The organism is Chryseosolibacter indicum (assembly GCF_018598585.1).
GTDB classification, from domain to species: Bacteria; Bacteroidota; Bacteroidia; order Cytophagales; family Cyclobacteriaceae; genus Chryseosolibacter; species Chryseosolibacter indicus.
Map to the genome: position 1 here is coordinate 1 of NZ_JAHESD010000036.1, position 55,569 is coordinate 55,569.

45 protein-coding genes are annotated in these 55,569 nt (G+C 40.1%); 16 read left to right on the plus strand and 29 right to left on the minus strand.

Features of this window, described 5'->3' with window-relative positions; translation table 11 throughout:
* Positions 1-137 precede the first annotated feature (137 nt).
* The 8 genes from gatA to KK060_RS15170 all read left to right on the plus strand — a co-directional run bounded on the left by gatA (position 138) and on the right by KK060_RS15170 (position 15,374).
* Positions 138-1,571, plus strand: a complete 1,434-nt coding sequence (gatA, locus tag KK060_RS15135) for an Asp-tRNA(Asn)/Glu-tRNA(Gln) amidotransferase subunit GatA (protein ID WP_254154599.1) — start codon at positions 138-140, stop codon at positions 1,569-1,571.
* Positions 1,568-3,067 carry a lytic transglycosylase domain-containing protein gene (locus KK060_RS15140; protein WP_254154600.1) on the plus strand — a complete coding sequence of 500 codons (1,500 nt, stop codon included), beginning with the start codon at positions 1,568-1,570 and terminating at the stop codon, positions 3,065-3,067. Before gatA ends, KK060_RS15140 begins: the two co-directional genes overlap by 4 nt.
* 182 nt (positions 3,068-3,249) lie before the next feature.
* Entirely contained in the window at positions 3,250-5,529 is a 2,280-nt protein-coding gene (locus KK060_RS15145; protein ID WP_254154601.1) for an NADP-dependent malic enzyme, read from the plus strand.
* 24 nt (positions 5,530-5,553) lie between these two features.
* Positions 5,554-6,147, plus strand: coding sequence for a Holliday junction branch migration protein RuvA (gene ruvA / locus KK060_RS15150; protein ID WP_254154602.1), 594 nt, complete (start codon positions 5,554-5,556; stop codon positions 6,145-6,147).
* Between the two features lie 88 nt (positions 6,148-6,235).
* Positions 6,236-13,483 (plus strand): T9SS outer membrane translocon Sov/SprA, encoded by a 7,248-nt coding sequence (gene sov / locus KK060_RS15155; RefSeq protein WP_254154603.1) that lies wholly within the window; start codon positions 6,236-6,238, stop codon positions 13,481-13,483.
* A gap of 193 nt (positions 13,484-13,676) precedes the next feature.
* Complete coding sequence (gene gcvH / locus KK060_RS15160) at positions 13,677-14,051, plus strand: glycine cleavage system protein GcvH (protein ID WP_254154604.1); 375 nt, start codon at positions 13,677-13,679, stop codon at positions 14,049-14,051.
* Between the two features lie 57 nt (positions 14,052-14,108).
* Positions 14,109-14,996, plus strand: coding sequence for a lipoyl synthase (gene lipA, locus KK060_RS15165; RefSeq protein WP_254154605.1), 888 nt, complete (start codon positions 14,109-14,111; stop codon positions 14,994-14,996).
* Positions 14,997-15,173: 177 nt separating this feature from the next.
* Complete coding sequence (locus tag KK060_RS15170; RefSeq protein WP_254154606.1) at positions 15,174-15,374, plus strand: hypothetical protein; 201 nt, start codon at positions 15,174-15,176, stop codon at positions 15,372-15,374.
* Between the two features lie 53 nt (positions 15,375-15,427).
* Here the strand turns inward: KK060_RS15170 and KK060_RS15175 are convergent, their stop codons facing one another.
* The 10 genes from KK060_RS15175 to KK060_RS15220 all read right to left on the minus strand — a co-directional run bounded on the left by KK060_RS15175 (position 15,428) and on the right by KK060_RS15220 (position 26,829).
* A complete protein-coding gene (locus KK060_RS15175) occupies positions 15,428-18,256 on the minus strand; it encodes a M16 family metallopeptidase (RefSeq protein ID WP_254154607.1) in 2,829 nt (942 codons plus the stop codon).
* Positions 18,257-18,291: 35 nt separating this feature from the next.
* Positions 18,292-19,092 carry an inositol monophosphatase family protein gene (locus tag KK060_RS15180; RefSeq protein WP_254154608.1) on the minus strand — a complete coding sequence of 267 codons (801 nt, stop codon included), beginning with the start codon at positions 19,090-19,092 and terminating at the stop codon, positions 18,292-18,294.
* Between the two features lie 103 nt (positions 19,093-19,195).
* Positions 19,196-19,906, minus strand: coding sequence for a 16S rRNA (cytidine(1402)-2'-O)-methyltransferase (gene rsmI / locus KK060_RS15185; RefSeq protein WP_254154609.1), 711 nt, complete (start codon positions 19,904-19,906; stop codon positions 19,196-19,198).
* Entirely contained in the window at positions 19,906-20,139 is a 234-nt protein-coding gene (locus KK060_RS15190; protein WP_254154610.1) for a 4a-hydroxytetrahydrobiopterin dehydratase, read from the minus strand. Before KK060_RS15190 ends, rsmI begins: the two co-directional genes overlap by 1 nt.
* Before the next feature lie 54 nt (positions 20,140-20,193).
* A complete protein-coding gene (locus KK060_RS15195) occupies positions 20,194-20,457 on the minus strand; it encodes a DUF493 family protein (protein ID WP_254154611.1) in 264 nt (87 codons plus the stop codon).
* A gap of 54 nt (positions 20,458-20,511) precedes the next feature.
* Complete coding sequence (locus tag KK060_RS15200) at positions 20,512-22,635, minus strand: peptidylprolyl isomerase (RefSeq protein WP_254154612.1); 2,124 nt, start codon at positions 22,633-22,635, stop codon at positions 20,512-20,514.
* A gap of 182 nt (positions 22,636-22,817) precedes the next feature.
* Positions 22,818-24,086, minus strand: a complete 1,269-nt coding sequence (locus KK060_RS15205) for a hemolysin family protein (protein ID WP_254154613.1) — start codon at positions 24,084-24,086, stop codon at positions 22,818-22,820.
* 200 nt (positions 24,087-24,286) lie between these two features.
* Entirely contained in the window at positions 24,287-24,886 is a 600-nt protein-coding gene (gene lptC / locus KK060_RS15210) for an LPS export ABC transporter periplasmic protein LptC (RefSeq protein WP_254154614.1), read from the minus strand.
* Positions 24,852-26,123 carry a BamG family beta-barrel-assembly machinery protein gene (gene bamG / locus KK060_RS15215; RefSeq protein ID WP_254154615.1) on the minus strand — a complete coding sequence of 424 codons (1,272 nt, stop codon included), beginning with the start codon at positions 26,121-26,123 and terminating at the stop codon, positions 24,852-24,854. Before bamG ends, lptC begins: the two co-directional genes overlap by 35 nt.
* Positions 26,110-26,829 carry a type III pantothenate kinase gene (locus KK060_RS15220; RefSeq protein WP_254154616.1) on the minus strand — a complete coding sequence of 240 codons (720 nt, stop codon included), beginning with the start codon at positions 26,827-26,829 and terminating at the stop codon, positions 26,110-26,112. The genes bamG and KK060_RS15220 overlap by 14 nt, the downstream gene beginning before the upstream one ends.
* Positions 26,830-26,872: 43 nt before the next feature.
* Here KK060_RS15220 and KK060_RS15225 point away from each other — a divergent pair, with 43 nt between their 5' ends.
* Both KK060_RS15225 and KK060_RS15230 read left to right on the plus strand, forming a co-directional pair.
* Entirely contained in the window at positions 26,873-27,949 is a 1,077-nt protein-coding gene (locus KK060_RS15225; protein ID WP_254154617.1) for an anhydro-N-acetylmuramic acid kinase, read from the plus strand.
* Between the two features lie 42 nt (positions 27,950-27,991).
* Positions 27,992-29,221, plus strand: a complete 1,230-nt coding sequence (locus tag KK060_RS15230; RefSeq protein ID WP_254154618.1) for a Glu/Leu/Phe/Val dehydrogenase dimerization domain-containing protein — start codon at positions 27,992-27,994, stop codon at positions 29,219-29,221.
* 47 nt (positions 29,222-29,268) lie between these two features.
* Here KK060_RS15230 and nhaD read toward each other — a convergent pair whose 3' ends face one another.
* The 4 genes from nhaD to dnaK form a co-directional block, all read right to left on the minus strand.
* On the minus strand, positions 29,269-30,645 hold the full coding sequence (gene nhaD / locus KK060_RS15235) for a sodium:proton antiporter NhaD (RefSeq protein WP_254154619.1): 1,377 nt from the start codon (positions 30,643-30,645) through the stop codon (positions 29,269-29,271).
* Positions 30,646-30,719: 74 nt separating this feature from the next.
* Positions 30,720-32,042: an aspartate kinase gene (locus KK060_RS15240; RefSeq protein ID WP_254154620.1), complete on the minus strand. Its 1,323-nt coding sequence runs from the start codon at positions 32,040-32,042 to the stop codon at positions 30,720-30,722.
* A gap of 145 nt (positions 32,043-32,187) precedes the next feature.
* The gene (locus KK060_RS15245; RefSeq protein ID WP_254154621.1) at positions 32,188-33,189 is read right to left on the minus strand and encodes a sugar phosphate isomerase/epimerase family protein; all 1,002 of its coding nucleotides are present in this window, start codon (positions 33,187-33,189) and stop codon (positions 32,188-32,190) included.
* Positions 33,190-33,350: 161 nt separating this feature from the next.
* On the minus strand, positions 33,351-35,279 hold the full coding sequence (gene dnaK / locus KK060_RS15250) for a molecular chaperone DnaK (RefSeq protein ID WP_254154622.1): 1,929 nt from the start codon (positions 35,277-35,279) through the stop codon (positions 33,351-33,353).
* Positions 35,280-35,943: 664 nt separating this feature from the next.
* Here dnaK and KK060_RS15255 point away from each other — a divergent pair.
* Entirely contained in the window at positions 35,944-36,225 is a 282-nt protein-coding gene (locus KK060_RS15255) for a hypothetical protein (RefSeq protein ID WP_254154623.1), read from the plus strand.
* 63 nt (positions 36,226-36,288) lie between these two features.
* On the opposite strand, the gene KK060_RS15260 is transcribed toward KK060_RS15255, so the two are convergent.
* Positions 36,289-37,035, minus strand: coding sequence for a collagen-like triple helix repeat-containing protein (locus KK060_RS15260; protein WP_254154624.1), 747 nt, complete (start codon positions 37,033-37,035; stop codon positions 36,289-36,291).
* 462 nt (positions 37,036-37,497) lie between these two features.
* A complete protein-coding gene (locus KK060_RS15265) occupies positions 37,498-38,469 on the minus strand; it encodes an aldo/keto reductase (RefSeq protein ID WP_254154625.1) in 972 nt (323 codons plus the stop codon).
* 127 nt (positions 38,470-38,596) lie between these two features.
* Here KK060_RS15265 and KK060_RS15270 point away from each other — a divergent pair, with 127 nt between their 5' ends.
* Positions 38,597-40,180 carry a peptide chain release factor 3 gene (locus KK060_RS15270; RefSeq protein ID WP_254154626.1) on the plus strand — a complete coding sequence of 528 codons (1,584 nt, stop codon included), beginning with the start codon at positions 38,597-38,599 and terminating at the stop codon, positions 40,178-40,180.
* Positions 40,181-40,185: 5 nt separating this feature from the next.
* Here the strand turns inward: KK060_RS15270 and KK060_RS15275 are convergent, their stop codons facing one another.
* Entirely contained in the window at positions 40,186-40,743 is a 558-nt protein-coding gene (locus KK060_RS15275; RefSeq protein ID WP_254154627.1) for a Uma2 family endonuclease, read from the minus strand.
* 50 nt (positions 40,744-40,793) lie between these two features.
* On the opposite strand from KK060_RS15275, the gene KK060_RS15280 reads away from it, so the two are divergent.
* From KK060_RS15280 to KK060_RS15290, 3 genes are read left to right on the plus strand one after another with little or no spacing between them, the layout of a single operon-like run.
* Positions 40,794-41,477 (plus strand): RluA family pseudouridine synthase, encoded by a 684-nt coding sequence (locus tag KK060_RS15280; RefSeq protein WP_254154628.1) that lies wholly within the window; start codon positions 40,794-40,796, stop codon positions 41,475-41,477.
* Positions 41,478-41,495: 18 nt separating this feature from the next.
* Complete coding sequence (locus KK060_RS15285) at positions 41,496-41,813, plus strand: DUF6787 family protein (RefSeq protein WP_254154629.1); 318 nt, start codon at positions 41,496-41,498, stop codon at positions 41,811-41,813.
* A gap of 9 nt (positions 41,814-41,822) precedes the next feature.
* Complete coding sequence (locus KK060_RS15290; protein WP_254154630.1) at positions 41,823-42,371, plus strand: hypothetical protein; 549 nt, start codon at positions 41,823-41,825, stop codon at positions 42,369-42,371.
* 159 nt (positions 42,372-42,530) lie between these two features.
* On the opposite strand, the gene atpC is transcribed toward KK060_RS15290, so the two are convergent.
* From atpC to KK060_RS15350, 12 genes are all read right to left on the minus strand, one after another.
* Positions 42,531-42,779, minus strand: a complete 249-nt coding sequence (atpC, locus tag KK060_RS15295) for an ATP synthase F1 subunit epsilon (RefSeq protein ID WP_254154631.1) — start codon at positions 42,777-42,779, stop codon at positions 42,531-42,533.
* Positions 42,780-42,819: 40 nt separating this feature from the next.
* Complete coding sequence (gene atpD / locus KK060_RS15300; protein WP_254154632.1) at positions 42,820-44,328, minus strand: F0F1 ATP synthase subunit beta; 1,509 nt, start codon at positions 44,326-44,328, stop codon at positions 42,820-42,822.
* Positions 44,329-44,472: 144 nt separating this feature from the next.
* On the minus strand, positions 44,473-45,690 hold the full coding sequence (locus tag KK060_RS15305; protein WP_254154633.1) for a sensor histidine kinase: 1,218 nt from the start codon (positions 45,688-45,690) through the stop codon (positions 44,473-44,475).
* A gap of 101 nt (positions 45,691-45,791) precedes the next feature.
* A complete protein-coding gene (locus KK060_RS15310; RefSeq protein ID WP_254154634.1) occupies positions 45,792-47,117 on the minus strand; it encodes an ABC transporter permease in 1,326 nt (441 codons plus the stop codon).
* Between the two features lie 22 nt (positions 47,118-47,139).
* Positions 47,140-48,072 (minus strand): ABC transporter ATP-binding protein, encoded by a 933-nt coding sequence (locus KK060_RS15315; RefSeq protein ID WP_254154635.1) that lies wholly within the window; start codon positions 48,070-48,072, stop codon positions 47,140-47,142.
* Positions 48,073-48,197: 125 nt separating this feature from the next.
* Entirely contained in the window at positions 48,198-49,091 is an 894-nt protein-coding gene (locus KK060_RS15320; protein ID WP_254154636.1) for a toast rack family protein, read from the minus strand.
* A gap of 114 nt (positions 49,092-49,205) precedes the next feature.
* Positions 49,206-50,330: a molecular chaperone DnaJ gene (gene dnaJ, locus KK060_RS15325; protein WP_254154637.1), complete on the minus strand. Its 1,125-nt coding sequence runs from the start codon at positions 50,328-50,330 to the stop codon at positions 49,206-49,208.
* Positions 50,331-50,343: 13 nt separating this feature from the next.
* On the minus strand, positions 50,344-50,922 hold the full coding sequence (locus KK060_RS15330; RefSeq protein WP_254154638.1) for a nucleotide exchange factor GrpE: 579 nt from the start codon (positions 50,920-50,922) through the stop codon (positions 50,344-50,346).
* A gap of 137 nt (positions 50,923-51,059) precedes the next feature.
* Positions 51,060-52,052, minus strand: a complete 993-nt coding sequence (gene obgE, locus KK060_RS15335) for a GTPase ObgE (RefSeq protein ID WP_254154639.1) — start codon at positions 52,050-52,052, stop codon at positions 51,060-51,062.
* A gap of 19 nt (positions 52,053-52,071) precedes the next feature.
* Entirely contained in the window at positions 52,072-52,653 is a 582-nt protein-coding gene (locus KK060_RS15340) for an adenylate kinase (protein ID WP_254154640.1), read from the minus strand.
* Positions 52,654-52,746: 93 nt separating this feature from the next.
* Positions 52,747-53,274, minus strand: coding sequence for a hypoxanthine phosphoribosyltransferase (gene hpt / locus KK060_RS15345; RefSeq protein ID WP_254154641.1), 528 nt, complete (start codon positions 53,272-53,274; stop codon positions 52,747-52,749).
* Between the two features lie 485 nt (positions 53,275-53,759).
* Positions 53,760-54,671, minus strand: a complete 912-nt coding sequence (locus tag KK060_RS15350; RefSeq protein ID WP_254154642.1) for a M20/M25/M40 family metallo-hydrolase — start codon at positions 54,669-54,671, stop codon at positions 53,760-53,762.
* A 194-nt stretch (positions 54,672-54,865) separates the two neighbouring features.
* Here KK060_RS15350 and upp point away from each other — a divergent pair, with 194 nt between their 5' ends.
* The gene (gene upp, locus KK060_RS15355) at positions 54,866-55,510 is read left to right on the plus strand and encodes a uracil phosphoribosyltransferase (protein ID WP_302180098.1); all 645 of its coding nucleotides are present in this window, start codon (positions 54,866-54,868) and stop codon (positions 55,508-55,510) included.
* Positions 55,511-55,569: the final 59 nt, after the last annotated feature.

Sequence of the window (55,569 nt, forward strand, 5' to 3'; positions counted from 1 at the left end):
CACTCTTTTTTTTAATGACCGGCCCACCACCCACACCTACACAGCCAACTGCGTCGGCCGCGACTCATGTGTATAAGACCCACAAGTAGAAGACGCCGGCACGGCAGCGGGTAAAATCGAAGACGGAAAATAAAACGTTGAAAAACTACGCTACATTTCGCGAGATACAAAACGATCTGCAGCGCGGTACCCTCACGTGCCTTGAATTAGTCAGGCATCACCTCTCTGTTATTAAATCCAAATCACACCTCAATGCATTTTTGAGTGTGTATGAAGCGGATGCCCTATCACGCGCAGCTGAAATTGATCAAAAGATAAAAGAAGGATCAGCAGGGAAACTTGCTGGTCTTGTTGTTGGCCTAAAGGATGTAATCGCCTATAAAGATCATCCGCTACAGGCAAGCAGCAAAATTCTTGATGGCTTTACTTCTCTTTATAATGCTACAGTTGTAGATCGTCTACTGGCTGCCGATGCAATCATTATTGGCCGACAAAATTGTGACGAGTTCGCAATGGGCTCATCCAATGAAAACTCCGCATTTGGCCCCGTTCTTAATGACATTGACAATACAAGGGTACCCGGAGGATCTTCAGGCGGCTCCGCCGTTGCCGTGATGGCCGATATGTGCCAGGTTTCCATCGGTTCCGATACAGGTGGGTCGGTTAGGCAACCCGCTGCATTTTGCGGCATAGTTGGCTTAAAACCTACATACTCGCGGATTTCACGCTACGGTTTAGTAGCTTACGGCTCTTCTTTTGATTGCATCGGAATCTTTGGTAAAAGTGTGGAAGATGTTGCTCATGTGCTGGAAGTTATTGCCGGAGAAGACGATTTCGATAGTACTGTTTCCAGAACACCTGTCCCCACTTATTCCAAGTTATTAACTGCGGAACGGAAGGCCTATAAAATAGCCTACGTTAAAGAAATTGATGATTCAGCCGGGCTTCAACCTGAAATCAGGGAAAGCATTCAGCGTAAGATCAATCAACTGAAAAAATCAGGATACTCAGTAGAGCCTGTTGAGTTTCCACTGATGGAGTACATTCTGCCAACCTATTATATTCTGGCAACGGCAGAAGCAAGCTCCAATCTTTCCAGGTTCGACGGGGTTCGGTATGGATACCGAAGCCCAAATACAACGGATTTACATTCGATGTATAAAAAAAGCCGATCAGAAGGATTTGGTAAAGAAGTGCAACGTAGAATATTGCTGGGCACCTTTGTGCTAAGTGCAAGTTACTACGATGCCTATTATACAAAAGCGCAAAAAGTACGCAGGATTATTCGCGATAAAACGAAAGAAATCCTTGCAAAATATGATTTTATAGTGATGCCAATTACACCTACCACAGCGTTTAAGTTAGGTGAACACACCGAAAACCCTTTGGAGATGTATTTGGCAGACCTTTTTTCTGTACAGGCTAATGTGGTCGGAGTGCCTGCCATATCAGTGCCGTGCGGAAAAGATAAAGATGGATTGCCCATAGGACTGCAAGTAATTGCGGATGACTTTGAAGAACAGAAACTTTTAAATTTTTCTAACTACTTAACGACTATTGACCAGGAATGAAGAAGGCTTTTTTCTTTTCGTTGTCGATCATTTTTTCAACGCACGCATTCGGTCAGATATCGTCTGACACCACTGTTCGGGATCTTGAACTTGTTATCGACTCACTTGAAGTAGCGGAAGCTGAAGAGGAAATGATGTACAAAGAAGATACAGCAGATTATGTATACTTCTATCTTCCAACTGAACTCGAATATGTTCCTGGCGATGATCACCCAGCTGTTATCAGCGATCGCTTACATTGTATTCAGAAGAAAATTCCACTTGTTTACAACGATAAGATTCACGCTTTCATTAATTACTTTACTGTAAAAGATCGCGAGTACACCAAACTGATGATGCGGAGAAAGAACTTATACTTCCCGCTTTTCGAAAAATACCTCGCAAAGTATAATCTTCCTGATGAATTAAAATATTTGTCCATTATAGAATCTGGTCTTAATCCACGCGCTACTTCACGTGTACGTGCTGTCGGGCTATGGCAATTTATGTCTGCCACAGGCAAGTTCTATGGCTTGCGTCACGACTGGTATATAGATGAACGTATGGATCCTGAAAAGGCTACTGATGCCGCATGCAGATTCCTTCGCGATCTTTACAGAATGTTTAACGATTGGGAGCTTGCGCTTGCTGCATATAACACGGGTCCAGGAAACGTGAAACGTGCGATAAGAAAATCAGGATATACAAACAAAAACCCGGAAGGCGGAATGAGTCAAAAAACATTCTGGGATATCTATCAGCATCTGCCACGCGAAACACGCTCTTATGTTCCTCAATTCGTAGCTATTATTTACACCATGAACTACCTGGATGAGCATAACTTCTATGATGAAGGAGAAGAAAGACTTGTTCGCCACGATACCCTTCATGTCAATAAGTTTCTGAACTTCGAGACATTTGCAAACTTAACAGGTACTTGTGTTGAAGATCTTCAAAAACTTAATCCTGCAATTCAAAGAAATGCAATACCAGAAACAGCCAAAGCGTTTACCTTGCTTGTTCCTCAAACTGCAAAAGAAGTTTTAGCAAAAAACCGTTATGCTATTCTTGATTCAGCATCTAAAATTGGCAAAAAGGAAATAGAGCTTCTTGCAAAAGCGTCTGAAGGCTCTACTTATGGCCGTGATCGTATTGTATATAAAGTGAAGAGCGGGGATGTTCTTGGTTCAATTGCTATGCGTCATAAAGTAACTGTGACGGACCTTAAAAAATGGAACAACCTCAGAAGTAACAACATCAGGGTAGGTCAGCGTTTGAACATATGGACAACCCAATCCGGAAGAAGTACAGTATTGGCTTCAACTAAGTCTTCTTCATCCAAATCTGCTTCAACCCATAAAGTAAATGGTAAGAAAACTTATGTCGTTCAACCCGGCGACACGCTATGGGAAATAACACGAAAGTTTGAAGGACTTACCATCGATAAAATTAAATCGATGAACAAGCTCGACAACAACAAAATCCAACCCGGACAGAAGCTTGTAATTGGTATGTGATCTTCATTTAGTCATAGTCAATAGTCATTTCGGCATTGTTATTTTAGCAGCATTATGCGTAAATGACTATTGACTGATGAGCTCTCCTCCCCGATACCTATTCCTGAAATCCAATGACTATTAGTAATGATTGACATTAACTAATATTATTATATTTGGCCCTTTAACTGACCAACCCAGAAATGTCTATTAAAATCCGTAAAGAGGATGCCTTGAATTATCACATGCAAGGGCAGCCTGGTAAGATTGAAGTTGTTCCCACAAAGGTTCTTAGCTCACAGCTGGACTTAGCGCTGGCTTATTCTCCCGGAGTTGCAGAACCATGTAAAGAAATAGCAATTAACAAAGACGATGTTTATAAATATACATCGAAAGGTAACCTGGTAGCTGTTATATCTAATGGTACTGCAGTGCTTGGATTGGGTGACATAGGGCCAGAAGCATCAAAGCCTGTAATGGAAGGCAAGGCAGTACTTTTCAAAAAGTATGCTGGCATTGACAGTTTCGACATTGAAGTTGACGAGAAAGATCCGGATGCTTTTATAAAGATTGTAAAAGCCCTTGAGCCTACCTTCGGAGGCGTAAATCTCGAAGACATTAAGGCGCCAGAGTGTTTCAAAATCGAAACCGAGCTTCGCGAAAAAATGAATATTCCGATCATGCACGACGATCAGCATGGTACGGCCATCATTTCTTGCGCTGCACTGCTCAATGCGCTTGAATTAGTGAAAAAGAAAATTGAAGATATTATCATCGTAATGAATGGTGCAGGTGCTGCCGCTGTAAGTTGTGCAAAGCTTTACATTGCTGTAGGTGCCAAAAAGGAAAACATCATTATGTGCGATAGCAAGGGCGTGTTGAACAAGAACCGCACAAACCTTGATGATATTAAAAAGCAATTTGTAACAGACCGGACAGTTAGTACACTCCAGGAAGCCATGAAGGGTGCTGATGTATTTGTAGGTCTTTCTGTTGCAGATGCTATTACACCAGAAGATCTGCTTAACATGGCAGATAATCCAATTGTATTTGCGCTCGCTAACCCCAACCCTGAGATTGCTTATGATCTTGCCCGCAAAACAAGGCCCGATGCGTTACTCGCGACTGGCCGGTCAGATCATCCCAACCAGGTAAATAACGTCCTGGGCTTCCCTTACATCTTCCGTGGCGCCCTTGATGTTCGCGCTACAGAAATCAATGAAGCTATGAAGCTGGCAGCAGTTTATGCGCTTGCAAATCTCACAAAAGAGCCCGTACCTGATATGGTTGTAAAAGCTTATGGTGCTGACAAACTTCAGTTCGGACGCGAGTACCTTATTCCCAAGCCACTTGATCCACGGCTGATTACAACGGTATCGCCCGCTGTAGCAAAAGCAGCGATAGATTCAGGTATAGCAAAAAATCCAATTACTGACTGGGATGCTTACCATCACGAATTACAGAAGCGCATCGGTATCGATCAGAAGCTGATGTCCAGAATCATAGACAGAGCAAAGAAGAATCCGAAGCGTGTCGTATTTGCAGAAGCTACGCATCATAAAATTCTAAAAGCCGCGCAAATTCTTAAAGATGAGGGAATAGCTCATCCTATCCTACTTGGTAACAGACAAGAGATACTTGCTTTAATAAAAGAACACGACCTTGACCTTGAAGACTGCCCGATCATCTACCCGAGAGAAGATGATGAAACAGTAAAACGTTACGCTGAAGTTCTTTACAAGAAAAGACAACGCAAAGGACTCGCCTACCAGGATTGCCTGCGTCTGATGCGTGAGAGAAACTACTTCGGATCAATGATGGTAGAACTTGGAGACGCAGACGCATTGGTGTCAGGTCTTACAAAAGACTACCCGAAAACAATATCTCCTGCATTACAGGTTATAGGTGTTGCCGAAGGTGTTAACCGTGTTGCAGGTATGTACATCATTACCAACAAAAGAGGAACTTACTTCTTCTCAGATACAACGGTAAATGTTGATCCTAATGCACAAGAATTGGCGCAGATCATTGAACTTACAGCACGCGGTGTAAGCTTCTTTAACATGGAGCCGAGAATTGCCGTGTTGTCTTACTCTAATTTTGGATCGTCAAAAGGTGAGATTCCTGACAAGACAAAAGAAGCAGTGCGATTAGCAAAGGCAAAAAATCCAAAGTTGGTTGTTGAAGGAGACATTCAGGCAAACGTAGCCCTTAATACAGAAATTCAACAGGAAACATATCCATTCAGTGCTCTCTCTCAGGAAGGCGCAAATACGCTTATATTTCCAAACCTTGCATCTGGTAACATAGCTTATAAATTACTGATGGAAATCGGAGGTGCAGAGGCTATAGGCCCTATTCTTCTGGGAATGAAAAAGCCAGTACACATCCTTCAGCTGGGAAGCTCCATCAGGGAAATTGTGAATATGGCCGCTATAGCTGTTGTTGATGCACAATTACACGATCAGAACGACCACCTTTAAAAAATACTATAAAAGCTTTAATCTATGATTGCTTTCCTTAAAGGAAGACTGGTGCATAAAGAGCCAACATTTGTAATTGTAGATGTGAATGGAGTTGGGTATCAGGCAAATATTTCACTACAGACCTTTTCTGAGATAAAGGACCAGGAAAATATCATGCTTTTTACCCACCTCAACATTCGCGAAGACGCACACGTACTGTTTGGTTTTAGCCAGGAGTCGGAGAAAAAGCTTTTTCAGCAACTGATATCTGTAAATGGTGTTGGCCCCAGTACCGCTATTGTTATGCTCTCTTATATGAACAGCCAGGAGCTGAAGACAGCGATTGTTCAGGAAAACGCGGGAGCACTGCAAGCCATTAAGGGAATAGGAGGAAAAACTGCGCAACGCGTAATTATAGAATTAAAGGATAAACTGAAAAAAGAAAGCTGGGAAGAGAGTATCCCAAGTATTTCTTTAGGGCCTCACAATACCCTACGCAAAGAAGCGTTATCTGCTTTACTCACGCTGGGTCTGCCAAAGGCTACAGCAGAGAAAAGTGTTGATTCAGTCCTGAAAAAATCAGGAAATACCATTACCTTAGAAGACTTAGTAAAGCAAGCACTTAAAAATGCTTAAGTGTTAGAGAGTATGTGTTGGATGTAGGCAGATTTACTTTTCTAACCAGGTAAATTTTGTCCGTCTGACATTATAAATAAAGTTTACCTTGACGCCTACGATAAAGAAGAATTGCAATGCGCTTTCCCTCGGCCTTGTTACATGGCTGGTGTGTCTATTCTCTTTTGAAAGCTATTCACAACGGCAGGATAGTACCCGTGTAACAAGACAGGATACCTCAGGAGTATATAAACCCAGTAAAAGACCTACCTATAGGCCTACTGATCGCTACGGCGATCCTTTTTCAAATTCCACCACTGCTTCACCTTTATTTCTTAAAGATCCCAATCAAATGAAGTTAGACGTGGAGATCGATACCGCGCTTAATTATACTGTATACGAGAAGATTGGTGATCTCAACTATAGGCCTACTACCAGTATGTCCTTCTCCGAGTTTCAGCAATACCAGGACAGGAAGATTCTTAAAGATTACTGGCAGTCCAAGGCAAGAGCAATGGACGGCGAAAGTGCAGTTGCAGGAAGAGGTTTTACGCCCAAAATATTTGTGAGCCCTGTGCTCGATCGCATATTCGGCGGTAGTTATGTCGAACTCCAACCACGCGGTTTTGTTACCTTAGACTTTGGCGGTTCTTTTCAAAGGATTGCTAACCCCAACATACCTGCGCGACAACAACGTAATGGCGGCTTCGAATTCGATCAGCAAATTAATATGAGCGTTGTGGGTAAGGTGGGTGAGAAATTGGCAGTAACAGCCAACTTCGATAACAACAATTCATTCGACTTTCAAAACAACATGAAAGTTGAGTATACGGGTTTTAAAGAAGATATCCTCCAAAAACTTGAGATAGGAAATGTAAGCTTACCGCTCAACAACACCCTAATCCAAGGGGCTCAAAATCTTTTCGGTATCAAGGCACAAATGCAATTCGGGAAATTGAATGTAACTACCATTGCATCTACACAGCGCGGTAAAGTTTCGTCTATTGATATTCCAGGAGGCAATAATGGACAAGGAAGACCATTTGAAATTGTAGCTTCTAATTATGATGAGAACCGACATTTCTTTTTAGGACACTTCTTCAGAGACAACTACCGGAAATGGACCAAGAATTCCCCTCAAATAACATCCGGTGTTAATATAACACGTGTTGAAGTGTATATTCTCAACAGAAATAATGATACACAAACGCTTAGAAACGTAGTTGGCCTTATGGACTTGGGCGAACCCACCAGAATTCATAACGCTACAGTAATAAGCAGCCAAACTACCCTAGCCAACTCAAATGAAGCAAACAGTCTGTTTCAATATGTTACAACACAATTGGGTGGCAGAAATGCCGATGCGATAAACGGCCAACTGGATAGCTATTTTGCTGGAGAGGTAAATAATGGAACAGACTACGAAAAAATTACCAGTGCACGTAGATTAAATGATACAGAATTCACTTTTCACAGGCAGCTGGGTTACATAACACTAACGCGCAAACTGCAAAATGATGAAGCATTAGCAGTAGCGTATGAGTTTACTTATAATGGAAGACCTTATAAAGTTGGGGAACTGTCGGAAGATTATGCATCGCGTGGTGATCAGGAAGTTATTTTCCTGAAACTACTAAGACCACGCAGGATAAATATACGTGATGAACGGAAACGTATAATCCCCACGTGGGATCTGATGATGAAGAACATCTACTCGCTAAACGTAAATCAGTTATCTAGAGAAAACTTCCAACTTAGAATTATTTACCGCGATGACCGCTCAGGGATTGACAACCCTCAATTTCAGGAAGGAAGCGCCGAGATGCGTCAGAAACAATTGGTTGAGATTTTCGGACTTGACCTCTTAAACCCTGTGAATGACAGGCAACGTGATGGTAACTTCGACTTTGTTGAAGGCGTAACTGTAAATACCGAATCAGGATTAATCATCTTCCCTTACCTTGAACCATTTAGTGAAGCGCTGCGTGAAGAATTCAACAGACCTTACAATACGCAATTTAGAGATCAATTAATACAAAAATATTCTTACGATACTTTATACCGCACCACAAAGGCAGAGGCAGAGTTGTTTGCAACAAAGAATAAGTTCATGCTCGTTGGCCAATACAATGCAGGCTCCGCACGTGAAATATTAATTCCGGGTTTTGGTGTATCACAAGGTTCTGTTAAAATCTTTGCGGGTGGTATGCCATTATCAGAAGGAACTGACTATAGTGTTGATTACACATTTGGAAAGGTTACCATCCTGAATGAAAGTATTTTAACATCAGGGAAGAATATTAGCGTTCAGTACGAGCAATCAGACCCGTTTGCCTTCCAGACAAGAAGCCTTGTAGGTTCACGTTTTGATTACAAGCTCAATGATGATGTTAATTTCGGCTCAACTATTCTTTACTACAACGAAAGACCTCTGATAAGTCGCAACCAGGTTGGTACTGAGCCAGCAAGAAACCTTCAATACGGCCTTGACTTCAACATCCAGAAGAATAGCAGGTTCCTTACAAAGATGATAGATGCACTGCCTATCATTCAAACAAAAGAGCAATCCTCTTTTGCTATCTCGGGTGAATTTGCTCAGCTACTTCCAGGAACATCAAACGTAATTAATGGTGAGGGAACTGCTTATATCGATGACTTTGAGAATTCAGCAACTCCGATTTCGTTGATGACACCACTTGCCTGGAGGCTGTCCTCAACGCCAGTGCATGACTCGCGCTTCTATCCTGGCGGAGTAATCTCAAAAGACAGGAGCGCCGGGCATAAGAGAGCCAAGCTCGCCTGGTATCAGATTGACAACATGGTATACCGCGATGGAGGCCCTAACAGACCCGCTAATATTAGTCAGAAAGACATCGAAAACCACTATATAAGACCCGTTGATCCGCAGGAAATATTCCCCTACTATAACAGGCAGCAGGGAAACTTCTACCAAAGCATTTTTGATCTTGCCTATTATCCTGATGAAAGAGGTCCATATAACTACAACAACATAGACTTCAATAAGACCACCGGTAAGCTTGCTAACCCCAGAGACAACTGGGCAGGTATAACCACTGCCATTAAAAATGAAGTCGACTTCGACAAAGCCAATATTGAATATATTGAATTCTGGATGCTCGATCCATTTATTGAAGGAGAGAATGGAAAAATATATCTACGGGGAAAAGAACAGTGGACTCACCAGCAATCAGGAGGACAGGTGCTATTTCAGTTAGGAAATATTTCTGAAGACGTTATTATTGATTCAAAGCATGGGTTTGAAAATGGATTACCTCCCACTGGGGTTAATAACCCAGGCCAGGTATCAGTACAAAGAACTGAGTGGGGTTATGTAACGAACGAACAGTTTTTAAATAACGCGTTTGACAATTCACCGAATGCCCGCACCAACCAGGACGTTGGTTTAGACGGGATATCTTCTGAGCAGGAGCGCTCCTTCTTTACTGAGTTTAGTGATCTTACTGACCCATCCGGCGATGACTTTAGATTTTATCTTGACGAAACGTACGACAACACCAATGCACAGTTGTTGGAGCGCTATAAGAACATCAATGGCATGGATGGCAACTCTCCGATTATTGGAAACGATCGTATAGCAAGGTCGGGCACTCAAACGCCAGATAACGAGGACATCAATGTTGACAATACCCTCAACGAGCTTGAAGAATACTATGAATATGCTTTTGATCTTAAGAAATCAAACCTTGAGGCAGGAAAAGGATATATCGTTGATCAAATTACTACACGACCATCCTTCCCGGATGGGTCGAACGAATTAGTTACGTGGTACCTTGTTAGAATTCCTATACGCGGACGGAAAAGCATAGTAGGCAACATGAGCGGGTTTAAGTCTATCCGTTACATGCGAATGATTCTTACAGGCTTTCAGGAACCTGTGGTTCTTCGCCTTGCAAACTTCAGGTTTGTTGGAAGTAAATGGAGAAAATACAATGAAGATCTTCGTACAGGATTGAACCCGGATATTGAACCCAATGATGATTTTACAGTATCTGTTGTAAACCTGGAAGAAAATGGTTTTAAGAATGAAGGTGAGCAAACACCACTTTCTGCCTATACAATTCCTCCTGGCGTGGTGAGAGACCGCGATAACACTTCAAGTGTTGCAAGACAACTTAATGAGCAATCTGTTCAGGTATGTGTCGACGAATTGAAAGATGGAGATGCCCGTGCTATCTATAAAACCAGTGGATTTGATCTTTTTAACTACGGCAAGATTAAAATGTACTTACATGCCAATAGTCTTGCCCCAGACAATGAATTGCACGCTTTTCTAAGACTTGGTACAGACTTCGATCAAAACTATTATGAGATAGAGATTCCTTTAAAAATCTCTGATCCTAATAACACCGATGCGCGTGCTGTTTGGCCCGAAGAAAATGAAATAGACCTTGACCTCAACGAGCTCTACGCATTAAAAGCCTCAAGAGACCGAGAGCAATTTCCTACAGGAGAATCGTATCCAAGAGAAGGTCCAAAAGCAGTAGGGAAACATTTGATACGCATTTTTGGTCGCCCGGATATGAGTAGTATCCAGGTAATGATGATCGGAGTGCGCAACCCGAGAAGTGAGGACAACCGCTCTTACTCAGCCTGTATATGGGCTAATGAATTACGTGTTACTGATTTCGACAGAACAGCAGGATGGGCGGCTACTACTACTGTAAACGCGAAGCTTGCTGACTTTGCAACACTAACAGGCGCACTGCGCTATACAACTTATGGTTTTGGTAGTGTGAGTTCGAAGATTGGTGAGAGAACCCGTGATGAGACCACAGCGTATGATATTTCAGCAAATGTAAATGTTGATAAACTTCTTCCTGGAAACACAGGTATTAAAATTCCAATGTTTGTGAGTTACGAGAATACTACAGTAAATCCGAACTACGACCCTGCTAATCCTGATATGAGACTCGAGGCAGCTCTTAAATCATTACCTACTCAGGAAGATCGTGAGAACTTTAAGAAACTTATTCAGGATAAGACTACAAGGAGGAGCCTGAATTTTGTGAACGTGCGAAAGACCAAAGTTAAGCAAGACGCCCGAACGCATATCTATGATATCGAAAACCTTTCGTTTAGCTATTCATACAGTGAAGCGAACCAAACAAACTTCCTGACGCAGGAGTCGACATTAAAACAATACCGTGGATCAGTGGCCTATAACTTTGCGCCAAAAGCTACGGGAATTGAACCTTTTAAGAACAGCAGTGCATTTAACTCCCCGTATTTAAAGTTCATCAAGGAATTTAATTTCAGTCTTCTTCCCACAAGTATTTCCATTCGTGGAGATCTCGACAGATCGTTTAGCAAAAAAGTATACAGAAATTCGACGGGAGCGTATGGATCATTTGTGCTATCTCCACCTAATTACCTCAAGTACTTTACCTTTAACAGACAATACAATGTACGTTGGGCTCTATCCAAAGGCCTTACTTTGGAATATACTTCAAGAGCAAATGCTATTATTGATGAACCAGAAGGAGACATAAGTACGAGAGAAAACAGAGATAGTGTGATGTACAACCTGAAACGATTTGGTAGGATGAAAAATTTCGACCAGATGGTAACCTTAAACTACACTGTTCCCTTTGATAAGTTTCCTGTTACTGATTGGCTAGGCGCAGAATATCGGTTCCAGGCAAGCTATAACTGGAAGGCGGGTCCGATTAATGCATTGCCAGATGATGTAGCCGAAAGCCGAGGCATTGTAGATGACCTGCCCGACGAATTTGATTTTAAAAACACTATACAAAACAGCAGAGACAATAATGTAAGTGGCAAGATTGACTTTGTTAAATTATACAATAAAGTCAAGTTTCTTAAGGACCTAAATACGCCTCCACGGCCAGCTTCGACCAGGCCACAATCGGGAAGGCCGGTACCAACCAGACCGGCAGCTCCAGACACGGTAAAAACAACACCGCAGTTTGTAAAGGGCTTCTTACGTCTTTTAATGTCACTACGTTCTATCAATGCTACCTATACCTTAACTGAAGGTACAATTCTGCCTGGCTTTACTCCTACACCAAAACTTTTTGGAATGGACAAGGATTGGAACGCGCCAGGATGGGATTTTATACTGGGAAGTCAAAATCCTAACATTCGAAAAAGAGCTGCAGAAAATGGTTGGCTTACAAATCTTCCTGAACTAACAACTCCTTTTGCACAGGTAAAAGACGAGAACATTTCTATCAGGGCCAACATAGAACCTTCTTCTGAATTTAAAATACAGCTCGATATTAAAAAAGAGACTTCTACATCATATCAGGAAATTTTTAGGTTTGATCCATCAAATAAATTCGCGGATGAAACTGGCTTTGCTTCTTTAAATCCTACACGGAGCGGAAGTTATAGAATTTCATTCCTCAGTATTAAAACTGCGTTCGATGGAAGTAACGATGATACCGAGTCTGCAGTGTTTAGTAAATTCGAAGAGAATTTGGACATCATCAGAAACAGATTCAGTATTGCACATGGTGGTAAAGAATTTGATTCGACCAATCAGGACATTGTAATCCCTGCTTTCATTGCAGCTTATAGTGGCAAAAATGCAAGAGCGGTAAGCCTTTCTCCGTTCCCTTCAACTCCCCTGCCTAACTGGCGAGTCGACTACACAGGATTAAGTAAGATGGACATATTTAAGGATATATTCCAATCAGTCACTATTTCTCACGGATATCAATCAAGCTACTCCGTGATGAATTATACTAACTCTTTAGTTATTTCTGATCCTAGCAAAGTAAGTGTAAATCGCCCTATAGAGGATTATAATGTTGATTACTTAGGGGAGGTAGACGCAACAGGAAGGTATGTACCAATATATGTTATATCTCAGGTCATGATCTCTGAGCAATTTGCTCCGTTGGTGGGTATTAACGTGAGAACAAAACGCCGTCTTACTGCGCGGGCTGAGTACAAGACAAAACGAGATTTAGCCTTAAACATTTCTAATGCTCAAATCACAGAGCTTAACAGTAAAGATGTTTCTTTTGAGCTTGGCTACACCAAAAATAACATGAAGCTTCCCTTCAAATCGCAGGGAAGAACAATTGTTCTTAAAAATGATGTTACGTTTAGAATGAATGTTACGATCACAAACAGCAAAACCATTCAACGTAAAGTGGACGAACTTAACACCATAACAAATGGAAACATTAATTTCCAACTAAGGCCGAATATCAGTTATGTAGTTAATCAGAAGCTCACACTACAAGGCTATTTCGAACGTACTATTAACGAACCCGTGGTCACTACTTCCTTCAGAAGGACAACCACCCGTTTTGGCGTTCAGGTAAGATTTAGCTTGGCTCAATAAGTGACGCACTGAAGTTAGGCAATCGAGCAAAATTTGCCATGTGCAATTGTTCCTAATTAATTTTATTATCTAACTTAATACGCTCATTTTTAGCAAATTGAGCATTTGACATTACTAATAATCTCACTACCCAATTTCCCTTTATTATAATCTTCCGCTATTTTTGGCAAAATTATAACTCATTATAAGTAACATGAATATCCCTGACGGCCTGAAATACACCAAAGATCATGAGTGGATCAAGATTGAAGGCAATAAAGCAATTGTTGGTATTACAGATTTTGCCCAAAGCGAACTAGGTGACATTGTATATGTAGATATTACAACTGTAGGCCAGGAATTATCAGAACAAGATGTTTTTGGTACCGTAGAAGCTGTAAAAACAGTTTCCGATCTATACATGCCTGTAGCAGGCAAAGTCCTCGAGGTGAATCCTATTCTGGATGGAAGCCCTGAAAAAGTTAATGAAGACCCATACGGAGAAGGCTGGATGGTAAAAGTAGAGCTGAAAGGTGCACCAGAAAATCTACTTTCTGCAGCAGAATATAAAAGCCTCATAGGCAAATAAAATAAACCAATTTACAGCGTCTGCTGTTTCTATATCAGATCTGTAACGCTATAAGTCATGATTGAACTACCCGTAATTACTCAGGAGGAGACACGTAAACGCAAACCAAATTGGCTTAGGGTTAAATTACCGGTTGGCCCTGATTATGCCCGGGTTAGGAAATTGGTTGACAATTATAAACTTCATACGATCTGTGAAAGCGGTAATTGCCCAAATATGGGTGAATGCTGGGGAGCCGGAACAGCCACTTTTATGATTCTTGGTAACATTTGCACAAGAAGCTGTACTTTTTGTGCTGTTGCCACCGGCCGACCTACCGAATATGATGTGGAAGAACCTAAAAGGGTTGCTGAAGCCATCAAATTGATGCAGGTAAAACACGCTGTTATTACTTCGGTAAACCGCGATGAACTTAAAGACAGGGGCGCTGAAATTTGGTATCAGACTGTTGTTGAAACGAAAAACTTAAGTCCCGAAACTACCATAGAAACCCTTATACCTGACACCAAAGGTAATTGGGATGCATTATACCGAATGATAGAGGGGGGCCAGGAAGTTGTCTCGCACAATATGGAAACGGTGGGCCGGCTATACAGAAATGTAAGACCACAAGCCAAGTACGAAAGAAGTTTAGAACAGATCAGAAGAATCCGTGAAGCAGGAAAACGAACCAAGTCTGGAATTATGCTCGGTTTAGGCGAGACCAAAGATGAGGTTCTTCAGGCTATGGACGACTTAGCTAATAACGGATTACTAATACTTACCCTTGGTCAATATCTTCAGCCTACAAAGCTACACCATGAAGTAATTGAATTTATTCATCCGGAAACATTTGAAATGTACAAGGAAGAAGGCTTAAAAAGAGGACTTCGCTATGTGGAGTCGGGTCCTTTGGTTAGGTCTTCATATCATGCGGAACGGCATGTTAATGTTCCCATAGTTTAAGCAGCCTTATTTTCTATTCAAGTTACTCCCGGTTGGTTATTTAACTTCATTAAAAGTAATTCAACTCTTATAACCGTATCGCTGCATTTAATGGGCATTGTGTTTTAATTAATGTTTATACTAACAACGTTAGACTTAAACTATTGAATTCAATGTTCAACTAAATTTTAAAAAAAGATGAAAAAGCTATTGTTTGCTATTCTAGCCGTTACAGCGTTTGCTTGTGGTGGTGGTTCTAAAACGGAAAATCAAGAGGCGGGTACTGAACAAAGTACAGAACAGAACACTGATGAAACCTTGTCTCCAGACACAGCATCTACAGAAACACAAGCTACTGATACAACTGCAACAGATGGTGGCACTCCAAGACAACCATAGTAATAAAAAAATAGGCTCATGAGAGCCTATTTTTTTACATAAGGCTTCGCCTTTCAATTATGAGCTTCTGGATTTAATACAACTTGTACATAATTAGTTGTATCAAGGTATTTGTTCGCGACCGCTTTAATATCGTTTGATGTTATTGCTGATATCCTTTTTTCGTAAGTAAGAATGGAGGATGGTTCAATACCAAGTTCTCTATTCTGGAGAAGTTGCCTCGCCCAAAACGCATTATCTTTAATATTAACAAGGTATTGTTGCTTCCACGTTTCTTTAACTTTATTTAAGTCAGCTTCTGAAGGGCCTTTTGTTTTAACTTTTACTATTTCATCCATTGATGCTTTTATAAGTTTATTAACATTCTCGGGTCCACATGGAAGCGATAGCCCTACCGAATAATAGCTATATGGATATTTATTTAAGCTGGCATACATTCCTCCTCCATAAATGCCACTAAGGTCTTCCCGGAGTGTCTCTGTTATCTTAATATTCATAACCTCCGCCAGTGCCTGAAGTTTAAGCTGCTCTGCTTCTGAGTATGGCGCCTCTCCATTCCAAAAAATACGAATGAAACTTTTAGGCTCTGTTCCCTTTCTTACCTCTCTCTGTATTGGACCCTTATTGGCCCTCAATCCCACATCTTTAAAAGAAGACACTTTCCCTGTCGACGGTAGACTTCCGAGATATGTTTTAAGCAAAGGCTTTATTTCTTCGACATCAAACTTCCCCACAATAACGAATGTAAAGCCTGACGCATCACCAAATCGTTCTTTATAAATTGCCAAAGCACGATGTCTGTCTATTTTTGAAAACGTCTCAGGGGTAGGGAGCTTAGGAGCCCAAGGGTGGTCTTCGTACAATATATGAATTACAGAATCCTGAAAAGTATATTGAGGATCTGAAGTCATATTTTGATACAGTGCTTGCTGTTTCGTAACGAAGGAATTAAAAAGTTCTGCGTCCTCTCTGGGTTCTGTAAAATACAAATATGTAAGCTGAAGCATTGTCTCTACATCAACAGCACTACATTGCCCGCTTACCGACTCAGAAACAGAACCTATGCGTGGAGATACACTTGCATTCTTACCAGCTAACACTTTACGTAAATCTACAGGAGAGAATTGTCCAACACCCATTTGAGTAATCGCAGTTGATGCAAATTCGGCATTGAGCCTTTCCTTCGGATCGTATAAATACTGACCTCCAAACCGCGATGCATTCATAACCACCTGATCATTTTTATAGTCAGTTGGTTTTAAGATTACCAGTACATCGTTAGCAAATTTTATGGTAGTCGTTCCTAATTCCTTGTTTTCACTTTCATTAACAATTTTACCAGGCGCGGGAGCCTTTTGAATTAAGGATGTGGCTATCTCCTTTTCCTCATAACGCTTCACTTCTGTTTTACTTGCTTCTTCAGCAATTCTCAGCAGTTCTTCATTTGTAGGAATCTTGAAGTCTGCTTTATCAGGACCTGTAAAGATGACTAGCTTAGGCGCATTATCAGCAGGAATTTTTTCCGCTGTTAGTCTATTAACTTCCTCGATCGTAATATTTTCAAGAAATTCTTTGTAATAAGCATATTCATTTTCAATACCCGGAATAGGCTCTCTATTAAGGAAATGATGAATATATTCTTCTACTAAGTTATCTGACTCAGTTTTATCACGTTCATTAAAACTACGCTCAATACTTTTGAGCATTACTTTTTTTGTTCGTTCCAGTTCCGCAGCTGTAAACCCAAACTTTCTTGCACGTTCATTCTCCTGCATTAACGCCTCAATTGCCGGCTTAGGACCACCCTTACTTACATAAGCGAAGGAATTAAAGCCCTCATATCCCCTTGCCCAACCCCCTATGTTACTAGCACCAAAAACAAAAGGTGGTTCAGCCTTTTGCGTAAGCTCCTGCATACGCTGGCTTAGCATATTTCTGAAGAGTATTTCTACAAGGTACGTTCTATAATCTCCGACTGTTTTCTCTTCCTTTACTTGATGATAGGGGTAGTAAATTTCAACAACATGATTCGTCGCTTCTTTATCTGTTACCACAAGTCCTTCTGATTTAGATCTGGGAGGCACAGTTGCTAAATCCCTATTTCGTTCTTTAACAGGATTTTTGAGATTAGAAAAGTGCTTCTTAATTAAACGTTCTGCTTCTGTTGGATCTAAGTCGCCCACAACAATCACGGCCATCAAATTAGGGCGATACCAATCCTTATAAAACCGTTTGATTACATCTGGCTTAAAGCTTTTAATAATCTCTGCTTTACCAATGGGCAACCTGTTGGAGTACTTAGATCCCTCAAACATTTTAGGATACGTAACCTTAAATATGCGATCGTCAGCTCCTTTACCTAGTCTTTCCTCTTCAAGTACAACGCCACGTTCTTTCTCAATTTCACCTGCATTGAACGCAATTGTACTTGCCCAATCCTCAAGAATCTGAAAACCTTTCTCTACGTTCTCCTTCTTTTCAGTAGGAATTGGTAGTATGTAAACTGTTTCATCAAACCCGGTATACGCATTAAGGTCTGCACCAAATTCAACGCCAATGGATTGAAGAAAGGAGACGATATCATTTTTCTTAAAGTTTTTTGATCCATTGAAGGCCATGTGTTCTGTAAAATGAGCAAGACCTTGTTGGTCTTCATCTTCTAGAATAGAGCCTGCATTAATAACTAACCTAAGCTCTACTTTCTTTTCAGGACGACCGTTCTTACGAATATAATAAGTTAGCCCGTTCTCTAACTTGCCAATTTTAACAGCGGGATCTAGTGGTAGTGGTTGCTGAAGTTTATCCTGGGAAAATACAATTAAAGGAACAAAGACGATAAGTAACACCAACGTCTTAAACGCCATCTTATTAATAATACCCATAGTTTTACAAACGATACAAGAATGAATGTATTTTACTAGTATCCCCAACGCGTTTTAATTAGCTGAAGCATCTCCTCATGGACTAACATATTAGCAGCACATAATTCATTACCAAAGACAAAATCTTTTCCTCCTTTAAAATCAGTTACCTTACCTCCTGCTTGTTGAACAATAAATGCTCCTGCTGCAACATCCCACGGATTAAGATTGTATTCAAAAAAGCCTTCAAGTCTTCCGCATGCTACATAAGCAAGGTCAATAGCTGCGCTGCCCAGCCTTCTGATTCCATGAGTATGTTTAAGGAAGTGCTTGATGATATCCAGGTAAAGCTCGCTTTTACCAGAGTGATTATAAGGGAAACCTGTTGCTAGAAGACTCTCTCTTAATGTGGGGATTGCAGATACTCTGATTTGCTTCTCGTTACAGTATGCAGCATCGTTTTCTATGGCATGAAAACATTCATCACGACCTATATGATATACAACTCCAAGAATGGTGTCGTCACCTCGTGTTAATCCTATACTGATGGCATATGTTGGCATACCATGCAAGAAATTTGTAGTACCATCAAGAGGATCGATAATCCACTTAAACTCCTCTTTCACATTTTGTTCTACTGTTCCCTCTTCTGTTACAAATCCTGCTTCAGGAACAAGCTTATGAAGGGCATCAACAAGTCTTTTCTCAGCTTCCTTGTCAACATATGAAACTAAATTATTGAAACCAGTTTTCTGTTCGATACGAGTTCGATCGAACGCCATGCCTTCTTTACGTATGAAATCTCCAACCTCTAGGCTTGCTTTGATTACCCCTTTTTGTATTGTTTGTAAGTTCATGATTAAATCTATAATGGAGACTTATAAATTCTGTAAGCTCCTTGTTATCCTTCTGTTATATTAACAATTCATGCAAAAATGAATTCTTTAAAATGCTGTTTATTTAACTTTCATCATTGGGAAGGTTCTCTGAATTACCTTCAACAACAATAACAATCTCCCCCTTTACTTCTTTGCTTTTAAAATGCTGCAATACTTCTTCAAGCGTCCCATTAACTGTTTCCTCAAATTTCTTTGTCAGCTCCCTTGACACAGACACTTTTCTGGTGCTTCCAAGATGTTCAACCAATTGCTCCAACGTTTTTACCAGTCGATAAGGTGACTCATAAAAGATCATTGTTCTTTTTTCAACTGCCAGTTCTTTAAGCAAAGTTAACCTACCTTTTTTATGCGGAAGGAAACCTTCAAATACAAATCTATCTGCTGGCAACCCCGATTTAAGCAGCGCAGGAACAAATGCTGTTGCTCCCGGTAAACATTCAATTTGCAGGTCGGCGTGAATACAAGCTCTTGCTATAAGAAACCCAGGATCAGAAATACCCGGTGTTCCCGCATCAGAAACCAGTGCCATAGTTTCACCTTCCGCTAATCGCTTTAGAAGGTTATTTAATATCTTATGCTCATTGAAATTATGAAAGCTCTGTATCGGCTTATTAATTTCATAATGCTTCAGAAGAAATCCTGACGTACGGGTATCTTCTGCCAAAACAAGATCTACAGATTTTAGAATTTCCAAAGCCCGAAGCGTAATGTCTCCCAGATTACCGATAGGTGTAGGTACAAGAAATAAAGAAGTCTTTCTCCCTTCCCCCATTATATTAACTTATTTATTTCAGCAGCAAGGGTCCTGTCTTTATCGGTAATAACGTTGCCAGCATCGTGCGTGCATAATTCAATTAAAACCTGATTATAAGTATTTGTCCAGGTAGGATGATGATTTATTTTCTCAGCTACAATGGCAACCTTTGTCATAAAGCCGAAAGCTTCTATAAAATTCTTGAACTTAAAATTTCGCTTTAAACGATTGTTCTCTTCCTGCCAATCCATAATGCTCCAAGTTTTACAAGTACGATTTAAAACATTTGGCAAGAAAAGCAAAGCTTACAAAGCAATAAGTCCTTCAATAGTAGAGGCTTGCTCATAAATATCAACCACGGCTTCACTTGAGGGCATCATCATCTGTATCGTTATACTTGTGTATTTACCCTTTGTAGAATGTTTCTCTGAAGCTTCATGCTGAGGAAAAAGTCTTTTTACTGCATCCTCTTTTCCTGTAGGTACAATAAATTTAAAAATATATAGGGATGGCCAAGCATAATGTTGGTCGAGTTTGAGCTTAAAGTTTTCAATCCACTGCTTATCCATAAAAATAAAACCGCCCTTGCTTTAGACAAGGGCGGCTTCTCGTATTAAAATCGATTAATAAAATTTATAACGCTTGTCTTCAATATCTGCATTGTCTTTTATAGCCTCTGCAATACTAAATGAAGATCTATTCAAGGCATTCTGTTCCAAAGGCGCTTTAAAATTACTGTATTCCTGAATCTCAGGAGCAACCGTTTTATTTTGCACCTCTATTACAAACACTCCATTTTCACCGGCAAACGGCTTAGAACGCTTACCATTTTCAAGAGAAAAGGCTACTCCAATTGCCTTAGGATCAAAGCCTGCCGTTGGTAATGAATTACTGCTAAGCTTTAGGTCACTTGTACTGTAAACATTGGCATCACTTCCATAAGCTTTTGCAATTTCATCTAACGTTCCGTTAGCAGCCTGAAGTTTCTCAATGATTTGCTTGCTCTTAATTTCATTGCGAACCAGAGGTAAAATTTCATCTCTAACTGTCTCGAGAGAGCGGTATCCCTTATCAGTTTTACCAGTAAGTACCGCTACCGCGTATTGATCCTGAAGGTCAAAAACCTCAGATACTTTGCCAACAGAAGCGTCTCTGAAGGCCCACTGAACAATTTGACGTGCTTCACCTAGAGTACCGATTCTTCGCTCGTCAGCACCGATGTTTTTAGCATCAAGAGCCGCATAACCTTCTTTTTTTGCTCTCTCTACAAATTCCTTTTCATCAGATAAATCAGCTGCAAATGCTTCTGCTTTTCTGTAGATTTCGTTTGTTGTTTCATCGCTTGCTGATATCTCCCTTTGAACGGTAGCTAATTTATAAGCTGTATTATCCTTAGCATTAGTAACCTTAATGATGTGATATCCAAATTGCGTTTCAACTACATCATTAAGCAGGCCCGGTTTATTAACAGCGAAAACTGCATCTTCAAAAGGCTTAACCATTCGTCCGGATGAGAACCATCCCAAATCGCCACCGCGTGTTGCAGTTCCGTCTGTTCCGTGTTCTCTTGCTTTTGCCTCAAAAGAAGCTCCTCCTTTAATTTCTTTTAAGATATTTCGAGCCTTTTCTTTTGCCGCCGCTTTTGCCTCAGGAGTCTCGTTATCCCATTTTATCAAAATGTGACTTGCTCTAGCACTTGAAACAGTGTCTTTTGTAATACCTGACACCTTCACTACTTTGTAAGTATTGCCATCAACAAATGGGCCGATTACTTTGCCTTCTTTTAGATCCTCTGAATTAATAAACTCAGGAAGTGAGGATACATTAAAGGTCCCAAAAGCATCTGGTCCCTCAGAATTTGAACTTGCATATGCTGAATCATCCTCAGTTTTAGATAATTCTTGAGCAATCTTTTGCATTTCATTTTTTATAGCAAGTGTATCATCTGCTGTCGGAACAATAGGAAAAGCTGCGTACTTAACATCCCGTGACTCCTCAGTTTTGTATTTTTCCTTGTTTCTGTTGTAGTAGTCTTTAAGGTCAGAGTCGCCAACATTGGCAGCTGAATCACTTACTGCATAATAAGGGACGTAAACAAACCTTGCTTCCGCTACATCTGATTGTAAGTGATACTCACGTTCTGCCTCAGCTTTTGTAACGTAGTTTGTCTTGATAAGCAAATTCTCATATTTAATGCGCTCACGTCCGGGAATCAAATCACGTTGAAATATCTCCCAACGCGTACGCTGTTCCTGCCACATTTGTCGCATCTGAGGATCTGCAGGCGGGTTATTAAGCTCTTTCAAATAGCTGATCAATCTATCTTTGTCGAACTGGCCTGTCTGAGGATTGGTAAAAGCTTGCTTAATGTTTTCATCAACGTTTTTACCCCACACCATATCTTCCTGTTCTTCCGCTGGTACATCAACCCCAACTTTATCGTATTGCTTTTGAATGGCGTATCTTAGAATCAACAACTCCCAGGCTTGCTGACGGAGGGTCGGCATCTCATTTTCACCCGGCTGACGGCCAAAGTTAAGGATATAGTTTGCTTCACGCTCCTGAACCGCCTGTTGGTACTCCTCAAGTGAAACCGAATGCCCTCCGATTTCTCCTACTTCGTTGTTGTTAAAAAGTACTGAGCTGCTCCCAAAAAGATCGTTCAGGATAAAAGCTAAGATCGCAACAAACACAAATATCACCACCCAGGTGCCCATTTTGTTGCGCAAGGTCCCAATCAATGCCATAATTTATTTGCTAGTGTTATTAAATGACGTAATAAAAACTGCCGTTTAAGTGATACTTCAAATGAATGAAGCCTGCAAATTTAAGTGGTTATTGTCATTAGTAAAACATAGTGCGTAAAAAAGAAATACACACGTTCACATCAAGCAGAAACAGAAGGATAAGTAATTGATAATCAATAAGGCTATTTTTTATCAATCACTAATTTAACTATGTTAATTCTTGTCTCTTCTGTTGATTCTATAATAAAAGTAAATGGTTCAAGCCTTATTATTTCCCCCGGTTTAGGAATATTTCGCGCATTTTCAAGAATAAGACCTCCTAAAGTTTCATAATCACCTACAGGTAAGTTCCACCCATAATTGTCATTTAAATAGTCGATTTCTAACCTTGCACTAAGCCTGTATGTGTTATTATCAATCTTTAACTCGATAAGATTATCTACATCATGCTCATCCTCTATCTCTCCAAATATCTCTTCAATAACGTCCTCCATACTGACTAATCCGGATGTACCACCAAATTCATCGACTACTACGGCAAGGCTTTTGCGTTCATTAATTAGCCGGATCATCAACTCATTTGCCAAGGTTGTCTCCGGAACTGTAATGATAGGAGTTAATATTTCTTCAATTGTCTTAGGTTTTTTAAATAAGGCCGATGAGTGGCAATAACCAATAACATCGTCTATTGCTTCCCTATAAACAAGTATTTTTGAATGCCCACTATCAATAAAAGTTTGATGCAGCTTTTGAATCCCATCGCTAAGGTTCACAGCAACAATTTCAGTGCGTGGAATCATGCAATCTCTTACCCTCACCGTTTTGAAGTCTAGCGCATTGGTTAATATCCTCTTATCAAGTTCTATGTTTTCTTCATCAGGCTTAATTCGGTGAATACTTTGCAAATACTGATTTACATCGGTTAAGCCGAACACCGGTCTCTCTTTAGAGTAGGCTAAACCGAGCACACTTACAATGATAAACTTTGAAAAGGAGGTCACTAAGTACACCAATGGGAATAAACACAATGCGAATAAGGCAAAAGGAATTGCCAATATTGTAAGCATCTTGTTTGAATTAATGATGAAAAGGCTTTTTGAAAGAAATTCAGCTGTATATAGAATAATTAGCGTAAGCAGAAATGTAAGTATCACAAGCAGTAGCCAGATACTGGTAAGTGTAGGTGCCCAGCTGACTAAGGCCGGAACAATCAATTGAGTTGTTAGCGTAGAGAATAGAATAAGTGCTGCGATGTTTCCAATTAGTGTTGTCCCGATAAACCAGGTAGGACGATCAATAAAAAAACAAAGTATCTGACCGGGAATTTGCCCTAGCTTACCCTCAAGTTCTATTTGTAATTTATTTGCTGATAAGAAAGCTACCTCTATTCCTGAGAAAAAAATGGCGAACGTGAGAGAAACTAAAATACCTGCTATAATAGGAGCTTCCATTTATGATTTATTTCGCTTTCTTAAATTTAGAATAAAAAAAAGAATCAACGCCACCATTACAACCCAGTAAGCATTCGCAAATCCGATTGTCATGATTTGATGGATGCCGATAATTAAGAAAGCTACAGCGAGTGAAAGAAGAATAACGTCAACGAGTTTCATAACCTAAAGCAAAGATATCATGGATTACAGTAGCAATCCTATTCCTTCACTGCAAATTCACCAGTTGGTTGAAGGATAGTGTAATCAGACATATCCTGTTTTGCGTCAAGACCTTTACCGTAAATGACATCCTCCTCCTGGCGTATTGTAACAAATTTCTCTGTAAAGATTTTCTCTTCCGCAGGTTTCCAGAAAAGCTCTTCTGTATTAAGCTGCTCATTCTTCGCAACATTCTTTACCTCTACTTTTCCCCTGCCACGCCATTGATTATCCTTTTTAAAATAGTAAGCCTCATTAGCACGAAGGGTTGATTCAAGTTTACCTGTTAAATCGTAGAATTCAAGATAAATGCCTTTAGGAAACTCCCTGTCACCGTTTTCATATTCATAAACCTTATCTGCCAGCATCTTCACCTTTACCCTGTCATTTTCACTGTAGAACAACTCCATTTTCTCTACCTCCCGCGCTGGCCCAGTGTACTCAACGGGCTCCTTAACCTCAGATTGATTACAACTTGTCAAGCACAACGAAAGCAGGAAAATCAATAACGAAAAGGCCATAGGTATGCTATGGCCTTTTGGTGCATTAATATTTCTTATCCTTTTAATCAAATTTCCTTCTGATAAACCACTGATCATTGAATGTTATGCCAAAGTACACCCGAAAATAATCCTCTTCGAAAATGTTCTCTTTTCTGTTCCCTCGCTTCCCATATTTAAATGCAAAGTCTAAGCTTGAACGGCCCGTGGGAAGCGAAAAGCCAAAATTAATGCCAATATCTTTCACACTGTTATTATTTGCTAAATAAGGATATTCCTCTATTGAGCCGCCTACCCTATAGGTAATTCTTTTAAGGTAGTTCTCTGAAGCAAAAGCATCTGGAGTTATTTCACCACCTAAAGAAACCCTCCATGCACTCTTTAACCCCTCGTCGTCTTTATTTACACTTTTAAAGTTAGTCCAATCACGATAGCTGACTTCAGTACCGATTGTCCATTTGCCCCCCCTGCTCAATGAAACACCTGCGGTAATAGCGCCCGGCATTGAGATATATCCTTTATGTGTTGAAAGTGTGTCCTCGTCTGCGCGATCATCAACATTGGAGACGCGGTAAATTGTTGTTCTTTGCCTGGTACTCAAATCTGTTGCAAAGTCATACACCGCTCCAAAACTCAAGCGGTACTTTTGCCTTGAGAATAAGGAGTCGCGACTGAACGAAAAACCTGCTGAAAAAGCAAAGTCTTTTACATAACTACGCTCTTCAATAGCAGCAGGATAATTTATAGGCTGCTGCGAGGTTTTTAATTGTCCTTGATATGTATTTAAAATAGAGCCGAATAAGTAAGATGCCCTCAATCCAATTGCAATTTCACGTGTTAACCGAACGCCATTAGACCAGCTCAGTTGCGTAACCCCTCCTTCACCACTTTCTATTACATTTATTGAGTCGGTGCCGTTAATAACTGGTTCTGTATAAGACAACCTGTAATTAACACTTGTATACGGAGACAAAGATATTGAGGTAGACCACTTGGTCGGCTTTATAGGAAAAGCAGTTGTAAGGTAATTGAGATTGCCCCCTGTATTTTTTTCCCTAGCATCAGCTGCCCTTAAGGTTCTTCTTTCACCTACAACACCAACCTGAAATACAGTTAGGTTGTTGTAAACCAATAGTGCTGGGTTCTGGGAATTTGCATACCAAAATTGTGGTTGGCTCACGCTTACACCTCCCATTCCCTGGTTATTTACCAAAGCATTACCATACTGCTCACCAATACCAAATGTACTGAAAGGTGTTTTGGTCGCTTGCCCGTTTACTTGTGTTATTGCTAATAAACTTAATAAGGCGAAGAAATACGATTTAGAGATTGACATTATAGATCAAAATGCTGTTTAACCCAACAAGAACCAAATCCGGGCTTGCAAATATGGAAGCTTTAAGTTTGTTTTCAAAAAAGCGAGCGTCTCCGCCGCATAAAATCACCTGCAAATCACCAAATTTCATCCTATATTGTTCAATTATTCCATCCAACTCGGCAACTAAGCCATTAATTACCCCGCTTTGAATACAGGTTTCGGTGCTATCGCCTATCAACTCAGGAGTTTCTATCGGTGATATTAACGGTAAGCGGGCAGTAAAAGTATGAACGGCCTGAAAACGCATCCTTAAACCTGGTGATATCGCTCCTCCCCGATAGTTTCCATCCTTGTCAATAAAATCAAAGGTAATGCAGGTACCCGCATCAATAACAAGGCAATTATTAAATGGAAATAGTTGCTTTCCTCCAGCAACACCAGCAATTCTATCAACACCTAACGTAGCTGGTGTCTTGTACAAGTTTGTAAGGGGCAGCGGAAGTGTGTGTCGCAGAATTAATCTTTTTCCATTCACCAATGGCCATTCTGCTATTTCGTCCGCTTCACTTTTTACTGAACTGATTATAAAATTATCGGCGGTTGAACTTTGCAAAAAGACTTTTAGATCTTTCTGATCGTTAAAGCTATGCTTTTCCATCAGGTTTTGATGATCGAAAATACCTACCTTGGCGGCACTGTTACCCAAATCAACAACTACATTCACAGCACGGATGTATTAAATATGAATCGACAATTACGTCAAATGTATGGATTCAAAAGATAAATATAAAGTTATCGGATTGATGTCAGGGACTTCATTAGATGGTCTTGATATAGCCTTTTGCAGCTTCATTAAAAAAGAAAAAGGATGGAGTTTTAAAATTGATAAAGCTGAAACAGTTAAATATTCATCCTCCTGGATGAATAAACTTTCTCAGGCACATCAGTTGAGCGGCGAGCAATTAATCGAGCTCGACATAAGCTATGGCGAGCTCCTTGGCGCGCTTACAAAAGACTTTCTCGTAAGAAATAAATTGAAGGCCGACTTCATTGCATCTCATGGTCATACCATATTTCACCAGCCGAGAAGAAAATTTACTTATCAGCTTGGCAATGGTAATGCAATTCATGCGATAACAAACACGCCTGTTGTTTATGATTTCCGATCGCTTGATGTAGTACTCGGAGGTGAAGGTGCTCCCCTTGTACCTGCAGGAGACGAATTCTTGTTCGATGAATATGACGTTTGTCTTAACCTGGGTGGTATCGCCAATCTTTCTACGAAGGTTAAGAAACAACGACTTGCTTACGACATCTGTTTCACCAACATGGGACTAAACTACCTGGCGTCACTCGTCAAAAAGAGTTACGATAAGGATGGTGTCATGGCAAGTACTGGTGAAATAAACAGTGAATTGCTAAAAAGTTTAAACAAGATCTATAACAAATTTCGCAACAAACGTCCATCCCTTGGGAGAGAAATGTTTGAGCTTCAAATCCTGCCTCTTTTAAATAATAAAAAGATTCCGTTAGAAGACAAACTCAGAACTTTTACGGAATCCGCAGCAAGGGAGATAATAGATGCAATTGTATCGCATAAGAAGAATGTGAAAGTACTATGCACAGGAGGCGGAGCTTTCAACTCATTTCTTATCTCTAGAATGCTGGAGCTGGGAGGCGATGATGTAACGCTTATTATCCCTGAAGATGAGATTATAAAATTTAAAGAGGCACTTGTATTTGCATTCCTTGGCCTGCTGCGTATACGAGGCGAAGTTAATTGCCTGAAAAGCGTCACGGGAGCAAGCAAAGATTCAAGCGGAGGTATTTTGGCAGGTTTCTGATAGTTCATCATCTTTGCGCACTCATTAACCAATTACAAATCGATGAAAGCGCTTTTACAGAAGTTCGAGACTAAACATCCCGAGATTGTTTTTGAATGGAAGGATACCGAAACAGAGGCAGAAGGCTGGGTTGTCATTAATTCGCTACGCGGAGGAGCTGCAGGTGGCGGCACCAGGATGCGAAAAGGACTTGACAAGCGCGAGGTAGAATCGCTCGCAAAAACAATGGAGGTGAAGTTTACAGTTTCAGGACCACCCATTGGAGGCGCTAAATCAGGAATAAACTTTGATCCTAACGACCCAAGGAAAAAAGGTGTTTTAAAAAGATGGTATGCCGCAGTCATGCCTTTATTAAAATATTACTACGGTACTGGTGGGGATTTGAACGTTGATGAAATTCATGAAGTAATTCCCATAACTGAAGAAACCGGTATATGGCATCCTCAGGAAGGTGTATTTACAGGCCATTACAAACCTTCCGAAGCACAAAAGGTAAATCGTATCGGTCAGCTAAGACAAGGTGTTGTTAAAGTTATTGAAGATGAAACTTTCTCTCCATCATTAAAGAAAAAGTACACTGTAGCTGACATGTGTACGGGATACGGCGTAGCACAAGCGGTTAAACATTATTATGAATTATGGGGCGGAGAGCTAAAAGGCAAGCGAGCTGTTGTGCAGGGCTGGGGTAACGTAGGTGCTGCAGCAGGGTTTTATCTCGCACAGCTGGGAGTAAAAATTGTAGGTATTGTAAGTCACGAAGGCGGTCTTATCAATCAAAAAGGCTTCTCCTTCGAAGAAATACGACAGCTTGTTGTAAACAGAAATGGTAACAAACTCATATCTGCTGACATTCTTCCTTTTGAAATAGTCAACCAAAAAGTATGGGATCTGGAATTTGAAATCTTTATTCCTGCGGCTGCCTCAAGACTAATTACAAAAGAACAGGTTGACAAGATGATTGCATCAAAAGTTGAAGTCTTTTCCTGTGGCGCCAATGTTCCTTTTGCCGATCCTGAAATATTTTTTGGCCCTACAGGGCTATATGCAGATGAGAAATTCTCGGTAATTCCTGACTTCATTGCCAATTGCGGAATGGCAAGGGTATTTGCCTATTTTATGGAGAACCAGGTAAACATGGACGATGAATCTATCTTCAGTGATATATCACAAACGATAAAAAGTGCGCTAATAAAAACACATTCGCTAAACCAAAAGAAGACAGGAATAGCACAAGCTTCTTTTGAAATTGCACTTAAACAACTTGTAAAATAATTCTATCAAAGAGATTGGCTCGATTATGCTGCCAATCTCTTTCTTCTTCATAAATACTGGTGAAGGAGTACATACAAACCTGCACCACCAGCATATCCCAGAAGTGCCAACAGACTTATTTTTCTGACATACCATATAAAGTCGATCTTCTCCATACCCATGGCAGCTACACCCGCAGCAGAACCAATGATCAAAATACTGCCCCCTGTTCCGGCACAATAAGCGAGGTATTCCCAAATGAAGTGGTCGGTAGGATAGGTTTCTAACGAATACATTCCCATACTTGCAGCTACCAAAGGTACATTATCCACTATGGCTGATAGAATACCAATCAAGGCAATAATGATTGTTTGATTTCCGATACTCTCAGCGAGATATTCTGAAAAACGTTGAAGTACCAACATCGATTCAAGTGCACTAACAGCCAGCAGAATACCCAGGAAGAATAAAACACTCGGCACATCTATCCTTGAAAGGGCTCCCGCTGCAGTATATTTTTTTCTTGATACTTCATCCAGCTTCGGATGTATTAATTCCGAAACAACCCACATAATACCAAGACCTGCCATCATTCCGATGTAGGGGGGAAGATGTGTTATAACTTTAAAAACAGGTACACCAAGCATAAGTCCGATACCTAAAATTAACATCAGTTTTCCTCCCCCTACTACCACCTCACTTTTCTGTGAACGCTCTTCAACTACCTGAGCAGAATTATTTTTCATTGTTAGCGAAAGGTATAAGAGAGGAAGAAGCAGTGTAACCATACTTGGCAACAGCAATCCCTTCATAATGTTAAACGTCGATACCTGGCCTCCAATCCACAGCATTGTGGTGGTAACGTCACCCATGGGAGTCCATGCCCCACCTGCATTTGCAGCTATTATAATCATCCCTATGAAAAGCAGTCTTCTTTCACGATCAGTAACGAGTTTCCTGACTAAGGAAACCATGACAATAGTTGTTGTGAGGTTATCTAAAACACCTGATAGAAAAAAAGAAACCCAGCAAACAATCCAGAGAAGGACCTTGGGATTTTTAGTTTTTATCTTTTCCGTTATAAAACGAAAGCCGTGGTGTGCATCGATCAATTCAACAATCGTCATTGCACCTAACAAAAAGAATAGTATCTCTGATATTGATCCCAGGTGGTGGGATAACTCATGCGAGACAAAATGATTAAAGACTTCTGACTGAGAATAAGTTTCAACTTTCTCCGTGCCTGCTTCATCTTTTAAAAGTGAAACAAACTCCTTAAAATGTTTACTCAGAAGGAGGTTTTCAGTTGGCGATGAGATGACAAACAAGGTCCAGCAAAGAACACCCGTAAGAAGCGCCGTTGCTGTTTTATTGATTTTTATAGAATGCTCTAAGGCTATAAGAACATAGCCTATAACAAATACCGCAATGATTATAAATTCCATCACGGCAAATTATAAACCAGAAGGCAAGAATCAAGGAGTAAATGTCAAAGAATACATTTACTCCTGATAATAGCTTACTTTAAGCCGAACAACCCTTCATTGAGAACGTTAAGGGCTTTCTCCTTGTATTGTTTATCGATCAATATAGAAACGTTATTAGCACTTCCACCACAAGACACCATGCGGATAGGAACTTCAGTGAGAGAAGTAAATACTTTTTCAAGAACACCTTTCTGATTCATGATCTTATTTCCAACAATGCAAATGATAGTCTGATCTTTATCCACTTCAATTGATCCAAACTTTTTAAGCTCAGTTTCAATGGCAGGAAGATTTGCGTTGTTATCAATAGTGAGGGAAACTGCCACTTCAGACGTTGTTATCATGTCGATCGGCGTCTTATAGCTCTCGAATATTTCGAACACCCTACGAAGAAAACCATAAGCCATCAGCATTCTTGACGATTTAATATTAATTGCTGTAATACCGTCTTTTGCAGCAATAGCTTTAAAAGTACCTTCTGACCCTTTTTCAGTTATGATAGTGCCAAAAGCCTTTTCATCCATTGTATTCTTCAAGCGCACAGGCACGTTGTATTTCTGCGCCGGAACAATAGTTGATGGGTGAAGAATTTTAGCGCCAAAGTATGCCAATTCAGAAGCTTCGTCAAAAGTAAGTTCCGAGATTGGTACTGTCTTCTTAACAATACGCGGATCATTATTATGCATACCATCAATGTCCGTCCAGATCTGGACTTCTTCAGCTTGTATGGCAGCACCAATGAGCGATGCAGTATAGTCACTGCCTCCTCGTTTTAAATTATCAATTTCATTTTTATGATTTCTACAGATATAACCTTGGGTTATAACGATGTCTATATTTAGCAACGACGCAACAAGTGGCTTTAATCGTTTTGAAATCTTCTCAAGTTCCGGCTCTTCATTTTCATCTATTGACATGAAGTGAAGGGCAGGTAACAGACGTGAAGATATTTTTCGCTCCTGAAGATGTTGGTAGAAGAGTTCAGTTGAAATTAACTCTCCTTGAGCAAGAAGTTCGCGGTAGCTTTTATTATCGAACTGGCCTGCAGCCAATAAACGGATCAATATAAAATATCGGCTTACTATCTCCTGACCAATAGCCTTAAAAGCTTCGCTTTCAAAAAGCTCATTAATAAAGTTATGGTAATGCTTTTCAAGTGCTGTTATTTCTTCCTCAGCCTTTGCTCCTTGTCCAACTGTAAGGTTATCACCTATTGATACCAAAGCATTGGTTGTTCCCGACAAGGCCGATAGCACAACAATCTTTTTACCTGGTGTAGCTGTTACCAGGTTTGCTATCTTTTTCATTCTTTCGGGCTTGCCGACGGAAGTACCGCCAAATTTTAATACCAGCATATTATTTTTAATTTTTAAAAAGCTGGCAAATTTACTTATCTGAATGTAATTATTTAGAAGAATGAAAAGATGTTTTTTTACTAGACAAACAAGTGTTCAGTTGCTTACTAGCTCCTCGTCAACAACTGAACACTTAATGATTTTATTATGCTATTTGCATCCCTACCCTTTCAAGCAATGCCTTTGTAGCACGGATTCCTTCTACCTCAGAAAGCTTACTTCCTTCGTATTCTATGCCTACATAGCCATTAAATCCGGCGCTTTTTACAATATTTAACATCTTGTTATAGTCTGTTTCTGTACAATTGCCCTGCTCATCAAAATCATGAGTTTTCGCACTTACACCTTTTGCGAATGGCATCATTTCTTCTACCCCTTTATAGCGGTCATATTCTTCAACACACGCAGACTGCCACATATCGCCTTTCTCACGTCTGATACAGAAATTACCAAAGTCAGGAAGCGTGCCGCAGTTATCTTTACCTACACCCTTCATAACTCCTGCCAACCATTGACCATTTGAAGAATATCCTCCATGGTTTTCTACGATAATACCGATGTTTACTTTTTCAGCATATTCGCTCAGCTTGCTCAACCCATCAATGGCCGCTTTTGAAACTTCTTCTGCTGTACCTATTCCGAAGGCATTCACACGAATAGAATGACAACCTAAAAACTTGGCAGCATCCACCCACTTGTAATGATTCTCAACAGTTTTTTGTCTCTTCTTAGCATCCAGGTCTGCCAGTTCTCCTTCACCATCACACATAATCAATACACTGGTGACGCCATTGTCATCACAGCGTTTCTTCAACTCCGCCAGGTACTTTTCATCTTTTGCCTTATCCTTAAAGAACTGATTTACATATTCGACATTGGTAATTCCAAATTCATTCTTTGCCTTTACAGGGAAATCAAGATTATCAAATTCTTTAGCAAATAACGCTTTATGTAACGACCACTGAGCAAGTGAAATCTTAAAGAAAAGCTCCTTTGATTTTCCGGCTTCAGCAGAAGAAGCTGTGGCAGTAGAATCTTGCGTATTTTCAGATGAAGATTTGCCGTTGCAAGACGATAACATTCCTGATCCTAATGAAGCAGTGAGTGTTACAAGGCCTAATGAGCGGAGAAATTCAGTGCGATTCATAGTTTGAGTTTGAGTTTGTTAAGTATAAAAGAAATGTAGCTATTTTTTTAACAAACTACGCAAGCGATTGCTTAACAGAGGTTTTTGGAGATGAAGAGAGGTATGTGCACAAAAAAGCCCCGGTTTCCCGAGGCTTTCTCAAAATACTATTTTAAATAAAATTACTTCTTATTGTCATTCACTTCTTCGTACTCAACGTCTGACACATCGTTGCTTGCTGAAGCACTTCCGTTTCCAGCTCCTCCTGCTGCGCCAGCACCTGGTGCACCACCTGGTTGCCCGCCAGTAGCCTGGTACATTTCAGTTGCAGCTGCTTGCCATGCAGAATTGAGCGCATTCATAGCAATATCAATAGCGCCGATGTCCTGATTCTTATGCGCATCTCGCAGTTTGTCGAGCGCATTGTTGATCGCTGATTTATTGCCTTCAGAAAGCTTATCACCATACTCCTTCATCTGCTTTTCTGTCTGGAATATGAGCGAGTCAGCCTGGTTGATCTTCTCGATCTGTTCTTTCTGCTTTTTATCCGCTTCTGCATTAGCCTGAGCTTCCTCCTTCATCTTTTGGATTTCAGCATCTGTCAAACCTGAAGAAGCTTCAATTCTGATCTTCTGCTCTTTTCCGGTTCCCTTATCTTTTGCAGATACGTGAAGGATACCGTTAGCATCGATGTCGAATGTTACTTCGATTTGAGGGATACCACGTGGTGCTGGTGGAATTCCATCAAGATGGAATCTTCCAATGGTTCTGTTGTCTTTTGCCATTGGTCTTTCACCTTGAAGCACGTGTATCTCTACCGATGGCTGGTTGTCTGCAGCTGTAGAGAAGGTTTCAGACTTCTTTGAAGGTATGGTAGTGTTCGATTCAATTAGCTTGGTAAATACACCACCTAATGTTTCAATACCTAATGAAAGCGGAGTAACGTCTAGTAACAATACATCTTTTACTTCACCGGTTAACACACCACCTTGTATAGCAGCCCCTACAGCAACAACCTCATCAGGGTTTACACCTTTTGAAGGTTTTTTACCAAAGAACTTCTCTACTTCTTCCTGTATACGAGGTATACGAGTAGATCCTCCTACAAGAATTACTTCATCAATCTCTGATACAGACACGCCTGCATCTTCAACCGCTTTGCGGCAAGGTTCAAGTGTTCTGCGTACAAGATCGTCAACTAATTGCTCGAACTTAGCACGTGTTAATTTCTTCACAAGGTGTTTAGGTACACCATCTACCGATGTAATGTAAGGAAGGTTAACTTCAGTTTCCTGAGAGCTTGAAAGCTCGATCTTCGCTTTTTCAGAAGCTTCTTTTAAACGTTGAAGTGCCATAGGATCTTTACGAAGATCTACGTTCTCTTCACGCTTAAACTCGTCAGCTAACCAGTTCATGATACGTTGGTCAAAGTCGTCACCCCCTAAGTGTACATCACCATTAGTAGATTTTACTTCAAACACACCATCACCAAGTTCAAGTACAGAGATATCGAATGTACCACCACCAAGGTCGTACACTGCGATTTTCATATCTTTATTTTTCTTATCCAAACCATAAGCCAACGCTGCAGCTGTAGGTTCGTTAATGATTCTTTTTACATCAAGACCTGCAATCTGGCCGGCTTCTTTTGTAGCCTGGCGTTCAGCATCATTAAAGTAAGCAGGCACTGTAATAACAGCTTCTGATATAGTAGTTCCAAGATAATCTTCGGCAGTGCTCTTCATTTTTTGAAGAATCATAGCAGAGATTTCCTGCGGGGTATACAAACGGTCACCAATTCTTACACGAACAGTATCATTATTTCCACGTTCTACCTGATAAGAGACCATTTTCATTTCACCGTTAACGTCATCATACTTCTTACCCATGAAGCGTTTGATAGACATTACAGTATTTTTAGGATTGGTTATAGACTGGCGTTTTGCAGGATCTCCCACTTTACGCTCTCCTTTTCCATCATCCAAAAAGCCGACAATTGAAGGGGTTGTCCTTCTTCCTTCGCTGTTTGCAATAACTACAGGTTCGTTACCCTCCATTACTGCCACACAGGAGTTAGTAGTACCCAAGTCGATTCCAATAATTTTTCCCATGATATTTTTAAGGTTTACAAGTTCAACACTAAGACAATGAGTACCTGCCTTTGAACAATGGTTGTGCCAGCATGGTTTTACTGACATTAAGGTGACACATTGGCAGAAAAAGGTGAAAACAGCGTTAAATAGAGGCCTGGACTCTAAAAAATGTCACAACCTAATCTTTTTGATGACGGCCAGTCAGATTAGTTTCCCCTTCGAACCCGAATTCCCTTGAACTACAATTCCGATTTAATAGTGGAAGCGTCGTGAGTACGGGGCGAATACATAGCAAATACATCGAAGAAACAATGTAAATAAGGCGTAGACACGGCGTAGGATCGAGAAAAGGGCCTTTTATCGATCCTACATCGAACGTACATCGAACCTACGACGTATGTAAGATGTATTTCCAATGTATTCAGACCGATATTACGCCGTTATCAAGTTTATTCAAAGGGTTTCTTTCCGTCTGTAACCGATTGCCAGTAAGTAGCATTACTGACAACTTTTTTGTTTTATAGAAATGAGATAATGGATAAAAGTGCCTCGCGCATAGAGCAACATCAAAAAATAACGGATAGAGACCACATCCACTACTGAGATAAAGCAAATTACAAGAAGATGTTACATCATTTATCGGCACGATACGATCAGTGGTATCTTTGATAAAATTCAGGAGATGATGAGACGTGTATGTATTCCCTTTTTAATTATTGCTTTAACTTTTTCAGCGTGTTCTAAAAAAACAGTTGTTCTACAACCTAAGTCTGGCACAACGACAAAATCTGGTTCGCTACCGCCAGGGCAAGCAAAAAAAGTTTCAGGAAGTAAATCTGCGAAAGAGTATGCCCCAGGCCAGCAGAAGAAAGCTAGTCCAAGCCCAGCCACTGAAGCTTCATCAGATAAGAAACGTAATTCTTCTGATAAGGGTAATGGCGGAGGAAAGAAAAAGAAGAACTAAAAATTAATGTAAATAAAAAAGAGGCTGCAAGGAGCCTCTTTTTTATTTACAACATAGCAAAGTTTATTTCTTTAAAGCATTTTTAAATGCTGTCATAATTTTTTCTTTTACTTGCTCTTTGCTCATTCTACCGAAATCATCACTTTCAGATTGTACGTATTCATAAACAATTACATTTCCTTCTAACTTTAATGTCACTTCTGACCCTGAATTGTTATACTCCGCCGGAATAGTTACATTCACAGTAAACGTAAATACTCCAGTTTCAGGATTATAAGTATAACTAGTAATATCAAAATCTTCTCCTTCTAAATACCACTCCCCAAAACTTGCTTCAAAATAAAAATATTTCAAATTGTTGGATATGGTAGTATTAATAGAAACGTATTGGTCATACTCTTTTGATCCTTCTACTTCCCACTCATAAAGGTTATAGTATAAGACATCAGGATCACTTTCATAATTAGCTACAATAGGATGCGAGAATCTCGCAACATTGAAGCCTTTTTCCGTTTCGCCATCAAAATAAACAGAACTTAAATCCAAATCCGGAAGTGAATATTTGAAGTCTAATTGCTTTGAAAAAGTATTACCCTTAGGATCGATACCCTCAACTGTAACCTTTATATTTCCTAATGAAGTAGCATCTTCAAAACCTTCGCCTGCATCGCCTTTATCGCCTTTGGTGCCTTGCTCACCTTGAGCCCCTGCCGGGCCTGGTTCTCCCTGGTCACCTTCACAAGCAGAGAAGATAGTTGCCATAGAAATGAATAGAATACTTAAATAAGTAGTGGGGTTTAAAAATTTCATAAATGTGTTTAAATGTTTTGCTTTAATTTTCTACTGCAACCTCTAACGAAAGAGGAAGCAACAGGTTTAAATTTTCTTAAAAATATTTTCAGTCAAACGTTTAACTACCGTAAAATTAGGAATTTAAAAGAAGCGTAATGCAACTCGTCGGAAGAGCAGAATACATTAACATTACTTGTGTATTTACAGCAGTTAGTTAATCATAAAGTGTATCCATTTGCTTACCAAAACTTGTCTGATTAACGTTTTTTCACTGTAATCCCATTTGCGGTTGAATCACGAACTTGAACCCAAGTTTAGAATGGGAGAAGAATAATTAAGTTATTTGTGTAATTCTTACACAGAGTACGAAAAAAGTAGAAGCATTTTGAGAGGAAAATATGATTATAAAAAATAAAGAGGCACCTAGCCTCTTTATTCATCACATTTAGATTATTTAATCTATCTGGTACTTAGGTATAACTACTGAGACCATTCTGTTGGTGTTCTATCCCATCGGTGATCTTTAAGTTTAGTAAGAAGAGTTTTGTCTAGCTTCTTACCATCGCTTGTTGCTGTGTTTGCTTTTACATTTTTAATCTTCCGCATTCCAGGAATGATAGTATGAACATCATCATTACACAAAATGAAACGAAGGGCCATCTCAGGCATTGTCATACCTGAAGGAACGAGTGGCTTAAGCGCATCTGCATGATCAACACTTGAATTAAGATTTTCAGGAACAAAGTATGTTGCACGCCAATCGTCTTTCGGAAAGACCGTGTCTTTCGTAAGTGTACCTGTTAACGAGCCTTCATCAAAAGGAACCCGTGCAATAACTCCTACATCTAACTTTCGGCATAAAGGAAACAGTTTATCTTCAGGGGATTGATCAAAAATATTATAGATCACCTGTACTGTGTCTATTAAGCCAGTCTCCAATGTTTTCAATACATTGTCTGGTTCCCATCGGTTTACACTAACGCCGATGTGTTTTATCTTACCTTCCTTCTTTAGTTTTGTAATGGCTTCCTTCCATTCGTCTTTATCATGCCACCCATCTTCCCAAACATGAAACTGTTGCAGGTCGATACATTCAACATTTAGATTCTTCAAACTCTTTTCCGTGTATTCAATGATGTGTGTTGCAGGGAAGCACTCATCCAATGTATAATGAGATTTAGAAGGCCATTTAAAGTTTTTAGGAGGGATTTTAGTTGCAGCGTATAAGCGTTTGTTGCTATGGCGTTTCAGTAGCTGCCCTAGTATTTGCTCGCTTTTGCCCGCACCGTAACCCCAGGCGGTGTCGTAAAAATTACATCCCAGTTCAACTGACAGTTCCAGCGCCTGGTCTACTTCGGAGGAGTCTGTGCCTGTCCAACCTGCCAAGCCCCACATGCCGTAGCCTATTTCGCTTACATTCCAGTTTGTTCTGCCGAATCTTCTGTATTGCATATTGTGTTATTGAATTGCCCGAATATAGTTTTTCGGGGTTAATAAAAAAGTCATACGCGTGCACATTTTAACTACTTTTGCACCCGGATTGAACAAATCGACAATACGTACAGTTTTATTAAGTTTGATGAGTTTGGAACAGGAAATACAGAAACGCCGAACATTTGGAATTATAAGTCACCCCGATGCGGGAAAGACTACTTTAACAGAAAAACTGCTTCTCTTCGGAGGGGCTATTCAAAAGGCAGGAGCCGTAAAATCGAGCAAAATTAAGGACCATGCCCGCTCTGACTGGATGGAAATTGAAAAGCAAAGGGGTATCTCTGTTGCTACCTCTGTGATGGGCTTTAACTACAAGGATGTTAAAATAAACCTGCTTGATACCCCTGGTCACCAGGATTTCGCCGAAGATACATACCGCACCCTTACAGCTGTTGATAGTGTTATCATGGTTATCGACTGTGTTAAAGGTGTTGAGATACAAACAGAAAAACTTATGGAGGTATGCCGCATGCGGAATACACCTGTTATCTGTTTTATTAACAAATTAGACCGTGAGGGAAGAGATCCATTCGAGCTTTTGGATGAGATTGAAGAGAAACTAAACATTAAAGTTCGCCCGTTGAGCTGGCCCATTAACATGGGGAAAGCCTTTAAAGGTGTATACAGCCTTTACGAAAAAAGTCTGCATTTATTTACGCCGAGTAAAACTACGGTTGAAGAAGGCATAGAGATTAAAGATATTAATGACACACTTCTTGACGACTACGTGGGTGAAAACAACGCCAAGCAGTTACGAGCCGACATCGAATTGATTGAAGGTGTATATCCCGATTTTGATATTGAAGATTACCTGGAGGGCAAGGTTGCCCCTGTTTTCTTTGGTAGTGCGGTTAACAACTTTGGTGTAAAAGAACTGTTAGATACTTTCATCAGAGTTGCACCTCCTCCCATTCCAAGGGAAACAACAGCGAGAATTATTGAGCCTAACGAAAATAAATTCTCAGGATTCATTTTTAAGATTCATGCAAACATGGATCCTAAACATAGGAACAGGATTGCGTTCTTAAGAATCTGCTCCGGTAAGTTTGAAAGAGGTAGTAACTATTACCATGTACGATTTGACAAAAGCCTTCGCTTCTCCAATGCTACCGCCTTTATGGCACAAGATCGTGAGACGGTAGATGAAGCATGGCCTGGCGACATCGTTGGTATATACGATACCGGTAATCTTAAAATTGGTGATACACTTACTGAAGGTGAGAAGGTGTTATACACTGGTATTCCCAGCTTCTCTCCCGAAATTTTTAAAGAAGTAGTAAACATGGATGCGATGAAAACCAAACAGCTTGAAAAAGGTTTATCGCAACTTATGGAAGAAGGCGTTGCACAGCTTTTCACTTACGAACTTGGAAAGAAAAAGGTAGTAGGTGTAGTAGGTGCCCTTCAGTTTGAGGTAATTCAGTTCCGGCTAAAGAATGAGTATAATGCCACTGCTCAGTTTGTTCCGCAGAACATTTACAAAGCATGTTGGATAAGCAGTAAAGACCCTAAAAAGCTTGCCGAATTTATTGAGTCGAAGCAGAGACATATTGCTCGGGACAAAGATGGAAAACTTGTATTTATGGCTGAGTCACGAGCGTGGCTTCAAATGGTGCAAGACAACTTCCCCGAAATCCATTTTCACTTTACTTCTGAGTTCAAAGATTAATTAATTCAGAAAATCTGGTTGAGATTGAATTGAAGTTCTGTTAATACCGTAGAGGTAACTATGCCTTCAGTAACAACATAAAGAAAGGGAACATCAGGATCAGTTTGATCTTTAAGATAGACTTCAAGTGTTTGGTTTGCCGGGTCTACAATCCAATACTCGGCAACACCTATACGCTGATAAACTTTTTTCTTTGTGTTCCTATCAGAGAAAATATTGGAAGGAGAAATCACTTCAATAACAAGATCGGGTACCCCTTCTATAGCACGTTGTGTTACTATGTGTTTGTTTGATGACCTTATATAGATCAAATCAGGTTGATAGACATTTTTTTTATCGATGTGAACATCAAGCGGAGATAGAAAAACGAGACCTCCGGCTTCTTTTGCAAGAGGTTTAATTAATTCATAGAGGTTTCCTATGACAGCCTGATGGTACGGGGTTGGTGAAGGATTCATTATTAATTCTCCATTAATTAACTGACAGGGCGTATTCATCTCCCCCAATTGAAGATAATCTTCAACCGTCCATTCTTTTGTCCTATCGATCTTTACAGTTTGCATGGTTAATCCTTTATAAAGATACCAAAATTTAAGAAGTTTGATTCCATCTTATGGAACAACCATTTACAGTTATCTATGAAGATAACCATCTTCTTGTAGTAAATAAAGCCTCGGGTATTCTTGTTCAGGGAGATGAAACCGGTGACACTCCGCTTGTCGAGCTCTGTAAGGAGTACATCAAAGAGAAGTATAAAAAACCCGGAGCTGTTTTCTTGGGTGTTGTACACCGCCTTGACAGGCCTGTAAGTGGTATTGTAGTTTTGGCTCGGACCTCAAAAGCACTGGAGCGCATGAATGCATTATTCAGAGAGAAGCAAACCAGGAAAACTTATTGGGCCGTCGTAGATAAAAAGCCAAAACAACCAGAGGATAAACTGGTTCATTGGCTATTAAAAGATGAAAAGAAAAATAAGACCACGGCGTTTCCGCGAAAGACTTTAAATGCACTTGAATCTGAGCTTAGCTATAAACTAATAAAAAACGTTTCCGCCCTCTTCTTACTTCAGGTAAATCCAATAACAGGACGACCTCATCAGATAAGGGTACAACTGGCTAGCATCGGTTGCCCCATCGTTGGAGATGTAAAATATGGATCTTCAGCCGCAAACTCTGATGGAAGTATTTGTTTACATGCAAAAAAATTAGAATTTGTACATCCTGTAAAAAATGAACCTATGACATTTGAAGCAGAACCTCCATCAACAGAGTATTGGAGCAATTTCCAAAATCTGTAAAAATTATAATTATAGCACATGCCTACTCCTTTGTGGATACAACGACTTAAAAACAAATGGAATCTTAAAAGTCCATTTCAAGTAGTGATTGTACTTATAGTATTTGCCTGTACAGGCTTTACAGTGCTCTTTATCAAAGAGCCAATTATGAAGTGGTTATCAGGAAATGAAGAAAGTTCAACCGTCGGAACAGTACTATATTACATCTTCATATTGCCGCTTTATAACGTTTTATTGTTAGCCTACGGATTTATATTTGGCCAGTTTGATTTTTTTTGGCAGTTTGAAAGGCGTTTTTTTAACCGAATCACTAATAAATTTAAAAACAAACAATAACAGTTTTCTATGAAACAAATTCTATCACTTATTGCTGCCGCTATCGTTTTCGCTAGCTGTTCTTCGCCGAAGTATGCTTACAACTTTGATTATTACAATTACAACAGCGGAAAGAAGCCAGCTGTTGCAAAACAAAATGAACAAGCACAAGTTAACCCTGCTCAAGAAATTGAAAGCCCTCTTTTAGTAAAAGAAGAATCTATAGTTGCAAGTACAGCCCCTGCAGCTCCTGTTGAAACTAAAAAGACTTTGACAAGTGCGGATAAAAAAGCGATTGCCGAAAAAGTGTCGACTATGTCTGGCACTGAACGCAAAGAGCTGAAGAAAGAGCTAAAAGCTAAAATGAAGCAATTGACAAAAATTAAGAAAGGTGATAACGGTGCCTCAGTAAAAGAAAGCAAAGTGATGGACCATGATCTAAAGCTTGCTGCAATTTTTGGAGCAGTAGGTTTAGTATTAATACTATTAGGTGGTGCTGCTGATATCTTCTGGATTCTTGGTGTAATTGCCTTTGTAATTGGTGTTGTGTTCTTTATCCAGTGGTTGGCAAGACAATAAAATAAAGTAGTCTATACCGATATTATAAAACCCGGCTTTGTCCGGGTTTTTATTTTAAGAGCTGATTATTCTTAACTGAAGCAAAACGACAGGTAGCATCTTAAAAGAAAGAGGACGACTTACAAAGCCGTCCTCTTTTCAATATTATTACTTCTGTGCTTAAGCTACGATGCCATCAGCAAGAAGCACTACTTTGTTCTTAAGAACTTCTACAACGCCACCGCTTATTTTAACACTTGCAACAGCAGCCTCCTTAGACTTGTATTCTACCACACCTTCCTGAAGTAGCGAAATAAGGGGGGCGTGGTTATCCATAACCTGAAATGAACCATCAGCACCGGGAAACGTTGCAATGGTTACATCGCCTTCAAACACTTTCTTCTCTGGTGTTAATATTTCTAAATACATTTTATAACGTCTTAAGTCTAAAGTTCAACTCTGAAACTAATTATGCTCTTGCTTCAGCTAACATTTTCTCACCTTTCTCAACAGCTTGTTCTATGCTACCTACAAGATTGAATGCCATCTCAGGAAGGTGGTCATATTGCCCGTCCATAATTGCATTAAAGCCTTTAATAGTGTCTTTAATATCAACAAGAACACCTTTTAAACCAGTGAAGGCTTCAGCAACATGGAAAGGCTGAGACAAGAAACGTTGAACACGGCGAGCGCGGTGTACAACAAGCTTATCTTCGTCAGACAATTCGTCCATACCCAGGATGGCAATGATATCTTGTAATTCCTTATAACGCTGAAGAATATTTTTAACACGCTGTGCGCAGTTGTAGTGTTCATCACCAACAATCTCAGCACGCAGGATACGTGAAGTAGAATCCAAAGGATCTACCGCAGGGTAAATTCCAAGCTCAGAAATTTTACGGCTTAATACGGTTGTAGCATCCAAGTGAGCAAACGTAGTTGCAGGAGCAGGGTCAGTCAAGTCATCAGCAGGTACGTAAACGGCCTGAACCGAAGTGATAGAACCATTTTTTGTTGAAGTAATACGCTCTTGCATAGCACCCATTTCAGAAGCCAGTGTAGGTTGGTAACCTACGGCTGAAGGCATACGACCTAAAAGAGCCGATACTTCAGAACCAGCCTGTGTGAAGCGGAAGATGTTATCAACGAAGAAGAGAATATCACGACCTTTTCCTTTTCCATCACCATCGCGGAAATATTCGGCAACAGTTAAACCAGATAAAGCCACACGAGCACGTGCTCCAGGAGGTTCATTCATCTGCCCGAACACAAAGGTTGCTTTAGAATCTGCTAATTTCTGTTCATCAACTTTAGAAAGATCCCAGCCGCCTGCATGTAATGAATGCATGAACTCCTCACCGTAGTTCACAATTCCTGCTTCAATCATTTCGCGAAGAAGGTCATTACCCTCACGTGTTCTTTCCCCTACACCAGCGAACACTGAAAGACCTGAGTATGCTTTCGCGATATTATTAATCAACTCCTGAATCAAAACTGTTTTTCCTACACCAGCACCGCCAAACAACCCGATCTTACCACCTTTTGCATAAGGTTCGATAAGGTCGATTACTTTAATACCTGTATAAAGAACTTCTGTAGCTGTAGAAAGATCTTCAAAAGCAGGGGCAGCACGGTGAATTGGCAATGATTGTGTGCCTTTTGGTTGTTTAATACCATCAATAGCTTCACCAACAACATTAAACAAGCGTCCCTTAATATCATCTCCAATTGGCATTTTAATAGGAGAGCCAGTGTCTACCACCTTCATTCCTCTTACTAAACCTTCGGTTCCTTCCATGGAGATGGTTCTTACACGGTCTTCACCGAGATGTTGCTGGCATTCCAAAACAACTTTGGTACCGTCAGCCTTAACCACTTCCAATGAATCAAGGATGTTAGGTAATTTAGAACCTGCGCCATCAAAGGCTACGTCTACTACAGGGCCAATTACCTGGGTGATCTTTCCAATATTTGCCATTGTGCTATAATTTGATATTAGGGTCAGAAAATTCGACCGCAAAAGTATGGTATAATAAACGAAGTACAAAGGGCGCGCTTGGAATTATATAACGTTTTACTTACGAAAAACAAGGTATAAATCCAGTCGGCAAAAAATGATGATTTAAAGGGCATTTAGTGAAATCCGAAAGGTTGTGCCCACATTCTCTTCCGATGATTTGACGTAGATTTTGCCGTTATGATAAGCTTCTATTATCCTTTTTGCCAGCGCCAGGCCTAGTCCCCAACCTCTTTTTTTAGTGGTAAAGCCCGGTCTGAATACCAGCGACACTTTCGACCTTGGAATGCCTTTACCGGTATCAGAAACATCAATAAAAACTTTGCCTTCGTTTCCTCTTAAAATCTTGATGGCAATGTGCCCTGAACTACCCATAGCATCTACTGCATTTTTACACAAATTCTCTATTACCCATTCAAATAAGGGTGCATGAACCATAGAATAAATGGTTTCTGACAATGTAAACACTTCAATTTTAATCTTTGCAGATACCCGCGGCCTCAAATAGTTAACTACATTATTCACCAGCACCACAATATTTTCTTTTTTTAAGGACGGAACTGAGCCTATGCTCGAAAACCGCTCTGTTACAATTCTAAGCTTCTGGATATCTTTTTCAAGTTCTTCTACAATGCCCCTATTTCTGATTTCAGGAAACTCTCTGATTACCTCTATCCATGCCATTAATGACGATAGCGGTGTACCTAGTTGATGTGCAGTTTCCTTTGCCAAGCCCACCCATACTCTGTTCTGCTCTGCTGCCTTTGAATAACTAAAGGCCAGATAACTTATAAAACCAAAAATTGCAATGACGGAAAGCTGTATATATGGATAAGCGATGAGCTGTGTGAGCAAAAAAGAGTTCTTATAGTATAACTTCTGGGTTCCAAAGGTTTCATTGGAATTTGGGTCCCTTAAGTTTATAATAATTGGATCATAAGTGCTCGCCATTTCAGCAAGTTCATCTTTTAACTGGCGGTTAATGGTTTGTATGGACCGACTTGAATCAATTTTAACATTCCTTACACCCAACACCTGATTGAGCTCATCAACCAGAATAGTTGGAATTGAATTATTCTTGTTAATAATCTCTTCCGATACAAACAGGAAATTGTTGTTTTGACTTTCATTTAAGGTATATTCTATAGCATGGGCAAAAAGATGCACCTGCTGTCGCTCGCGCTCTTTGAGTTGATCAACTAAAACATCGGTATAATAGATGGACACAACACTAATAAGAAAACTCACTACCAGCACAACCCACTTTAGTCTTGGATTATTCTGATAAAAATCAACAGATGGTATTGGAGATCTCTTAGCCATGCGGTCAGAAAAGTAAGGAAAAGATACTTGATGGCAGATGCTGCCCTTCCGATTCTTACAGTAATTAGCAGGCAGAATCCAGCATCAAGAATCCGAGTTGCCTATCCCTTCATCATAAACCACTTCAGCAGCACTTTGTAATTTACCTTACTTCCGTGCATTAATATTCCAACACGATATATTCTTGCAGCAATCCATGTTGTAAAAATAAACCCGCCGATAAGTAAAACCTGTGACAAAATTAATTGCCATGTGGGCACACCAAATGCCAGTCTTCCTACCATTGCTACGGGTGACGTGAATGGTATGATTGAAAACCAAAAGCTGGCGGTACTATGCGGATCTGGCAGAATGAACATAAAAAGTGCAAAGTATCCTATAATTAAGGGAAGCATAATAGGCAGATTAAACTGCTGCGCCTCCTGTTGCGAGTCAACAGCAGAACCAACGGCCGCGAACAACGCCCCGTATAGTAAATAGCCTCCCAGAAAATAGAATGCAAAATTGAATACGATAAAAGCTACAGGAATTTTATCAATTGATCCCAGCACCTTTGCAACAGGGTTATCCTGCATCTGTGCCATATCTGAAGCTGCAGGATTGTTCATCTTTGCCATCTGCTCCATAGCCTGTTGCTGTTTCTTATCCAGGCCAAAAAAGCTTAAAGTGGCTGTAGAGGTAACCATAATAAGAATAACCCAAATTGTAAACTGCACCAACCCTACTGCAGCAATGCCAAGTATCTTTCCCAACATAAGTTGGAATGGCCTTACCGAGGAAACAATGACTTCAACAATCTTACTTGTTTTCTCTTCTATTACACCAAGCATGATTTGCATGCCGTATACAAGAACGAAGATGTAAATGAGGATACCTAGTACAAAGCCTAATCCATAGAGCATCCCTGTGTTACTTTCCTTCTCTTCCCCTGTTTCACTTAGGTTGATGTTGTTAAGGCTTATCGATGTTTTCAAACTCTTTAATATTTCCTTATCAATATTAAACTGTGCGAGTTTCAAATCATGCACTTTGTTCTCGAGCATCTTTTCCAAGTCCTGGATCCTTCTCATACTTGGATTCTCTTTGGTATAAAGTGTTATCCCCTCTGGTTTTGATAACTCGAACTCAGGAATGTACATTAACGCAAAATCCTCCGAATGTTGAAACGTAGTCTTTGCCTGCTCCAGGTCGCCCGTCACATTTAAAAACTCATATCGATCGGTATTCTCAAGATCAATCTTGCCGCTCTTATCCAAAACATGAACTTTTGTTTTTTGGGCTCCTTCTTCCTGTTTCACGAATATGTAAGCCATAGTCGCAATAATGGCAGGAAAGATCATAGGAATTAAAATAGTAGCAATGAGGAAGGATTTCTTTTGTACGCGATTCAAAAACTCACGCTGGAATATCAACCAGATTTTATTCATCTTCTCAGAATTATGATTCTACTTAATTAATTGAATTTCGGCCTGTCTCAACTTCTCCTTTTACCAACGCAATAAATATTTCACTCATAGTCGGTATTTTCTCTACAAAGCCATGCACCTCTGTCAAATCAGTAAGATCTCTGATGAGCTGATTAGAAGTTGCGCTTCCTGTAATTTTTATAATGGTTTGATAATAGTCGTCTTCTAAACTTTTCTGACTCAAAATGGAGTACTTTTCAGAAGTTGAGTTAAAGACTCCTTTATGATCGACAAGGAAAGTATTGCTTCTATAAGTATCCTTTACCTTCTTTTTCGAGCCCTCAAGTATTTTCTTTGATTTATCAATTAAGGCAATATGGTCACACAGATCTTCAACAGTCTCCATCCTGTGGGTTGAGAAAATGATGGTGCAGCCCTTTTCTTTTAATTGAAGAATTTCGTCTGTAATGAGTTGGGCATTAACAGGATCAAAACCTGAGAACGGTTCATCAAGAATGATAAGGCGAGGCTCGTGCATAATGGTACTGATAAACTGAACCTTTTGCGCCATTCCCTTGCTCAAGTCTTCAACCTTCTTATTCCACCATTCCGTAATCTCAAACTTTTTAATCCATTGTTTGCTTTTCTGAATCGCATCTGCCCTGCTTAAACCCTTTAGCTGCGCCAGGTATATGAGCTGTTCTCCAACTTTTAATTTTTTATAAAGACCGCGTTCCTCTGGTAAGTAGCCAATAGTTCCAATATGTTTTTGATGCAAACGCTCGCCGAAAATGGTAATATCACCGCTGTCAGCATTAATAATCTGATTGATGATTCGGATTAAAGTTGTTTTCCCTGCCCCGTTAGGACCTAATAATCCATAGATTGTTTTTTCAGGAATTGTGAGATCAACGTTATCAAGCGCAGTATGATTCGTATAACGTTTGGTTACGCCTTTTGCAATTAATGCTTCCACTGAGGTTTAAGTTTAGAGTACACCTGAAGGAATAAAATTCCTTCTTACCATTCCAGTTATTAGTATTCAAAGCTAATAAGGAATTACAATGGAAGAGATAATAAAAACAAAAATGTAGGTGTGAATTATTTAGCCGGTTCTCTAAATACGATGCTTCCCATGGAAACATCCAGGTCGAAGCTGAGCGAATTCTTTGCGTCTTTCTTATAAGATGCATTCGCGAAGGTGTTTTCAGATATCTTTTTTAAAGAAGCCGGTACTTTTACACTGCAAAGCCACGAATCGTGTACTTTAACTAATACAGGAGTTTCATCAGAAGGGAGAATGATGGTGAGGTTGCCTGCGCCTACGCTCCCCTTAATGGTATTACTCACAAGAGGGGTACTGCTAAAATCTAAAGTCATGTTACCAAAACCCACATCCGCTATCATATAATGCGTTTTGGACAAGTTGAGGTTTTTAATATTCAGTGAGCCTAGGTCTACTTTAACTGAAAAAGTATCCATATCTACTTTATTGCCCAATGCAGAATAACCTACGTTGACATCGGCACTTCCTGTATTAATCTTAAGTTTTTTGATTGCGAGGCCTGACAAATCTATATGAGCATTCCCGATTCCATAATCCAGTTCCAGGTTATAAGGCTTGGATTCTGTCAGGTATATCTTCCATAGCTTATTAGAGCCTGATTTTTCTGATCCAAACATACGGGTGGAGATGGTACGACCTATACCTTCTGAATTGGTCTCTTCGACATTGAGGTAAACTTCGCAAGTCTTACCTTTTATCTCTTTGCGGTAATTATGAGAATAGGATGAGGCATCCTGATTACTGAAAACATTAAGAATTTCGGGATTTTGGCTCGGCTTAATATAGCAGTTGCCGCTATTAGCCTTCAAATGAAGTCTAATATTCTCGCAAGCCTGGGTATTTTCTACCGTAAATTGCTTTTTTATCTGTCCCCAAGCTATTCCCGCAAAAGCAATTCCGCAAAGCGTTAACCAAAAACTTTTCTGCATGATGGATAATTACGTGCTACCCCCAATTAGGTTACGAAGTGTTAAGATTATCTTTTAAAAAATGATAAAAAAACCTGCGTATTTAGGGTTATACGAAATTATTTATCTAAAGGTTTAGTTGAAGAACTCCTTCATGCGTTCGAAAAAGCTTTTTTCATTTGCATCTGGATTAGGTTCAAAATTGGGAGAGTTTCTAAAACTTTCCAATTTGGCCTTTTCTTCAGCGGTAAGTTTTTTAGGTGTCCATACATTCACATAAATGAGCTGATCACCTGTTTCATACCCATTAATATCCTTTAAACCCTTGCCGCGTAAACGCAATACTTTTCCGCTTTGAGTACCTGGCTCTATTTTAATTTTAACCCTTGCTCCGACAGAAGGAACTTCTACTGTTGTACCCAATGCAGCATCAACAAAGCTTATATAAAGATCGTAAACAAGGTTATTGCCATCTCTCTTCAGGTGTTTGTCTTCCTGTTCTTCAATGAGTATCAACAGATCGCCAGGAACACCCCCGCCAGGTGCATCATTTCCCTTACCAGACATAGATAGTTGCATTCCGTCTGCAACGCCTGCAGGAATCTTAACTGAAATTATTTCCTCCTTCGAAACTAGTCCTGAATTGTCAACCCCTGATGGTTTTTTGTCTACTATTTGTCCTGAGCCATCGCAAGATGAACAAGTAGTAGCAGACACCATCTGCCCAAGCATGGTGTTAACTACTTTTCTTATCTGACCTGTACCCTGACAGGTAGGACATGTTTTAAAAGTTACACCTTCAGCACGGACGAGACGATTTACCTTTATTTTCTTTTCAACACCATTCGCGATTTCATCCAGGGAGAGTTTTAGCTTAATTCGAAGATTTGATCCTTTCCTTTGTCTTCTTCCGCCACGGGTACTTCCCCCACCACCAAAGAAACTATCAAACGGACTGCCTCCTCCGAAAATATCTCCAAACTGACTGAAGATATCATCCATATTCATGTTGTGACCACTGAATCCGCCAGAACCTGGCCTTGAATGACCAAAACGATCATATTGCGCTCGCTTTTCAGCATCGCTTAAAACTTCGTAGGCTTCAGCAGCTTCCTTAAACTTTTCTTCAGCTTCTTTATTTCCCGGATTTTTATCAGGGTGAAATTGAATAGCTACTTTCCTGTAAGCTTTTTTTATCTCTTCAGGGGTAGCGCCTTTACTCACTCCTAATATCTCGTAATAATCGCGTTTCGTTGACATTCTATTTTCTGAATTAATTACCCACTACAACTTTTGCGTAACGGATTACTTTATCGTTTAATAAATACCCTTTTTCAACAACATCAATGATCTTCCCTTTAAGACTTTCTTCCGGAGCCGGAATTTGCGTAATGGCCTCATGAAAATCTGCATTAAAATCTGCACCTTTCTGAATATCCATTGGTTTAGCACCATACTGCTCAAGCACCTTTTTAAACTTGCTCTGGATCAACAGAAATCCTTCTGAGTCTTTGTCATTTTTATCCTTAAACGATTTTTCAGCACGTTCAAAATCGTCAGATACCGGCAGCATTGCTTTTATGAGTTGCTCATTTGCCGTTTGAACCATCTCAAGCTTTTCTTTGGCCGTTCTTCTTCTGAAGTTTTCAAATTCAGAATACAGGCGCAAATATTTATCTTTTGATTCGGCAATTTCTGCCTTAAGTTTTGTCATCTCAATTTCTTTAGCATTCTCTTCTGCCTTTACATCCTGACTTTCAGGTGCTGTTTCTGTTGCAACATTCTCTGCAGAAGCCTCTGCCGTCTTGTTTACTTGTTCTTCAGTCTGTTGTTGTGTGTTGTTTTCTTCCATTGTTTACAGATTGATTAACCGCATTGTCAATAAGTTTGCCAAAGCCATTTTTGTGACACTTTGACCTGATTACTTGTCTAATTTTATATTATAGACTGAAATATCTGGCATAGTAGTGTCCTTCCGCTTCAAATAGCTCAGGAATGGAGTAACCTCCAAATAGTATCCTTAAGTTCTGTTATTCCTTGTTGAGTTATCGAGGAGATAAAAACAGCTGGTATGTCCGCTGGTAATTCCTTCTTCATTTCAGCCATCAACTCTTCATCCAGCATGTCTGACTTAGAAATTGCCAACATTCTCTTTTTGTCTAATAACTCCGGGTTATACTTCTTGAGTTCATTCAACAGGATCTCGAACTCGCTCTTGATATCTTTAGCATCGGCAGGCACGAGAAATAGCAGCAATGAATTCCTTTCGATGTGACGCAAAAAGCGTATTCCCAACCCCTTTCCTTCAGCTGCCCCTTCAATTATTCCGGGAATATCCGCCATCACAAATGATAACCCATCGCGATATGCGACAACGCCCAAGTTCGGCGTTAAGGTTGTAAAAGGGTAGTCAGCAATTTTTGGTTTTGCTGCTGATACTATTGATAACAAAGTTGATTTACCAGCATTAGGGAAACCTACGAGACCCACATCTGCAAGAAGTTTTAATTCCAGGATTATCCATTCCTCTATGCCCGGTTCGCCCGGTTGTGCATGCTGTGGTGCCTGGTTGGTAGACGTTGCAAAGAACAGATTTCCTTTTCCACCTCTGCCACCCCGGGTAAGAATAAACTCCTGACCATCTTCATTGATCTCACATCTTACTTCACCTGTCTCGGCATCTTTTGCGACCGTTCCTAGAGGCACTTCAATAATTTCGTCTTGTCCGTCCGCGCCAGTCTGGTTCTGTGCTTCACCTGCTTCACCATTGCTGGCAATAACATGTTTGCGATACTTCAAATGAAGCAGTGTCCATAGTTGTGCGTTGCCACGTAAAATTACATGTCCTCCGCGGCCCCCATTGCCCCCATCTGGACCACCTTTCTGAATAAACTTTTCGCGATGAAAATGCAGGCAGCCCGCCCCGCCATGCCCCGAGCGGGAATTAAACTTTACGTAATCAATAAAATTAGGAGACGACACGCTTTATTTTTAAGAAAATTTAAACCAACAAACTCTTATCTATCTCCGTACAGATATTTTTGAAAATAGATTCAATATCGCCTATGCCTATTACGGAAGCGTATTTATTATGTCTCTTGTAGTATTCTGCTACAGCAGCAGTTTCCGCTTTGTAAACTGAAATTCTGTTTTCTATTACTTCAGGCTTAGCGTCGTCAGGACGATTTTCTTTCATAGCCCGGTCAGCCAATCGCTTGCGTAACTCCTCTTCTGTTACTACAAGTTCTACCAATACTTTTATTGGTGCATTCTTGGCCTTTAGTAAATTATCCAACGCTTCGGCCTGAGGTATTGTTCTCGGGAAACCGTCGAAGATAATGCCGCTTATATTGCCACTGTTTTTAATCTTATCATCTACCATGTCAATGACAACCTGATCGGGAACAAGATTTCCTTTGTTCATAAAATCCTGGGCAAGCTTACCTAAGGGAGTACCTTCTTTCAAATGCTTTCTAAAGAGGTCTCCTGTTGAAATATGTGTTAGGGAATACTTTTCAATAAGTTTAGCACTTTGTGTGCCTTTGCCAGCGCCCGGGGGGCCAAACAGGATGATGTTAATCATTTTATATTCTGGTGTTTTACGATAAAAATGTTTAATAAAAGTTGACCAAGATAAGCGAATGAAATACTATTTACGAATCTGCACAAACGATTTTTAACGTTTCGCTTTAAGAATGTTCTTCAAATTACGTCCCAACCCGTCGTAATCCAGGCCATATCCAAGCACAAATTCATCTTCAATATCAAAACCAATGTATCGTACAGCTAGCCCTTTTTCGCGCGCAGGCTTCTTTCGCAACAATGAGATAACCTCGACTGATTTTGTACCTAGTGATTTAAGCTCGTCAATTATTTTTTGAAGTGTTAAACCGGTGTCAACTATATCTTCGACAATAAGAACATTTTGATTGAATAAGCTCTCGTCTAACCCAATAAGTGTTTTAAGCTGCCCTGTACTTTGTGTGCCACTGTATGAAGACACCTTCACAAAAGAGATTTTGCAAGGCATTTTCATTTCCTTCATTAAGTCAGAGGCAAACATAAACGAACCATTAAGCACAGGCAGAAATACGGGCGACTTCTCGGCATAATCACGATTAATTTCTTCGGTCAGCGTTAAAACCCTCTGTTTTAGTTCTGATTCTCCAATAAACTCAACAAACTCCAGATTTTTAATCTTCATGCCTTCTCGTTAGGGACGGCAAAATTAACAGAATTTGTGAATCTATGGTATGTTTATGACAGGGCCGCCAGGGATTAAAGCGCTCACCTACTCTAATCTCCATCTAATTCTATTCCCCTCAAGAAATCTTGCTCTCAACTATCTTTCCATTTGTAAGGACACCTGCAAAAGGGATGAGGCCATTAGAACAAAGACGTGTATCAAAGAAAATTAATAACCATTTTAGCTTCCTCTTGTCCCAAAAATTTAGTATCTTAATTATATCGTTTGGCCCATCATAGGCAATTTTCTATTGCAGCAACCTCACCACCATTCGACAGATATAAAACCTTTACTGACCGCCCCACGAGGAGTGCAGGGAGAGTGCACAAAGAGTGCAGGGAGAGTGGACAATGTCTTAGAGAAGACTTAGAGAAGACTTAGAAGAGGCTTAGAGAATACTTGTACTACATTCCCTTTCGTATAGCCTTCCTATACAGGCTTCCTTACAGATCTTTCATCAATACCTCATACAGCGAGATCATACTTTTGATGTCGTCTTTATGGACTTTCTCATCGGGCGTATGCGGATTTTGCTGCGGGGCTCCTACAAAACACCAGTCGAACGGGTAGGGAGATACCTGGAGTTCGCGGCCATCACTGGAGCCCATCCCTTCAACTTCAAGTTGAAACTTTTGTTTTCTTTTTCGGGCAATCTCGATCAGCTGGTTAACGAATTTTCTTCTGGGCAGATTTCTATCGCGCATCGAGATGGCTACGCCCTTGCCTGCTTCAACACCATCCGACACCCAGGTGATGTCGGCAATCAGTGCCTGCTTAACTTTCCAATTTTCATAGATGTATTTTGCCAGATAAGGCACACTGCCTCCACCGTGTTCTTCCCAGCAGCTGAAAACAATGACACCGTCTTTTAATGTCTCTGCTACCTGTAAGGCTACATAAACACCCAGCCTGTTGTCGAGGTAAGGTGTTTGTATAAACGATTTGCTATCGCGAAAATCTATCTTGTAGGTGAGTGATGTTCCCCGATCAATTTGTCTTCCGAAATTATAAAAGGCATGGTTTTCATTATCGAAAGAGAGTGAACATTCAATTGGCCCCATGGAATCTTCACCTACAAGCAGGGTGCCTATCTCGGCATCCGGGCTTCCGATAGGCAACAATTGATTTTGATAGCGCACTGTGAAACCAATGCTATCGATATGCGCAAAGATGGCGGTGCGTGGTTTCCCAAATTTTAGGACGATGCAGTCCTGAAACTCTTCACCATAAAAAATCTCAGGCTCTGTTTTCCATTTCTTCTTTTCCTTCTTGATGTACTTAAGCAGAAATTCAGTCATTCGATACTCCTCCCCGGAAGGGGCATGGATTTCACAGAGTTGTTTCAATAATTTCATCAGTATCTCAAATTAATTATCCATCATTCCTTTACGGGATTCTGGTATGGGACTACAAGCCACGAATATATTCCAGTTACGGCAGTTAGCACGATTTTTTTGATTTTAGTTGTAAAGAATTAAAGACCGGAGGGCCATCAGCAATAATCTGGAATATTAATTAATAAATTACGGAGCAATTTAAAGCAGTAGTAATGGTGTTTGTGCTTACTAAACATAATTCAATAGCCAATCAATTTTTAGCAGAGCTGCGCGATAAAATCATTCAGCAAGACCGTATGAGGTTTAGGAGAAATACAGAGAGGCTTGGTGAAATTATGGCGTATGAGATTTCAAAAGCTTTAGCCTACCAGGAAAGAGACATTGTTACACCCCTGGGAAGCTCATCGATTCATACTATACTGCATCAGCCCATTCTGCTTACTATTATGAGAGCCGGGCTTTCTTATTTTCAGGGGTTTGCCAATTTCTTTGACCGCGCAGATTGCGGTTTTATTGGAGCTTACCGCGAAGAAAATACAGAAAATATCACAATAAAATTAAGTTATCTGGCGACTCCCTCTCTGGCAGGAAAAACAGTGATACTTATTGATCCTATGTTAGCGACAGGTCGTTCGATTATAGATTCTGTAAATGCCATGGTAAAGAACGGCACCCCAGCGCATATTCACGTAGCCTCGCTGGTAGCTGCACCGGAAGGACTACAGTATCTTTCAAAGAACCTTTCCCTACCCCATTCCGTTTGGACATGCAGCATTGACGAGAAGTTAGATGAAAATTTTTATATCGTGCCTGGATTAGGAGATGCGGGTGACTTAAGCTACGGTGCAAAAATTTAATGTAACGGCTCTTTACTTTTATGTGGGAAGAAATTTTAAAGGCAATACCTGTTTACTTA

What these genes read in the sequence shown, in the direction of transcription:
- KK060_RS15260 (WP_254154624.1), bottom strand. Translation starts at nt 37,035, where the DNA reads ATGAAATTTTTAAACCCCACTACTTATTTAAGTATTCTATTCATTTCT.
- KK060_RS15320 (WP_254154636.1), bottom strand. Translation starts at nt 49,091, where the DNA reads ATGCAGAAAAGTTTTTGGTTAACGCTTTGCGGAATTGCTTTTGCGGGA.
- gcvH (WP_254154604.1), top strand. Translation starts at nt 13,677, where the DNA reads ATGAATATCCCTGACGGCCTGAAATACACCAAAGATCATGAGTGGATC.
- KK060_RS15330 (WP_254154638.1), bottom strand. Translation starts at nt 50,922, where the DNA reads ATGGAAGAAAACAACACACAACAACAGACTGAAGAACAAGTAAACAAG.
- dnaJ (WP_254154637.1), bottom strand. Translation starts at nt 50,330, where the DNA reads ATGTCAACGAAACGCGATTATTACGAGATATTAGGAGTGAGTAAAGGC.
- KK060_RS15245 (WP_254154621.1), bottom strand. Translation starts at nt 33,189, where the DNA reads ATGAATCGCACTGAATTTCTCCGCTCATTAGGCCTTGTAACACTCACT.
- atpC (WP_254154631.1), bottom strand. Translation starts at nt 42,779, where the DNA reads ATGTATTTAGAAATATTAACACCAGAGAAGAAAGTGTTTGAAGGCGAT.
- KK060_RS15290 (WP_254154630.1), top strand. Translation starts at nt 41,823, where the DNA reads ATGAAACAAATTCTATCACTTATTGCTGCCGCTATCGTTTTCGCTAGC.
- KK060_RS15190 (WP_254154610.1), bottom strand. Translation starts at nt 20,139, where the DNA reads ATGGATTGGCAGGAAGAGAACAATCGTTTAAAGCGAAATTTTAAGTTC.
- lptC (WP_254154614.1), bottom strand. Translation starts at nt 24,886, where the DNA reads ATGATCAGTGGTTTATCAGAAGGAAATTTGATTAAAAGGATAAGAAAT.
- KK060_RS15195 (WP_254154611.1), bottom strand. Translation starts at nt 20,457, where the DNA reads ATGGATAAGCAGTGGATTGAAAACTTTAAGCTCAAACTCGACCAACAT.
- KK060_RS15175 (WP_254154607.1), bottom strand. Translation starts at nt 18,256, where the DNA reads ATGGGTATTATTAATAAGATGGCGTTTAAGACGTTGGTGTTACTTATC.
- nhaD (WP_254154619.1), bottom strand. Translation starts at nt 30,645, where the DNA reads ATGGAATTTATAATCATTGCGGTATTTGTTATAGGCTATGTTCTTATA.
- KK060_RS15270 (WP_254154626.1), top strand. Translation starts at nt 38,597, where the DNA reads ATGAGTTTGGAACAGGAAATACAGAAACGCCGAACATTTGGAATTATA.
- KK060_RS15170 (WP_254154606.1), top strand. Translation starts at nt 15,174, where the DNA reads ATGAAAAAGCTATTGTTTGCTATTCTAGCCGTTACAGCGTTTGCTTGT.
- dnaK (WP_254154622.1), bottom strand. Translation starts at nt 35,279, where the DNA reads ATGGGAAAAATTATTGGAATCGACTTGGGTACTACTAACTCCTGTGTG.
- KK060_RS15265 (WP_254154625.1), bottom strand. Translation starts at nt 38,469, where the DNA reads ATGCAATACAGAAGATTCGGCAGAACAAACTGGAATGTAAGCGAAATA.
- rsmI (WP_254154609.1), bottom strand. Translation starts at nt 19,906, where the DNA reads ATGGGGGAAGGGAGAAAGACTTCTTTATTTCTTGTACCTACACCTATC.
- KK060_RS15205 (WP_254154613.1), bottom strand. Translation starts at nt 24,086, where the DNA reads ATGGAAGCTCCTATTATAGCAGGTATTTTAGTTTCTCTCACGTTCGCC.
- upp (WP_302180098.1), top strand. Translation starts at nt 54,866, where the DNA reads ATGGTGTTTGTGCTTACTAAACATAATTCAATAGCCAATCAATTTTTA.
- KK060_RS15275 (WP_254154627.1), bottom strand. Translation starts at nt 40,743, where the DNA reads ATGCAAACTGTAAAGATCGATAGGACAAAAGAATGGACGGTTGAAGAT.
- KK060_RS15180 (WP_254154608.1), bottom strand. Translation starts at nt 19,092, where the DNA reads ATGAACTTACAAACAATACAAAAAGGGGTAATCAAAGCAAGCCTAGAG.
- KK060_RS15140 (WP_254154600.1), top strand. Translation starts at nt 1,568, where the DNA reads ATGAAGAAGGCTTTTTTCTTTTCGTTGTCGATCATTTTTTCAACGCAC.
- KK060_RS15305 (WP_254154633.1), bottom strand. Translation starts at nt 45,690, where the DNA reads ATGGCTAAGAGATCTCCAATACCATCTGTTGATTTTTATCAGAATAAT.
- KK060_RS15255 (WP_254154623.1), top strand. Translation starts at nt 35,944, where the DNA reads ATGATGAGACGTGTATGTATTCCCTTTTTAATTATTGCTTTAACTTTT.
- KK060_RS15200 (WP_254154612.1), bottom strand. Translation starts at nt 22,635, where the DNA reads ATGGCATTGATTGGGACCTTGCGCAACAAAATGGGCACCTGGGTGGTG.
- KK060_RS15310 (WP_254154634.1), bottom strand. Translation starts at nt 47,117, where the DNA reads ATGAATAAAATCTGGTTGATATTCCAGCGTGAGTTTTTGAATCGCGTA.
- KK060_RS15280 (WP_254154628.1), top strand. Translation starts at nt 40,794, where the DNA reads ATGGAACAACCATTTACAGTTATCTATGAAGATAACCATCTTCTTGTA.
- ruvA (WP_254154602.1), top strand. Translation starts at nt 5,554, where the DNA reads ATGATTGCTTTCCTTAAAGGAAGACTGGTGCATAAAGAGCCAACATTT.
- lipA (WP_254154605.1), top strand. Translation starts at nt 14,109, where the DNA reads ATGATTGAACTACCCGTAATTACTCAGGAGGAGACACGTAAACGCAAA.
- atpD (WP_254154632.1), bottom strand. Translation starts at nt 44,328, where the DNA reads ATGGCAAATATTGGAAAGATCACCCAGGTAATTGGCCCTGTAGTAGAC.
- KK060_RS15240 (WP_254154620.1), bottom strand. Translation starts at nt 32,042, where the DNA reads ATGCTGGTATTAAAATTTGGCGGTACTTCCGTCGGCAAGCCCGAAAGA.
- KK060_RS15230 (WP_254154618.1), top strand. Translation starts at nt 27,992, where the DNA reads ATGAAAGCGCTTTTACAGAAGTTCGAGACTAAACATCCCGAGATTGTT.
- KK060_RS15285 (WP_254154629.1), top strand. Translation starts at nt 41,496, where the DNA reads ATGCCTACTCCTTTGTGGATACAACGACTTAAAAACAAATGGAATCTT.
- KK060_RS15340 (WP_254154640.1), bottom strand. Translation starts at nt 52,653, where the DNA reads ATGATTAACATCATCCTGTTTGGCCCCCCGGGCGCTGGCAAAGGCACA.
- bamG (WP_254154615.1), bottom strand. Translation starts at nt 26,123, where the DNA reads ATGTCAATCTCTAAATCGTATTTCTTCGCCTTATTAAGTTTATTAGCA.
- hpt (WP_254154641.1), bottom strand. Translation starts at nt 53,274, where the DNA reads ATGAAGATTAAAAATCTGGAGTTTGTTGAGTTTATTGGAGAATCAGAA.
- KK060_RS15225 (WP_254154617.1), top strand. Translation starts at nt 26,873, where the DNA reads ATGGATTCAAAAGATAAATATAAAGTTATCGGATTGATGTCAGGGACT.
- KK060_RS15350 (WP_254154642.1), bottom strand. Translation starts at nt 54,671, where the DNA reads ATGAAATTATTGAAACAACTCTGTGAAATCCATGCCCCTTCCGGGGAG.
- KK060_RS15145 (WP_254154601.1), top strand. Translation starts at nt 3,250, where the DNA reads ATGTCTATTAAAATCCGTAAAGAGGATGCCTTGAATTATCACATGCAA.